The organism is Desulforamulus aquiferis (assembly GCF_030577015.1).
GTDB lineage: Bacteria > Bacillota > Desulfotomaculia > Desulfotomaculales > Desulfotomaculaceae > Desulfotomaculum > Desulfotomaculum aquiferis.
This window is the reverse complement of record NZ_JARPTC010000021.1, coordinates 173,014-230,684: the sequence shown is the minus strand read 5'-3', so window position 1 is coordinate 230,684 and position 57,671 is coordinate 173,014. Positions and strand designations below refer to the sequence as shown.

Here is a 57,671-nt window from a genome sequence, read left to right as displayed (position 1 = left end):
TCAAGATATTGTGCCGCTCCCTTAGCTACCTCAAAATCCTTTGGGTTTGTGGTTAACTCAAACCAAACATGGGAACTTATCCCCACTTCCTTAAGATAAATCAGCGCCCTCTCTACCCATCCTGCATTTATTACTCCCTCATCACTTACCAAAAAGGCTCTTTTGATACCTAACCTTACCGCACTTTCCCCAACCTGACTCATAGCCCCCAGGCCAAATATTACCTCAGGGGCAACAAATTTGCTAATATTCAACAAATTTCCCTTTTGCATATCCCGCCACCCTCTGACAAATTATTCATAATTGTAGGTCAATTCAAACTTGTCCTGTAAGTAATTCTACAAAGATACGTATATCCCTTCTAAAGTGCTCCAAAAAAAAACAGGTGGATATAATATCCACCTTTAAAGCAATTATTTTAAGGGGTTTATGATGGTTAATTATAATGCAGACTTAAAGATACCAATTACATCATCAAGGGTAGCAATTCTTGGGTTGGTAAAGCTGCAAGCATCCTTCATAGCATTTTCACCCATAATCTTCAGATCTTCTTCTTTAACGCCTAACTCGGTCAAGCCGGCAGGAATGCCTACGTCGGAGGAAAGCTTCTTAATAGCAGCCAGGGCCTTGTCAGCTGCATCACGTACAGACAGACCTTCAACATTTTCACCCATAGCCTTAGCAATGTCTACAAAGCGCTCGGGGCAAGCAATCAGGTTAAAGCCTTCCACGTGGGGCAGCAGGATGGCATTGCATACACCGTGGGGCAGGTTGTAGAAGCCGCCCAATTGGTGAGCCATAGCATGAACATAACCCAGGGAAGCGTTGTTAAAGGCCATACCAGCTAAGAACTCAGCATAGGCCATTTTGTCACGGGCTTCCATGTTTTGTCCGTTGGCCACTGCGCAACGAAGATTCTCAGAGATAAGCTTGATAGCCATTAAAGCTGCAGAATCGGTTACAGGGGTAGCAATGGTGGATACATAAGCCTCAACGGCGTGGGTCAGAGCATCCATACCAGTTGCAGCAGTTAATGCGGGAGGCATTCCTACCATTAATAATGGGTCGTTAATAGCAACGTTTGGTGTGCAGCGCCAATCAACGATGGCCATTTTCACCTTGTTGCTGGTATTAGTAATGATGCAGAAGCGAGTCATTTCAGAAGCGGTTCCAGCGGTGGTGTTTACAGCGATAAATGGAGGCATGGCCTTAGTTGTTTTATTTACGCCTTCGCAGTCACGAATATGTCCGCCATTAGTTGCGACCATTCCAATACCTTTAGCACAGTCGTGGGAGCTACCACCACCCAAGGAAAGAATCATATCTGCGCCGCACTCTTGGTAAACCTTTAATCCATCATGTACGTTTATGTCAGTGGGGTTTGGCTCAGCGCCTGCATATATAGAAACTTTAATGCCTTCAGCTTCTAACATAGCTTTAATATCGTCAGCCATGCCACCAGGACGGCCTAAGAAAGCGTCAGTTACGATTAATACGTTAGTGCCACCAAGGGTTTTAACCTGATTAGGGATTTCCTTGTGTGCTCCAACACCCATTAAGTTAACGGTGGGAATAAAATATCCAAATACCTGTTCGCCTACTGCCATTTTAAAACTCCTCCTTAAATATAATGTATTTTTGTAGGGGTGTTCCCCTCATTGACTATGCCATTAATAAACGCAAGGACCGTGCCAAAGTATTCTGTATTAATATAATTTTTTAATTTTACAGACTATTAAGGGAATTGAGATAATTGTGAAGAAAGTAACTTGTATTTTTATACCATCGGTGCTTCTTTTTAGTACAATATCTACCTTTATGTTTGTTCTATATCCGAACAATGATCTATGCTCGAACATTTCCTAACCTTTGCAGGAGTAACTAACTTAATAACGAATGTATCTGAAAGTAGTTTTACAGGGGTGGTCTTATGTTTAGAAAACTAACCTATCTAATAATCTCCTTAATCCTATTACTATTTTTTACTGGCTGTAAAACACAAACAGTAATTGTTGAACAAACCCCCGAGCCCCTTCCGCCTCCTCCTGAATCAATCACAGTTACTGCCGTAGGCGACCTTTTAATGCACATTCCCGTTGTCAATTCAGCTAAAACCCCAGATGGACAGTATGATTTTAAGCCGATATTTTCTGAAGTAGCAGAACATCTAAACTCAGCAGACCTCACCATAGTGAATCTGGAGACACGCCTGGCCGGCAAAGAGTTTGGTTATAGCGGTTATCCCTTATTTAATACACCCGAAGCATTGGCAAAGGATTTGAAGGATTTAGGAGTTGATATAGTTGCTACAGCCAATAACCATAGCTTAGACATGGGCTGGAAGGGGTTAGTGAACACCTTGGACAACCTGGAGTCAGCTAATCTATGTCATATGGGAACCTACAGAACATTAGAGGAAGCCCAGGAGGTATTTGTCAGAGAAGTAAAGGGGTGCAAAATTGGCATATTAAATTACGCCGAAAATACCAACGGCATACCCCTTCCAAAGGGTAGAGAGTACGCCGTTAACTTGATACACAGCAATAAAATTTTTGAAGATATCGAAAAGCTTAACGAGCAAAGTGTGGATTTGATCATAGCCTACCTGCATTTTGGTACCGAGTACCAGCGTCAGCCCAACCAGTTTCAAATTAAACTGGTTGAGGAATTATTTCAGCAGGGTGTAGATATTGTCTTTGGCAATCATGTTCATGTTATCCAGCCCATGATGCTTAAACAGACAATAACAGACGGATTAGAAAAACAGCAGTTTGTAGTCTATTCCCTAGGCAATTTTGTGTCTAACCAGGACTGGCGTTATTCTAACTGTGGATTAATAGTAAATGTAACCTTAGAAAAGACTCCGGACAAACTTATAATAAAGGATGTAGACTATATTCCAGTCTGGGTCCATAAATTCAAACAGGATGGCAAGCTCAGCTACAGGGTTCTACCAGTACAAAAGGCACTTGAAGATTATAATGCAGGTATAGAACCCCTTCTATCTCCCCTGGATTACGAAAGGCTTGATGAAGTTTGGCAGGATACAACAGGTCTCATATACGAAGCCTGCCCAGTTATATTGCCAAAGAATGTTCCCGGAGGTAGCAAGATATAGTTTGCTTTAATCCCTTAGGGAGAGGTTGATAAATTGAGTAATTTTCAAATTAGCCTGTGCCAAACACCTGTGGCAGATGATAAAGCTTTAAACCTGCAAACTGCCAAAGCTGCTATAGAAATGGCAGCTTTAGCAGGCAGTCACCTGGTAGCCCTGCCGGAAATGTTTAACTGTCCCTACGGAAAAGAATATTTTGATTCTTATGCAGAAGAATTTCCCCAGGGTAAAACCATAAAATTGCTTTCTGCCCTTGCAAAAAAACATTCCCTCTATTTAATAGGTGGTTCTATTCCCGAGAAAGAGAATACTCAGCTCTATAATACCTGCTTTGTATTTGGACCGGAGGGGCAACTACTGGCAAGACATAGAAAAGTTCACCTCTTTGATATTGATATCCCGGGTCAGATTAGCTTTAAAGAATCAGAGACCCTCACACCAGGAGATACGGTTACTTTCTTTGATACTCCTTTTTGCCGGGTGGGCATCGCCATATGCTATGACATACGTTTCCCTGAGTTCACGCGTTTGATGGCCTTGAAGGGTGCGAATCTTGTGGTGCTCCCTGCTGCCTTTAATATGACAACAGGTCCAGCCCATTGGGAGTTGACAATGAGGGCAAGGGCCTTGGACAATCAGATTTACTTGGCAGCTATTTCCCCCGCCCGGGATCAAACTGCCAACTATGTGGCTTATGGTCATTCTATGGTGGCAGGACCCTGGGGCAATGTCATCTCACAAGCCAATGCAAACCCGGCCATTGTCACTGCAGAAATAGATTTGGCTCAGTTGTCTAAAATCAGAGAACAATTACCATTGCTTAAACACAGGAAACCTGAAATTTATTAGGAAATTGAAGCCTCCTATGACAATATATTGTCATAGGAGGTGTAATAATGGTTCAAAAAATAATTGTGATAGATCCAGGCCACGGTGGCAGTGATCCAGGGGCTGTAGGTAATAACCTGTTAGAAAAGGACTTGAACTTAGATATTTCACTTAAAGTTGCGGCAAGACTATCCTCATACGATGCACAAATCAGGCTAACAAGGGACGATGATAGTTATATATCCCTAAATTCCCGGGCCGTCTTTGCCAACAACCTCAGGGCAGATTTATATGTATCTATCCATATCAATGCAGGAGGTGGGGCCGGTTTTGAAAGCTACATCTATAATGGTCCCGTCAGTACCCATACTGCTAACTTCAGAACCACTATCCATAATGTGGTTTTCAATTATTTAAAGGGCTTTGGGGTAGTGAATCGTGGTGAAAAAAGAGCCAATTTTTTAGTCCTGCGGGATACCTCTATGCCTGCTTTACTGCTGGAAAATCTGTTTATTGATAATCCAAGGGACGCCGCACTGCTAAAGGACTCAGACTTTATCAATGGTTTAGCCTTAGCTATTGCCGATGGTATCGTTGAAAGCCAATTGCTATCGCCTTTAACACAGGAAAATCCAACTATCCCGGCCGATCCTATTATTCAGAACCCGACTGTTCCTCCTGTCTGGGACCCCCAGGGGGAAATAGATAAATTAATTGCTTCAGGCATTATTGTTAACAACCATCAGGCAGATACTCCCGTCACCTGGGGCCAGCTTGCTACTGTATTAAATAGAATTATTGAACGTAATAAGTTATAATACCTTAGACTGTATAAAATAATTATTGAACAAATCCTAGCAAAGTAAACAAAGGAAGTGCTATAATTAGCCAGGTGATTTGACATGAATTTATCAACCCTACAAACATTTATTGCGGTTGCCGAAAAGAAAAACCTATCCCTAGCTGCCCAGGAGATCCATATTACTCAGCCGGCAATAAGTAAACAATTGAGTGTCCTGGAGTCTCATTTTGGGACTGCTTTAGTTGAGCGCAGGGGTCGAGGTGTAAACCTCACTCCCGCCGGGGAGATTTTTTACCGTCATGCCAGAGAAATATTGGACCTCTTACATCGGGCAGAGCAGGATATACGAAATATTTCCGGGGAAATCAGGGGACGGCTGGTGGTTTGGGCAAGTACAATCCCTGGTCACTATATTCTCCCAGGGCTTATCGGAGCCTTTAAAAAAGAGTTCCCCGATGTTCAAACTGTACTCCACATTGGTGATTCAAAGGAAGTTATAAGGAAATTACTGGAGGAATCTGCCCATGTAGGTGCAGTGGGGATTTCGCCAAATAACAAGCGCATCGAAGGCATAAAGTTTTTTTCGGATGAGCTGGTAGTAATTACCCCTCCCGAACACCCCCTGACCAAATTAGATGAGGTAGCTATAGATGTCCTGGCAAAAGAGCCCCTCGTATGGCGCGAAACAGGCTCGGGAACCAGAACCGTGGTTGAAAAGTACCTGTCCCAAGGGGGACTTAATGTTGATAAATTGAATATTGCTCTGGAATTAGGCAGCACCGGTGCCATTATTGCTGCCGTTGAAGCCGGCGCAGGTATTTCAATCGTTTCACGCTGGGCAATTAATAATGAGCTTGCCTTAAATAAGATCGCCACGCTAAAAATCAAGGATATCCCTATGGATAGGGATTTATATTTAGTTTACCCCCGTCGCAAAAATAAAAGCCCATTAGTAGAGGCCTTTCTCAATTTCACCCTACAGATAAGAAATACTTAAAATTAAAGCCCCCGTAGATTGCGGGGGCTCTCTCTTAGACCTGAACAACTTCCTTTACTTCGGGAACCGCCTGCTTGAGCGACCGCTCAATCCCATTTTTCAGGGTATAGGTAGCTCCGGGTCAACCACCACAAGCGCCTTTTAGCTTGACCTTTACAACTCCACTTTCATCAACGTCTACTAATTCAACGTCTCCCCCATCTCTTTGCAGAAATGGACGCACTTTTTCCAAAGCCTCTGCCACTTTTTCACGCATTATTGTCACCCCCTATGTTTTTCCTAGGTTTATATATCTCCCGATAATCACTTTTTTAATACTATATATAAAAATAAAAACTGCAGGCATCAACCTGCAGTTTACGTAGGATTATTAATCTACCCTGACAACTTCTTTTACTTCGGGAATCTGTTGCTTTAGTGTACGCTCAATACCGTTTTTCAAAGTATAAAGTGCACCTGGGCAACTGCCACAAGCTCCTCTTAACTTAACCTTAACTACGCCGTTCTCATCAACGTCTACAAACTCCACGTCTCCGCCATCCCTTTGCAGGAAAGGACGCACTTGCTCTAATACTTCTTTTACCTTTTCTTTCATTTCTTTATTACCTCCTAATAGAGACTCAGTGACAGAAAGTCTGCCTATTACTGACCATAAAATAATTGTATCATACCCGAATGTTTTTACAAGAAAAACTTGTCTAAATAAGAATGTTTTACCATTCACTGTATATTAGTTTATTAGAAAGATCTTTCATTTATATTACCATGTTATTACTTATAGCTTAAAAACAAAAACACCGGATAGACTACTTGCCTTCCGGTGTAAATATCACATGTATTTTAAAAAAGGGTAATAGTTATGATTGCATATGAGCTGCGGTCTTCTAACTGTTTAATTATGTTTACTTGCTCAGCCATAGAGGAACTAATTACTGATATTTGGTCCTTTAATTCCTCGTTTTCTTCTTCGGCGTTCTTACTTTCTAAGTCAGCCATTTTTGCCTTAAGTTGTTCAAAACTGTCCTTTGCTTGCTTGTGCTGACCGCTCAAGTCCCTCTCAGATGGCAGATAAGATATAACTTCTCCTAACTTCTGCAGTTCATTTACTGTGGACTTGTAGTTGGCCATAGGAACCCTGATGCTAATTTGTCCCGTCCCGCCATTTTCAGTATAGGGACTTTGGATTGAGCCACTGTTACTTTGGGTAATTGTGCCTAGCGTCTTCAGTGCAGCACTAAGTTCTTGAACATCAATCCTTAAGGTAGCACTACTGGAAATAATTCCTTCACTTGGCTGCATCACAATACTCTCAAATCCCCGACCATTATCAACCTTACCTGGTTCATTAACTGCATTGCCGGGTTGATTTGGTTTAGTGGTGGAATTATTAGGCGTTTCTACCTGAGTTCCAGGATCTGTTACAACTGCACCTGGATCTGGCTCTACTCCCGGATCAACAGTTACATTATTTGTATCTGTTTTACCAGGATGCTCTCCTAACTGAGCAATCCCCTTGTCGGGCCTTGGATCAACGGGCATAAACTGATTGCCATCCTTTTCCCAAAGGGAGGTAAGGCCTAAGGTCATGGCCATAACAGCAGCAACAGCAGCTGTTTGATACCATCTACTCTTACTGACCTCTGATATACGTTCAAACCAACGTTTATTTTGAGGCGCCCGTACAGGAGCAGGAAGTTGATCAATTTTCTCCATTAATCCAGCCCTAAATCCTGCTGGCGGAGCAAGTTCAGGAAGTTCCTGAAGCAAGCTGACAGAAAGGGTTAACTCTTCCCATTCAGCCCTGCATGCCGGACAGCACGCCAGATGAGCCTTGATTACTTCCCTCTCGGAAGATTCAAGGACCCCGTCCAGGTACAATGATAGCTTTTCCATTACATCCTGGCATCGCACGGAACATCCCTCCTTTACTTAGCTAGACGATTACTAGGGGGTAAAAGTTCCATCTGTTTACTTATTTTTTCCTTTAACGCTTGTCGGGCTCTGCTAAGTCGAGATTTAACAGTTCCTAGTGAACATCCCAAAGCCTCGGCAATTTCTTCATATGACATTTCCTTAATCTCTCTCATTACTAGAACTGTACGGTAATCATCAGAAAGAGAATTAAGGCACCGCTGAACCATGGCCTGAGTTTCATTTCTGTCCAATTCTTCCTCTGGACCGGGAGCGGTGCTGCGAACCTCATATGTACTTCCATTATCATTAGCTGGTTCATCTAGGGAAACAGTTGGCCTTCTTTGCCTCTTACGCAACTCGTCCCTGCAAACATTGACCGTGATATGATATATCCAAGTGCTAAAGCTTGCATCACCACGGAAGTTAGGCAAGGCTTGATATATCTTTATAAAAGAGTCTTGAGCAAGGTCTGCTGCATCGGCATGATTTCCCATTAACCTATAAGCAATTGTATATACCTTATTCTCATATAGTTGAACCAGATGCTCAAAGGCTGCTCTGTCGCCCTTTTTACTTCGTTCTACTAATAATTGATGCTCCAGGGGCAAGGGTCCCCCTCCTCTTCCCTCGAAAGGTATATTACTTTTATTAGACTATTAGAAACCAAGTAATTTGTTTCCAATTGATTAATTAGTATCCATGTTCTGCTTGTAAGAAATCTTCTACACTGCACATTGTAAATCCTTTAGCAAATATTAGCCAGCAGTGGTATCAATGTCCAGACAGGTAATGTAATAATTTCACTGCATATAATTATGACGTAAAACTCCAGGTATTGTGACAGTATACCACTAAATATTTTTTTTGGCATATGAAATTTATTCAAGTATAGGAAATTGATATTTTTTCCCAAAGAACTCATTATTTTTATGATATATTTTTATGATTATCCCTTGAAACTTTGTTTTTCTTTTCGTATAATAAGTAGGCGACAACACAACAAGCCGAAGTGGCGGAACTGGCAGACGCACCGGACTCAAAATCCGGCTCCCTTAAAAGAGTGTGGGTTCGACTCCCACCTTCGGCACCAATAAAAAGTCATGTATGAGGATTTGTATTCATACATGACTTTTTGTTTTTCTGTGTTAAGGCAATTTATATTCATTGGATGATGTTGATCTTCCTTATAGTCAACTAATCTTGAAATGTACATAAAAGGTAGTTCCTGAGGAACTTGTCTCGCAGGTAATGGCGGCATTATGTCTGGAAGCTATGGAGTAACAGGTTGCTAAGCCTAAGCCTACTCCACTATCCTTAGTGGTTATAAATGGGGTGCCAAGTTTATCTATTAACGAGGGATTTATTCCCTCCCCCTGGTCCCTGACGGCCAGGATTATTTGTTCTCCTTCTCTATAGGTACTCAAGAATAATTTTTTGCCGGAGGTCATTGCTTCCAATCCATTCCTGACAAGATTTAAGATCAATTGACGGATTTCCTTTTCATTGAGAGATATTAGGGGAAGCTCTTCCTTCTCAATAATTAAATCCACATTGCTGTTAATTGCGTCAGCATATATTAACGGATAAATAGCCTCCAAAATATGATTAAGATTATGGGGCTTTAGATCCTCCACATCCTTTTTAGCCAAGGAAAGATACTCTTGAATAATAGTATTAGCCCTATCTAGCTCGCCAATCATTACATCAAAATAATTTATATAGTTAGCAAAATCATTTTTTGCTTTTAGCAACTGTAAAAGGCCCCTTACACTGGTCATCGGGTTTCTTATTTCATGCCCAATACCCGAGGCCATTTGCCCAATAAGACTTAGACGATCCAGTCTTGTTATTTCACACTCGAACCTCTTTCTATCAGTATAGTCATTTATAACAATCAACATGCAAATATCATTATCTAAGCTAATGAACTCCGTAGATAATAAGCCATAGCGTATACCCCCATTTTTTGAACAAATCCTTACTTCAATATTATTGAGGGTATTTTTATGGACCACCACCTCTCTAATTGAGCTAACTATTTTTTCTTCCAGGGACAGCATGATAATTAGTTCCTCCACCGTAGCACCAAGCAATTCTTCAAGGCTATATTCTGTATACTTAATAAATATCTCATTAACATCAAGAATTCTCTTTGTCCTAATAGATATGATAGCCAATGGGGTAGGGCTTGCATTAAAGGCCTTGGAAAAGCGCTCTTGGGAGGAACGAAGTCTTTCTTCTGCAATTTTCCTTTCAGTAATATCCGTAAGGGTTCCTACATAGCAAACCTGATTGCCGTTACCAATATATAGATTAGCTCGGGCAACTGCCCAAACAATATCTCCTTTTGGTTTAATAAACTTCAACTCCATGTAAAAGGGGGTTTGTTTCCTATAACAACGAATCCACTCCCTAACAACCTTCTCTCTATCCTCAGGATGAATAGCCTCTTGCCATCTGACTCCAATTAATTCATCAAAGGGGCGTCCCAAAATACTGCTGGATTGCTCATTAATGTAGTAACATTTTCCCTCAAAATCAATTTGAAACACACCCACAGGAAGCGATTTAATTAAAGCCTCATATCGATTATTACTTTCCCTTAGAGCAGCGGTACGCTCATTAACAAGCCTTTTCAATTGTATATGATAGTTATTCAATTCACCTTCAAGAAAGTCATTGCCATAAATATAAACATTTTTAGATTCATCGTTATTGGGCATATAAAAACCCCCTAAAAAATATAAGAAATACTTTCAATAATAACCCAAAAATTCCTTCAAATAATTTAGCTATAAATGAAATATTTAATCATTATAAAAAGAAAAAGGAGGATCTGCTATTTTAAAATAGTACTTTAACAGAAAAGAAATAAGGGGTCGGAAGTGTGGAGTTACTTGAAAACAGTTATGAGTTTCTTAAAGTAATAGTTAATGAACTGCCCGAGGGTATTATGATCCTCTCAGCAAAGGGCGAAATAATTCTGGTTAATTCTTTTCTTTTGAAATTATTAGGCTATAGCAACAGCCAAATTGAAAATATCAACCTCCATGATATTCTCTCCTCCAAGATATTCAAGAATAAAGCTACATCCCTTTCCAATTCAACAGGGTATAAAGAGCTAATATCTACTCAAAAGAAAGACGGAACCCCTATAAGGGTTTATGCTACAATTAAACCTTTTCAATTTAAGGGGCAGAGCTACCTGCTGGCCAGCATAAAGGAACCTGATTATGAATCTGTGAAACAGTTAAGTATGGCTATTGCAAAACAAATTGCGCAATTTGCAGGGGGAAAAACAGGGTTTAATTATGCCGAAGAATATGGAGGTGGATTTTGGTTAAATATTCCTATTGCCGATGCTAATAGTGACAGTGTATTAGAGGTTGAAAGCAAAATCACCCTCGGAATATATGGTAATAATGCTCAAGAAGTTAATACTAAGATTTTAATTGCCGAAGACGAGCCAGTAAGCCAGATGATCCTAAAGAAAATGATTAATAAATTGGGATATAGTTGTGAAATTGTTGAAAGTGGGGAACAGGCCGTCCAAGAGGCAGCTAGCAATAATTATGCACTAATATTTATGGATTGCCTGTTGAAAGGTATGGACGGGTATGAGGCAACCAGATCTATCAGGTTAATGGAATCCAATCTAAACTCTCATATCCCCATAATTGCTTTAACTTCGTATAATACCCATGAAGACCGAAATAAATGCCTGAAAGCGGGAATGAATGACTATCTAAATAAACCTGTTGATTATCAGCTATTAAGCCAGATTTTGAACAAATGGGTCCCACAGAAAGTGGAATTTCCTTTAACTAACAACCTGTCACAAACTGAATTGTCTAGCTTATATCTTTCAAATTTGCCAAACCAGGTGGCTGCTCTAAAGGAAGCCTTAGAGAGTGGAGATTCACTATCCTTGGCTCGCCATACACACAATTTGAAAACAAGTGGTACCAGCATAGGGTCCCAGGAACTTATTGAGTTAACAAAGCAACTGGATGAGGCAATTTGTTCAGGGTTGAAAACTGCCATTTCTGAAATCATCTCTAGGATTAGTTTGGTGTGTAATGAACTTTTATCTGTTAACTTTGTGAATCACAATAAAATAAATCATCAGGCTCCCTCGCTAAAAGGAAAAGCAACTGTAAAGGATGTTCTAGTGGTAGATGACGATCCCGTAGTAATAAACTACCTCTCCCTAGGCCTTAAATATGAAGGTTATAATGTATATACTGCCCGCTCGGGTGCAGAAACAATGGAGCATTTGAGGAAAATTACCCCCAGTGCAGTTATCTTAGACTGGGTACTACCCGATACAACAGGCATTGATATTTGTCGCAGACTTAAATCTCTGTGCAATCCAGTTGTTTTAATGCTCACAGGTAAGGGTGAAGTTGAGGACCGCATTGAAGGTTTAAGGGCGGGTGCCGATGACTATATGACAAAACCCTTTAACTTCACAGAACTATTGATGCGTCTTCAGACCTTACTCAGAAATAGAAAAGATATAGAAAACCAAGAAGATGAATTATCCTATGCCGATTTACGCCTCTGGACATCACGTCGGGAAGCCCAACGAGGACAAAATCGTATAAATTTAACAACCACCGAGTTTAATATGCTGTATTTATTTTTGCGACACCCCAGGAAAGTTTTAACCAAGGAAATTATCCTACAACATATTTGGGAATATAACATCACCGGCAGCACCAATATTGTTGAGTCTTATATCGGTAGATTACGCCGCAAACTAGGTGATCCTCCTATTATTCATACACTGCGCGGTGCCGGTTATGTACTGGATTTAAACAGATAAGCCTTAAGTTAAGTAAAAGCCATCTCCTACCTTCTTGTAAGAGATGGCTTTATTTAAACTTATACTCTAAATCTGCCAACCAGGCTGTTTAATTCCTCAGATAATCTGGTCATTGATTCTGCCAGCACTGAAACTTCATCCACCGAGGCAGATTGTTGTTGTGTGGTAGCAGCTACATTTTGGACTCCGGCGGACATTTCTTCGGTGGCAGCAACAATATTTTCTATCATAGTTGCCAAACCACGTACATCCTGAATGATTTCACCAATAGCCTGTCCAACCACAGCCCCTGTAGCATTACTCTCGTTTACACGGTTTGTATTCTCAAAGGTACTTTGAACTGCCCGTTGGGAGCCATGTTGTATTGCATCAATTAAATCCTTAATATCCTTGGTTGCTGAAGCTGTCTGCTCGGCTAACTTTCTAACCTCCTCGGCCACTACCGCAAAGCCTCGCCCAGCATCGCCGGCCCTGGCTGCCTCAATGGCAGCATTTAAAGCTAATAGGTTTGTTTGATCTGCAATACTTGTTATCAGTTCAACAATCTGGTTTATCTCTTTGGATTTTTGGCTCAATTCATTGATCACTTCTGTTACTTCATTGGTTGATACTGCAATACCATTCATTTGCTTGTTAAGATTCTCAATGCTTTCAATACTATCAACAGCCCTTCTGTTATTTGCATCTGCAATACTACCAATTTCTTGAACATTTGAAGTTACTTCCTCCACAGTAGCCGACATTTGGGTCATGGTAGAGGCTGTTTCATTGGCGCTGGCAGAGGTTTGTTCAGCACTTGAATTAAGCTGCCGGGCTGAGGAGGCGACCATCTGGGATTTCTCTGTGATTTGCCCAACAATGTCCCTTAGTTGTTTAACCATAGAGGAAAAGGCCTGCCCTAGCCTTCCTAATTCATCTTTAGATGAAATATTGATTTCCGCCCTTAGATCCCCGGCAGCGATGCTTTCTGCTGCTTGTACCATTTGATTTAAAGGTTTAGTAATCATACGCGTTATTAGCAATCCTAAGGTTATGGAAAGGACCAGAGCTGCCAATATATAAACTGTCATCATAAATACCGACCTATCTGCGATTACACGATTACTATCTGATTTTTTCTCAGCATCTTCTATTTTTAGGTTAATAATTTCATGAAGTAACGAGCTTACTTCACCTGTGATTCTGTCAGCGTCTCCCCTCAGCAATAAAAGAGCTTCTTCATCCTGGCCGGACATGGATAGCTCAACAATTCTATCCACCACACCCCTAAACTCTCCACCCCTATTTCTAAAATCCTGGTAAACTTTCTGAATATCTTCTTCCTTCATAGTTTCTTCAAATATTTTATAATTTTTATCTAACTGCTGGCGAGTGCTTTCCAGTTGCCCAAGATATTCAACCTTCTTATCCATATCCTTGGTGATTACAATATCCCTCAATGCAATGCTAGATTTTTGAAAATCTTCTGTAATCAGTAAAAGTGGCTCTAGTGGGGCTGTATTATTTTCATATAACTCTGTGTCAAGCCTTTCTATCTCTCTGATGCTTTGAATTCCTGTATAGCCGACGACGCTAGCTACTAAGGCTACAATTATAAATGATGATACTAACCTTGTCCTAATTTTTAAATCTGAAAACCACATCCATATCCACTCCCCTCTTTACTTCAACCCTACAGCTTTCCTTTAACATGATTATTTACTTTCCCCCTTATCTTTCTTCATTTATAAACTAAAGTATAATATATCTAATTAAACTTATGCTGACAATAACTTAAAAATAAGTTAACAATTTATTGATTCATATCTATTTCTAGATAAATTTTTTTTGAAAACCAGATATGCAGCTAATAATTTATTTATTTTTTAAGTATCTGTCAGTTATTTTTAAGATTGGTCTAATATACTTTAATTCATTATTTGTTGTTAAAATTTCTCTGAATGATTTGCAATAACATTTTTTCTAGTTTAAAAAATAAGCGTCGGGGTGATTACAATTATTGAAGATAACATACTAAATGCTTCCATTCTGATTGTGGATGATAATCCATCAAATATTCTATTATTACAAAGATTGCTGACCATTTCAGGTTATAGGAACATTAAATCAACTACAAAATCAATTGAGGTATTAGACCTATATAAAACTTATCAACCAGACCTGCTGCTAATGGATCTAAGAATGCCCCCTCCAGATGGATTTGAAATAATCGAACAGTTAAACCGAATTAAAGGTGATGACTACCTGCCTGTTATTATAATTACTGCCCAGAACGATCAGGAGTGCCGACTTAAAGCTTTGAAAATAGGAGCAAAAGATTTTATAGCAAAACCCTTTGATCATGCCGAAATACTTATGCGTATCAAAAACATGTTAGAAATGCGTCTATTGCACAAAGAGGTACGGGATCATAGACAAAAACTGGAAGACAAGGTGCAGAAACGCACAAAAAAACTCCAGGATTTACAGGTTGAATTAATACACCGGCTTGGTCGGGCGGCGGAATTCCGCGACCACGGGACCTGGTCTCATATTAGACGCATCTGTATGTACACCTTTGAGTTGGGAAAATCCATAGATCTTCCCGATGAAGAGTGCCAATTGTTGTTATATGCCAGTACCATGCATGACATTGGCAAAATCGGAATACCCGATGAAATTTTGTTTAAAGCAGGTCCCCTGGACCCAAAGGAGTGGGAAATAATGAAAACTCACTCAGTTTATGGGGCAAATATCTTGTCAGGCAGTTCTTTTGAAATGCTACAAATGGCTAAAACAATAGCCCTTACCCATCATGAAAAATGGGATGGTACAGGCTATCCCCAGGGACTTAAGGGAGAGAATATTCCCCTGGTGGGCAGAATAACAGCCATCTGCGATGTTTTTGATGCTCTGGTTTCCAATCGGCCCTACAAAGATGTTTGGCCATTAGAAAATGCTATTGAGGAGATTAAAAGGGGAAAAGGGACTCATTTTGACCCAAACCTAGTCGAGGCATTTCTTAATATAATGCCTCGACTCCTTGAAATTAAAGAACAGTACACTTAAAATAACTTTTTATTCAGGTAACTACTGTAATTGTGTCAAAGAGCTGATCTACGAGTTACATAAGTTCTTATATAAGGAAATAAAGGAAAAGGTCGGTAATCTCTAATTACTGACCTTTTCCTTGTTTAATCATATCTTTCTTTAAGCTTTGCAGTTCCTGACAGACTGAAATATACGCTGCTTTAATTTTTGCAAATTCACATGATAAATCCTGTGTTCCCCCGGAACCTAAGACCGCCTCAAAATTACCACAAATATTTACCAGTCCTAGCGCTCCAATATTTGCACTAGCAGATTTAAGGGCATGGACCTTATCTTTTAGCTCCCCAGTTGAATCACTCATTATGGACTTTTCTAGATTATTAAAGACAAATTGGGACGAACTAAGATAAGTACTTATTAAATTAATAAGAAATTCCGGATCATCCCCTGATACTAAATCAGTTATATTCTGCCAGATGGCTTTGTCAATTGACAATAGCTCTATTGATAGTTTGTTACTTTCTAGCATGGGTCTGCCTTCCTTAGTTACAAAGCTTTATTTTTAAATTAAGATATTCTATAAGATATTCTATATTTAAAAACTATTATCCTCTACGAAATAAATATCTGACTAAAATTTTCGACATTCTTCTCCTTTTGGTAACAATAAACTTAAGGTTATATGTAATTTGCAAATTATTCTATTTATTCATACTATGTATGAAGGTATTTTTAGTTGTTGGAGCAAATACTATATATAAATGGGGAGAACGGGGGTGGTCCCCCCTGTGGACTGCAAACCCACGAGCCGATCTGTGAACAGATTGGAGTACGGTTCAATTCCGACTTCTCCCCTCCACCTTTAAAAATCATCCAACAAAAAGCCGGCTAATTTAGCCGGCTTTTTGTTCTGAGTAATCTATTCTTTCAAGACCAACATCCTCTAATATTTCATTAATTAAATCCTTGGACATAATTGCACTCCCTTTCCTAATAATTTCAGAAACAAAAAGGCACGGTATCTCCGCGCCTTTGCTTTAAGTGTTGAGCGATGCTCCCTTGCATCTTGTTTTTTGTTATTATAACAGTTCATAACTACACAAGCAACCGTTCTAAACCATGAATACAATACACTTTACTAATCAAAGCATCAAACGTAATTTCTTCCGATGTTTGCCATTGCCGCACCAATATTGAGTAATTGTTCGTAGGTAGCCACTACTTGCTCCATGGAACTTGTAACAACTTTAATTGCCCTTTCCTGTTCCAAAATTGCTACACTTTCTTCCCTGAGATTATTAAGAACCGCTGTGATGTCTTCAAAGGTTCTATTTGTTCTTTCAGCTTGAAGCCTACTCTGGGCAGCAATTAACTGCAATTGTTCGACATCAGAAGATGCCAAACCCCACTGACCGTTTGTTTTATCTGGAGCTTGATATTGAGAAATCATGCCAAGTACTCGGTCGGCCAATTCCAAGGTATCCTTTGATATTGTGTTTGTTTCATTTATTAATGCTTCTAAATGCTGATTTTTAGAGTTAATCTTCGAGGTAGTTCCTTTCAGGGTAAGGGTTGAGAAGTTTATAGACTCCATGGATAACATAAGCTTCTTGCTCATATCCATCAGACTATTTGTCAGAGAAGGAACTTGCATCAGCAAAAATGGTAGACACATTTCTTTCTCCGCTAGTCCCCTCAGACATGCAACAGCCTTTTCCCAACAAGTATCGTACCCGCAGGCACTGCAATTAATTAAATCCCTTGGTGTCTGCTTGCCTGTTTCCTTTAACATTTGCCAAACCTGCTCATCGGTGAACTCTTGTTTTATTACAGCTTTTGGACTAAACTGCCTAATAAATTTCAGCTCTGTTAATACTTTATCTATCTCCCTAGCAGACTCGGCATTATTACAATCCTTAATTGTGGCAGCCACCTGCTGGGCCCTGACAACATATGGTTTTTGGCTAACCATTCCTGGCCCCATTACACATCCTTCGCAAACCAGCATATCTATAAACTTCGGTGAAAAATCCCCACTTTCTATTGACCTAAGCACCTCAATACACCGCCTGGCCCCTTCAATCACCACTATTTCCATGCTGGCAACATCCTCATTAATACCAGACGTCTTCAGTAAGCCTCCGCTAATTGGAAAGGTTCGTGATAAATGAGGCTGTGGGTTATCCCACTGCCCATCTATTAATTCCTCTATACTCATATCCTGCTGTTCAAGCCATTGCTGAAGTTGTTTAAAAGTAATTACTGCATCAACATACCCACTATTAAGTGGGTCCGAGGCCTCGTATTTTTTGGATAGGCAGGGTCCAATAAAAACTATTTTGTGTTCAGGATAAAGTGCTTTAACAATTTTAGCCTGAATCATCATAGGCGAGTCTATTGCGGCAAGATTATCTATTAATTTAGGAACATGCTTCTCAACCAATTGAACTACAGCTGGGCAGGCTGTAGATATGATAATCTCAGACAGCTCTTCTTTATCTTTAAATACTTTTACATACTCTTCAGCACATATTCCTGCTCCATAGGCTACTTCATGAAGACAGGAAAAACCAAGGGTACGTAAAGCAGTAATAAATTTTCCTGGAGGTAAATCAAAGGAAGCCGGATAAGATGGAGCAACCAAAGCTGCTAATTTTTCTCCTTCAGCTAACCAATTTTGAACCTTCATTGAATCATCATGCACTGTTTTTGCACCTATGGAGCAAGCCAGGACACACTGCCCGCAGCCAAGGCAACCTTCTTCGATAATCTCCGGCAACCCCTTACGGATAGAAATTGTCTTTACTGGGCAGGCCCGAACACAGGCATAACACTTTCTACAATTATTATAATCTGTGTATATTAAGGCGATGGAACTCACCCCCAAACATTAATAAGTCAGTTTATATAATTTTTCGTTATATTTCTTACAATTCCTCTAAATAATGAGTACTAATTATGCAAAATTCTGTAAAATGGCAAATGGCTGCTATTTTTACCTTGAATAACAAACTTTTTATTTAATTCTTTTATCATTAATATATTTATAGCAAAAACAATGCCTATTGAAAAGATACGAGGTATATTGTATTTTACCTTCTAAAGGCGTCACAATGTTATTTTTTATACACCAGTGTCGTTCCATTAGCGAACAATTGTCTCATCTTCTGACAGCATACTTTCTAAAGGCTAGGTTCTTATGTTATGCTAATAATTATTTTATTTAAAGGAGGCATGATTTTTGGCCCTTTATCTTGATATAGATTTGGACTACTTCGTTGCACCCATCATGAAGGAATCATTTTTGAACCACAGACCCCTCAAAGGTGAAAATTTCTCTTATGCAGATCCATCTAAATTATTTAATATACTTAAAGCTAGAGGTATTGCCCTAGGGCAAAAAAGGTTTATGTTTTCAAATCATATGCAAAGTCATTTAAGGTGGTGGTTAAATAAATCAACCGACAACGTTATCATCCACATTGATGCCCATAGCGATCTTTATGGAAATAGCAAACCCGATCTCATCACACTAAAACAACTGGGGTGTCAGAACTACCTGTGGCATTCCATTAGGGAAGACTTGGTTTCTGAGCTATATTGGGTCTTTCCTGATGGTTCCATTGATCTAGATACCCTTAGGGTACCTGGTAAAATCTTTACTCCTGAACAGGTGGGAGAAATTTCTATTAAAAACGACACACTGCATATAGAACTTATTTGCCTACTTCCAGGAGGCCGTAAAAAAATTATTCCCTATCATATATTACCTGCTGAGAAACTGCCAATATTTGATCAAACAGCAGAAATAATTACGGTGGCTACATCTCCTGAGTTCTACCCAAGTGAAGCTGATTGCCTAATATCAATGGTGGGCAAGTATTTAGAGGTGGACCCTAAGATATTAGCCAATCTATTAACTCAGCACTCAGAAATGCCCAGCAGGTTTGATAAGTAATTTTAATGAAAATGTGTGTTTTCTATAGATATCCATTGGTATTTAAAGATATTAACTATTATTGAGGTTATTTGTTCGATATCCGTTATTCTAGGCCATTTTTTAATAAAATTGGTTGACATCATAGTTTTTATAACCTATATTTTATATAGAATATAATTCGTCATTAGGTGAGGCTTCTGCATAGACTGCTGACCTTCTAATTATTGTGAAGGTTTTTTTATTTTTCCAGATGGAGGTGGTAAGAATGGATGACCCGTACCCCGGAGCAAGGAAAATAAAACTTAATAAAGTTCTTACCATTAAGACTGCCCCTATAATGTGACAGTCACCGCTGGAGGTGATGCTATGATCAAGACTTACTTATATGATAATTCCTCCTCTAGGATGCGTCATGATGTAAATTTGAATGATATAGCAACAGAAATTAATAATCAGGACAATATGCTCTGGGTAGATTTATTTAACTTTTCAGAGCAGGAATTAAAGTATGTTGCAGAAGTATTTGATTTTCACGAGTTAGCTGTGGAAGACTGTATGCATTACAGTCCCCGGGCCAAATTAGATAAATATGATGACTATCATTTCTTGGTAATGCATGCCATCCGCTATAATGAAGAGCGTGATGAAGAAATCATGCTTGTTCAGTTAGGCGTTTTTCTCGGTCCAAATTATGTTGTTACAGTCCATAAAAATACCCTGCCTAGTTTGGGAAGACTGGCCAAAATCTGCCTTTCGAATACCAGCGTATCGGATAAAGGCAGAGACTTCTTTCTATATACCATTATTGACGGTCTAATTGACGAGTATTTCCCCGTCCTGGATCGTATCGGAGACCGTATTGAGGACCTGGAAGAGGAGATTTATGAAAAGCCAAGTAAAGAAACCACCGATGAATTCCTAGCCCTAAAAAGAACAATATTAACTATGCGCCGTGCCCTTATCCCCCAAAGAAGGATCTTCTATAACTTTAGCAGTAGTGCCTTTGTAATCAGTGAGGAAAATCAACCTTATTTCTTAGATTTAAGGGACCATTTAGAACGAATTACCGATACCATTGATGGTTACAAGGACCTGGTTGATGGCGCCCTGGCAACTTACGCTTCCATCATTAGTGCCAGAACAAATGATACCATAAGAATCTTAACTTTAATCTCTACCATTTTTATGCCCCTCACCTTTGTTACCGGCTTCTTCGGTATGAATGTGCCCCTGCCGGATCAAGACTCTGTTTGGTCAACGGTAAGTATTACCTTAGGTCTTATTGGTGTCTCAACCTGGATGATTGTGCTATTTCGCCAAAAAAAATGGATGTAAAAATTCTTTCTTATCCCTTTTATTACGAAACAAATACAAAGTCCCTGCGAAGCATTTTGCAGGGACTTTGTACTAAAGCTCTAAATTAAAGCCTCCTTGAGGAGGGTAGTAAGTTCATAGATATCGGACAGACTATCCTTCCCCTTTTCTTCAACCAATTTTACAAAGGCACTCCCCACTACAACCCCATTACAAAAGCTTGCAACACTCTTAGCCTGCTCCGGTGTGGCTATACCAAAACCTGCCACAGCAGGCAGGGAGGAATAGCCCTTAACCTCCTTGGCAAGTCTTCCTATGTCATTTGTTACATCCTGGACTGTACCTGTAATGCCTGTCACTGTCACACAATAAATAAAACCACTGGCACGGGCTGCTATCTTAGCCAACCTTTGGCCACCTGAAGTTGGGGCCGCCAAGGGGATAAAGGCTAGTCCCTGTGCCTTGGCATAGCTTAAAAGGGTCTCGGCTTCCTCTACCGGCAAGTCCGGTACTATTACCCCGGCAACACCAGCCTTAGCCCCTTCGGAACAAAAGTCATCCAGCCCATATTGCAATAAGGGGTTATAATAGGTCATCAAAACCAAGGGAGCATTGACCCTTGGTGATAACCCCGCTACCAGGTCTAAAATATTTTTTAAATTAACCCCGGCACTTAACGCTCTATTAGATGCCCTTTGAATAACCGGGCCATCAGCCACCGGATCAGAGAAGGGTACGCCAAGTTCTATTATATCTGCACCCGCCCTATCCATGGCTATTACCAGCTGTCCCGTGGTTTCCAAATCGGGATCCCCGGCGGTAAGATAGGTAACCAGTGCCTTCTCGCCCCTTTGTTTTAATTGGTTAAATCTTACTTCCAGTCTTTTTTCTCCGGTCATACCATTGCCCCCATTTCTCCCGCCACGGTATGGACATCTTTATCCCCCCGCCCAGATAGGCACACCATGATAACTTGGTCACTTCCAAGTCCCGGGGCTAGGTTAATAGCCATGGCCAGGGCATGGGAACTTTCCAGGGCAGGAATTATTCCCTCTGTGCGACAGAGAAGATGAAAGGCCTCCAGGGCTTGTTGATCTGTTGCTACCATATATTTAGCCCGCTCACTGTCCTTTAAAAAACTGTGCTCCGGCCCTACCCCAGGATAATCAAGACCTGCTGAAATAGAGTGAACCGGCGCGATTTGCCCATGGAGATCCTGCAGCAGGTAACTATAGGAACCGTGCAGCACCCCTGGCTTACCGGCGGTAATTGGTGCTGCGTGCAGTCCTGATTCTAAGCCATGGCCCCCTGCCTCAACCCCGATTAGCTTAACCTGCATATCATTAATGAAGGCATGAAAAATTCCCATGGCATTACTGCCACCACCTACACATGCCACTACAAAATCTGGCAGTGCGTCGGTTTGCTCAAGTATTTGATTTCGAGCTTCCTGTCCAATAATGGCTTGAAAATCCCTTACCATCATGGGATAGGGATGGGGACCAGCCACTGACCCAATAACATAGTAGGTATCCCGAATATTTGTTACCCAGTCCCTCATAGCCTCATTCATGGCATCCTTAAGGGTGCAGCTTCCAGAGCAAACCTCCACAACCTCCGCTCCTAAGAGCCTCATACGAAAGACATTTAAGGCTTGCCTGCGAATATCCTCCCGACCCATATAAACCACGCATTTCAGGCCAAACATGGCAGCGGCAGTGGCGGTGGCCACCCCGTGCTGTCCTGCTCCTGTTTCTGCAATGACCCTGGTTTTTCCCATCCGTTTGGCTAGCAGAACTTGCCCCACCGTATTGTTAATCTTGTGTGCCCCGGTATGGTTTAAATCTTCCCTTTTCAAATATATCCTTGCCCCGGCCAATTGCTCGCTTAGCCTAGCTGCAAAATACAAGGGCGAAGGCCGGCCTACATAATGGGTAAGGTAGTATTCTACCTCCCCTAGGAAGTCTGGGTCCTGCCTTACTTCCTGGTAGGCGTTAATTAATTCTTCCAGTGCCGGCATTAACGTCTCCGGAACAAAGGACCCACCGTATTTGCCGAAGTAACCTCGATTATCTGGCTGCATTTGACCCAACCTCCCTTACCCTATTGATAAATTCTTTTATTAAATCAGGGTCCTTTTGACCATTGCGTTCTACCCCGCTGGAAACATCAACCCCGTATGGATTTAGCAGCACCACTGCCCGCCCAACATTTTCCGGGGTTAAACCACCCGCTAGAATAAAGGGTAATTTATATTTAATTTCCTGTATTAGCTGCCAGTTAAATACTCGGCCGGTTCCACCTGATTGGCCCCCTGTACAGGTGTCAAAAAGCAAGGCCTTAACAGGGTAATCATGAGCCTTGACCATTATGCCTTGATCACTCACCGGAATGGCCTTAATGGAATTAAGGCCTAAATCCCTACAATAATCTGGACTTTCTTGACCATGCAGTTGAACCAAGTCCAAACCACAGTATTTTGCAATGTGACGTATTTCTTCGGGGGAGGCATCCCTAAAAACACCTACTCTGGTGATGAAGGGTGGCAGGGACTGGCATATTTCCCTGGCCAATTCGGGGGATACCTGGCGGCGACCAGGCACAAAAACCATCCCGACAGCATCAGCACCAGCTTTTGCAGCAGCAGTTGCTGTGTAGGCATCCCGTATACCACAAACCTTTACTCTTACTGCCTGCCTAGCCACAGCTTCCACCCCCTTGAACTAATTCCTTGACCCTTTCCCCTGTATCCTCTGCCCTTACCAGAGCTTCTCCTACTAAAGCAGCATTTACTCCAATGTTCTTTAAGAATTCCATATGTCTTTTGTTTGATATACCACTTTCGCTCACCACAGTAATGCCTGATAGGTCATACCTGCCCATTAGATAGCTAGTTATCGCCAAGTCGGTATCAAAGGTATGTAGGTTGCGATTATTAATACCTATAATATTTGCCCCGGCAGCCAGGGCACGTTCTAATTCCTTTGCCGTATGCACCTCTACCAGTGCCTGCAGACCAATTTCTCCGGCAATTTGTAACATGTCAGCAAGTTCATCATCTGAAAGGATGGCTACAATAAGCAATACTGCGTCAGCTCCAATTATACGGCTCTGGTAAAGCTGTATGGGATCAATGATAAAATCTTTACGCAAAAGTGGTAGCCCAATTTCTTCATGTACCTCACTCAGATACTCAAGCCTACCTTCAAAAAATCTTTCGTCAGTAAGAACAGATACCGCTGAAGCTCCATTATTTTGATATATTTTAGCTAAATATCTATGGTCAAAATCCTTGCACAGCAACCCTTTGGAGGGTGAACTTTTTTTAATTTCGGCTATCAGCCCCACCTGACCAGGCCTAGAGATAGCTCCTCGAAAATCCCTGCCCGGTGGCAATTTGCCGATTTTATTAACCATATCATCAATTTTTATCTTTGAAAGCAGTTCACTTACTTCCTGCCTTTTATGTTCCACAATTCTGTCCAGTATCAAAGGGCGGCCGCCCTCCTTCCAATCAGACCCTGGGTATACTCTGACAGTTGTTTAAGCTTTTTCAGGGCACTGCCGGAATCAATGACATCCTGCGCTAACCTAACCCCATGTGAAATATCTGGTGCCAGCCCACCTGCCACCATCCCAAGGGCTGCATTAATGACAACTACATCCCGCTTGGGTCCTGGGGCCCCACTCAATATATTTTTAATAATGCGGGCATTAATTTTGGCATCCCCTCCGGCTAAGGCGGATATGGGTGCACGGGATAAGCCATAATTAACTGGATCCAGTGTTGTTTCCTTGATATTATTATCCCTTATTTCAAAAACTAGTGCCTCTCCTGCCAGGGATATTTCATCCAGCCCACCACAACCGTGAATTACAAAGGATCTTTTTGTTCCAAGGTTGGCCAGAACCCTGGCTAAAATTGGGGCCAAATCTGCACAATACACTCCCAATACTTGACTTTCAGCACCAGCCGGGTTGGTGATAGGTCCAAGTATATTAAATACAGTTCTAATACCTATTTCCTTTCTGGGTCCTGCCGCATACTTCATAGCTCCATGCAACAACGGAGCAAAAAGAAAGGATATACCAGCATTATCCAAGCATAACCCTGCCTCTTCTGCACTAATGTTCACCGATACCCCAAGGGCCTCTAAAACATCTGCACTGCCACATTTGCTGGATACTGATCTATTGCCGTGTTTAGCCACAGGAATACCTGCACCTGCCAGCACCAGTGCACAGGCCGTGGATATATTAAATGTTCCCGCACCATCTCCACCTGTGCCACAGGTATCAACAAGTCCAATTCTTTTAGTAGCTACAGGTGTTACCTTGGCTCTCATTGTTCGTGCAAAACCGGTAATCTCCTCGGCTGTCTCACCCTTCAGATGCAATGCAGTTAACAGGCAAGCAATTTGGGCCGGGGTTGCCTCACCATCCATAATTTCCGCCATGGCTTCCCTTGCCTCGGTCTCGGATAAATTTTCTCCCGCTACCACTCTTCTAATGGCATCATTAATCACCATTTTCTCTCCTCCTTCTCAACTCAGCTCCATTTAGTTGATTAAGCTAATGAAGTTCCCCAACAGCTTTTTTCCCTCAGGGGTAGCAATTGACTCGGGGTGAAACTGAACACCCTCCACGGGATATTCCCTGTGCCTTAATCCCATCACCTCCCCTTCCATTGTTCTGGCAGAAATCTCAAAGCAGCCTGGAAGGCTTCCCTCTTCCACTGCTAACGAATGATACCGGGCGGCCTGAAATTCCTGGGGTACTGAGTTATACAGCCCTAACCCGTCATGGATAATCTTTGATGTCTTGCCATGCATTAAACTAGCCGCCCCAACAATCTTGCCGCCAAAGGCCTGGGCAATGGTTTGATGTCCCAGGCAGACTCCCAAAATAGGTATTTTCCCCGCCAAGCCCTTGACAGCCTCCAAGCAAATACCTGCATCCTCCGGTCGCCCTGGTCCCGGGGATATTATTAAGCCCTCTGGCTGCAGATTCTCAAGCTGCTCCAGGGCTATGGTGTCATTGCGGAATACCATCACCTCCTTACCAAGCTCCCTCAGGAGTTGGACCAAATTGTAGGTAAAGGAATCATAATTGTCAATTACCACCAACACAGGCTGCCACCTCCTCCTTTTCTGAGGCAGCAATAATAGCTGCTGCCATGGCCCTGGCTTTCTGCAAAGTCTCCTCATATTCCCTGACGGGATCAGAATCGGCGACTATACCCGCTCCCGATTGAAAATATGCTTTACCTTTAGTTAAAACAGAAGTTCTGATGGTTATGGCAGTATCCATATTGCCGGCAAAATCAATATAGCCGACTGCCCCGGCATAGGGTCCCCGATGAACAGGCTCCAATTCTTCAATTATTTCCATTGCCCTTATCTTTGGGGCACCGGACACCGTACCGGCAGGAAAACAGGCTTTTAAAGCATCCAAGCAGTCCATACCCCCATCCAGCTGGCCTTGCACCTCGGAAACCAGGTGCATAACGTGGGAATAGCGCTCTACCTCCATAAATCTTGGTACTTGAACTGTCCCAGGCAAGCACACCCTACCCAGATCATTGCGCCCTAGATCAACCAACATCAGGTGTTCCGCTTTCTCCTTATCGTCTGACAACAATTCCTGGGCCAAAATATTGTCCTCGGCATCATTCCCACCCCTGGGCCTGGTGCCAGCTATGGGGCGGGTGAAAACCTCGCCCCCCTCCACCCTTACCAGCATTTCTGGTGATGCACCCACCACCACCAAATCCCCAAAGTCAAAATAGTTTAAATAGGGCGAGGGATTTATTGACCTTAATCTCCGGTACAACTCAAAGGGATTGCCAGTGTAGGGAAGATTAAATCTCTGGGACAGCACCACTTGAAAAATATCTCCTGCCCTTATATAGGCAAGGGCTTTATTGACCTTTTCTTTAAAATCATTGCGCGTCATTGATGAATTATGCCTTATGAACTCGGTGAGACTAGCTAAGGAATATTGCCTGGATTTCTCTAACACCTGGTAACCTTTATTGGAGGGAGAAAATATCTTGTCAGCCACACGTTCAATTTTTTTTATGGCCAATTCATAGGTTTCTTCAGGACTTCCCGCCAAGGGGATATTAGCTATAATTAACAAGGTTCGCCGAATATGGTCAAAGGCCAGCACCAGGCCTGGGAACATTAGCTGGCATACAGGTAGTCCCAGGTCATCAGGCTTATAATTAGGGAGACGTTCCAGGTACCTTATAAGATCATAGCCAAAGTAACCTGCTGCTCCCCCGGTAAACCTCGGTAAATCAGGCAATTGAGGAGTATTATACCGTCCTAAAAGTCCCTTTAATGCCGATAAAGGACCTCCATGCAATTTGGCTCTGCCCCCAGAGCCCCAAAATTCTGCCCCATTTCTATGAAACCTATAGTTAAGAAAGCAGTCTGTGCCAATAAAGGAGTAGCGGGCCAGGGTTGTTCCCCCCTCCACACTTTCCAATAAGAAGCTGTTGCCCCTGGGTGCAAGCTTTCCGTAAATTGACACAGGTGTCTCGGTATCTGCCAAATACTCTTTGTAAACAGGGATTAAATTGTATTCGCTACTTAATTGGCAGTACTCTTCTAGGGATGGACTATACACTAAATCACCTCCTAAAAAATTAAATAACAAAAAACCGGTGGCTCGAAAAATGAGCAACCGGTTGCATGACTAATAATAAGTCTCGGCTCACTAATCTCAGCTCAACTCGACTCGACTCTGCTATTTGACTAAACTCCACTCAACTAAGCCTTACTTCAAATTATGTTCTAAGCTAAACTCTCTAAGCTAAAACTTCTAAGCTAAAAATCCAAACTAATTATTGCTATAAATTAGCTATTAGGTTATCACTATTCGGGTCCGAAGTCAATTACTTGTATTAAACAATTTATGTTTCAATGAGCAGGAATTAGACCGCCTAACCGCATATAATACATTTATATTACCGTTCTGCCCTAAGAAGTATGTGCAGAGATAAGAAAGGTGGCTTATTAATTGTCAGAAATAAATCCCTCAGTTAAGATGTTTGAACCCTACCCGGTAGGGGATTTGGTAGTATATATAACTGGACCAGAACGTGGTTCAGTGATTGAGTCCGACTGTCGCTGGGAATTGACCACCACTTTATCCAGTTGTGACTGTTGTACTTTCCGTTGGTACTCACGCCGTGACCCCTCCTATAAATGTAGGCATATCTTAGCGTTAAGGCAGGTGCTTGGCCTAAAGTAGAATTACACCTCCCGCTTTAGGGAGGTTTATGCTTTAGAGGTATAACCTTCCCCTCAGTTGAGTAATTATTTCATCCCCTAGGATCTTGTAACCGCCTGGGGTGGGATGCCCGCCATCCAGCAGCAGCTCAGGATTACCTGTGTCTTTAGACAGCAGGGGCGTATAAAAGTCAAGGGTAAAAATCCCCCTGTCCATGGCAAATTCCCTAAGCCAGTCCCTGATTTGACCTAATTTGTGATTATAGTTTTCGGCATCCTCCTGGTCGCCCTCAAAATTCTCTAATAACTGTTGGATATTCAAGGGAGAAGGTAACCCCAGCAGGGGGCATATTCCCCTCTCGAAGGCCAGTTCCACCACCTGCTTTATATTTTCCTGGGTTTCTTTGAGGGGTATTCCCTGCCAGCCATCATTATGGCCTCCCAGGAATATCATATAGGCGGAAAGACTTTCCTCTCTATATTTAATAAAACGAGCCAACATTTGGCCGGTTGTTTCACCGCTAATTCCCCGGTTAAACAATTTAAAGCCCGTTACTTTCGATACCCTGGCTACCCAGGATATCTGTGGACCCTCCGGGTAGCCAAAGGTAATGCTATCTCCTAAGCAAAGAATGGTATCCCTGTGGGCCACTTCATTGAAGGCCCTTGCTCCAGCTTCATCGGGCAGTACAAAGGTTATTTCCTGGAGCTTAGAGCCAAGGGATAAATGGCGTCTTACTTCAGATATCATTACCTGGGCAGTTGTTACGGGTGCAATATTTTCGCTTCTTGAATTTATTACCGGCAGCATAAGGGTTTTAAGTCCTTGGGTATCTGCAGCTTTCAAGGCTTGACTGGTGGCCTTTCTAATCTTAACAGTTGCTGCATCCTCTGAGGCCCCAAAGGATTTTGCATGTAATACTTGCCCTTCTGCCAATAGGTCGTACTGGCCAAAAAAAGTTGGGTCTACTTGTATAACTTTAATCATTTTTTCAATCAACCTCCCCCAATATTTTATTTGCTCCTTTATCTAAACATAACTTGCATTTTTCTCCCTCTTAATAAATTTACCCATAGCAATATTACCAAGCCTGCTACTATGATAACCTAGCTAATGAAACAAAAACCACTCTATGTGAGTGGTTTAAAATCAAAGGACTAGGGTCTTTACTATATCGGCCCGGCTGACGATACCAACTATCTTATGATCCTCCGTAACAGGTATGCGCTTGATATTATGCTTCACCATTAATGAAGCAATGGTTTGAATGTCGGTATCCTTTGAAACAGTTATAACCTTCTCAGTCATTATTTCAGCTGCCCTGATGGCGGCCAATTTTTTTATATCGGCCTTGTATTGATCCAGTCCGCTGTAATAGATAACTCCCCCTAGTAGCTCTACAAATCTAGGTATACGGGGACTAATTTCCTTATGCAGTAAATCTCCCTCACTTACAATCCCAGCTATTCTTCCTTCCCCGTCAACCACCGGAACACCAGATATTTTATTCTCTGTTAGGATTTTAGCAATTTCCGATATGGTGGTCTCCTTATCAACTGTTATTACATTAGCTTTCATTATATCCTTTGCAGTCATCCTAATCACCCCTATATATTTAGTACCATAATTATAGCATTGTTAGTTATTTCAAGTAACATTCTCCAATAAAATCATGCTTTATGACTTTATCTTGCTTCTAGCTACATAAAGGTGTTTTGCCAAAAAGAAAATAATAATTATAATACCAAACAGCCAAAACCACTTGAACCACTGCTTTTCAGTGATAAGATACCAGTTTCTTCCTAATAGCCAGCCAGCTCCTAAAAACATGGTTACCCAAATGGTGGCATGAACAAAATCATAAAGCAAATACCTGAGCAACGAAATATTGCTTATACCAGCCATATAGGGAGTAATATTTCCCACTGTGGGAATAAAACGCCCGCCAATAATAAAGCCAGGAGCCGATTTTTGAAACCACTCCTGGGCGGTATCAAAACGCTCCGAAGTAAGATGCAAATACCTGCCCCATCTCCTAAAAAATGGTTCCCCAACATGACGTCCAATAAGAAAAGCCGACACTGAACCAGTTATAAATCCGGCCATGGCCACAAACCAGGTCAAAAAAATATTGCTATGACCCTGTTTTGCTAAAAAGCCAGCAAAGGCCACCAGCAAGGTTCCAGGAAAGGGGAGTCCAAAAGCCTCAAAATACATCCCCGCAAATAAGCCCGGCAATCCTAAATTTTTTAAGATCTCCAATATTGTTTCAAACAATTGTCCTTCCTCCCCCCTTAGTATGTCTGGTAAGGGAAGGTAATATTTCGGGGAGTTTATTGTTAAATAAAAAACCTACACTTGGCAGTGTAGGCTTCTGAACATTGAATCATTGTCATTTTTTTAGAAGACCCGGGCGACTCCTCCATAGATAAGACCCCTATGACCATCCACGGTAATGATATCTCCATCGGGTAAAACACTAGCTGCATTTTCTACCCCGACAATAACAGGAATACCAAAATTCAATCCCACAATTGCTGCATGGGAGGTTAATCCTCCCTCTTCGGTAATCACTGCCGAAGCCCTTTCCATGGCTGGTACAAAATCTCTGTCGGTGCCATGGGTAACAAGAATATCACCTGGTTTAACCTTTTCATTGGCATCCTTAGGTGTGGCACAAATTCGCACCTTGCCCGTTGCAGCCCTTTGTCCAATGCCTGTACCTCTGGCCAACAAGGTTCCTACGGTGTGAACCTTAACCATATTGGTGGTTCCATGGACTCCAACGGGAACACCGGCGGTTATAACCACAAGATCCCCGGCCCTGATGATACCTGAGGCCAGACCTGCCTCCACTGAACCAGCAATCATTTCATCTGTCCCGGTTAAATCTGCAATGATTAAAGGTTCAACACCCCATACCAGAGCCAGTTTACGTAAAACATTGGGTCTAGGGGTTACTGCAATAATTGGTACCTTGGGACGGTATTTTGCTATCATTCTGGCGGTATGGCCACTGGCTGTGGCGGTAATAATGGCACTAACACCCAATTCCTTGGCAATGGTGCAAACAGCATGGCTGATACCGTCAGTAACTGTCCTTTGCAGTGTAGCACCACGATGCCTCAAAAGACTGTCAAAGTTCACTGCCAGTTCTGCCCTCTGGGCAATACGAGCCATGGTCTCTACTGTCTGGATTGGGTACTTGCCGGCGGCTGTCTCCCCAGATAGCATAATGGCATCACTGCCGTCAAAAATAGCATTGGCAACATCACTGGCCTCCGCTCTGGTAGGCCTTGGATTTTGAGTCATGGATTCTAACATCTGGGTAGCAGTAATGACCGGCTTGCCAGCCATGTTGCATCTCTCGATCATTGTCTTCTGCAGCACCGGAACTTCCTCGGCGGGAATTTCTACCCCTAGATCACCCCGGGCCACCATTATCCCATCAGAAACATTTATTATATCATCCAGGTTATCTACACCCTGGGCACTTTCAATTTTAGCAATTATGTCTACATCCGCACCAAATTCTTCTACAATTTGGCGAATGGCAATTACGTCGGCTGCCTTACGAATAAAGGAGGCAGCAATAAAATCTACGCTCTGTTCTAAACCAAATTTAATATCTGCAATATCCTTTTCTGTAATGGATGGTAGGTTTACAACCACTCCCGGTAAATTTACACCCTTTTGATTAGAAAGCTGCCCGCCGTTTATAACCCGGCAGAGTACGTCGGTTCCTCCCTCAATGGCCTCTACCTCCATCTCAATAAGACCATCGGCCACAGCAATTTTGCTGCCTGGTCTCACATCTAGGGGCAAATCGCCATAGGTAACAGACACAATGCTGTTGTCACCAACCAAATCCCTGGTGGTAAGTGTAAAGATTTGACCAGGTTCAAGGGTTATGGGAGGCTGAGCAAAGGTCTTCAGGCGAATTTCAGGCCCTTTGGTATCCAGCATGATAGCAATATTTTTGCCCACTTCTCCAGCCGCCTGCCTAATTGCTGCAATTCTATTGGCGTGGTCTTCATGAGTACCATGGGAAAAATTTAGCCTGGCCACATTCATCCCTGCCAACATCATTTTCTTTAAAGTCTCTACATTTTCACTGGCTGGTCCAATTGTACACACAATTTTAGTACGTCTCATTTATGTCACCTCAAGAATAAGAAGTTTATATTGATAGGACTTTGGCAAGCTGATACATATCCTGACTTATGGATGAGGGCTTACCTATTACCTCATCAAGGCTAGTGGCCACCACTTCCCCCGAGCGAACACCTACCATTTTATTTGTTTCTCCTTCCATTAACAGCTCCACAGCTTTTGCTCCCAGTCTGGCGGCCAGTATTCTATCAAAGGCTGAGGGAATCCCCCCCCTTTGGAGATGCCCTAATATGGTTACCTTGGTATCAAAGCCTGTTAGCTCTTTAATTTGCTTACCAACCTCAATGCCACTGGCTGCCCCCTCGGCAACAAGTATAATGGAGTGAAGCTTGCCACGTTTAATACCACTTAAAAGCTTACTGCAAATATCTTCTAAATTAAAGGCTATCTCGGGAATTAAGATGCTTTCTGCACCACCAGCTAAACCGGCAGATAAGGCAATGTTGCCTGAGTTTCTACCCATTACTTCAATTACAAAGGTTCTCTCATGGGAGGTTGCCGTATCTCTAATCTTGTTGATAGCATCCACAACATTGTTTACTGCCGTATCAAAGCCTATGGTATAATCAGTTCCTGCTATGTCGTTATCTATGGTGCCTGGTACTCCTATGACAGGTATTCCATGTTCCTGGTGAAATACACTGGCACCGGTAAAGGAGCCATCCCCACCAATCACAATCAGTCCCTGAATGCCAAATCGGTCAACATTTTCCATGGCCAAGGCACGTCCCTCCGGGGTCATAAAGCGCTTAGACCTTGCCGTATGTAAGATTGTACCGCCTCTGTGAATAATGTCAGCTACCGACCCTAGATTCATTGGACCCATGTCTGCTTCTATAAACCCACTGTAGCCCCGTTTGATGCCGATAACTTCTATGCCATGGTATATTGCCTTCCTAACCACTGCCCTAATACAGGAATTCATTCCCGAGGCATCTCCTCCGCTGGTCAAAACTCCTAATCTCTGCATTCTTACGAAACCCCCTAAAAGCGCTATTATATATCTATAGCCTGCCGCAAAGCGGCAGGCTTATCCCCAATTTTAAAACAATTAAATTATCCAGTTTGTCCCATAGCCCTGAATTTCTCATATCTTGCCTGAACCAGTTCATCGACATCCTGTTCAATAAGGGATTTTAGATTGCGTTCCAGGTAGTGATCTACTTTATTATAAGTGCTTTCCAGATCGCTGTGAGCTCCACCAAGGGGCTCCGGTATAATTTCGTCAATCACGCCAAGTCGCATCAAGTCCTGGGCTGTAAGCTTTAATGCCTCAGCGGCCTCCTTGGCCTTGGTCCCATCCTTCCAGAGGATGCTGGCCGCTGCTTCCGGGGAACTTACAGAAAATATAGCATGCTCCTGCATCAAAACTTTATTGGCTACCCCTAGGGCCAGGGCCCCGCCACTTCCACCTTCACCAATTACAATTGATACAATTGGTATACGCAGGGCTGACATAACCATCAGATTTCTGGCAATGGCTTCCCCTTGTCCCCTTTCCTCTGCACCCATTCCACAATAGGCACCGGAGGTATCAATAAAGCATATAACCGGGCGTTTAAATTTTTCGGCCTGGGTCATTAGTCTAAGGGCTTTACGGAAACCCTCCGGGTGGGCCATGCCAAAGTTTCTTGTTACATTTTCCTTTGTATCATGGCCTTTTAAATGACCAATTACAGTAACTGAGGTTCCTTTATAACGGGCGATCCCACCTAAAACGGCCGGATCATCTCCATAAAGTCGATCGCCATGTAATTCCATAAAGTCAGTAAAAAGTGCATTAATAAAGTCAAGGGTATTGGGCCTGGCAGGATGTCTGGCAATTTGCACCTTTTGCCAGGGGGAAAGATTACTATAGATATCGGCCTTCATATCCTTGGCCTTATTTTCTAACATGACAATCTCGCCGGAGAAGTCTATACCCTTTTCATTTGTAAAACGTTTTAACTCGTCAATCTTAGCCTCTAGCTCTAGCAAGGGCCTTTCAAAATCAAGTGCCATACCGGCCTCCTTCGTAGCTAAATGTGCAGGGAAATAACATTAGCTAGGGTTTCTTTCATTACAGGTCTGCTGACAATCATGTCAACCATACCATGCTGCCGCATAAATTCTGCCCTTTGAAATCCTTCGGGAAGTTTTTGCCGGATAGTTTGCTCTATTACCCTTGGACCAGTGAAACCAATTAAGGCTCCAGGCTCAGCAATAATTATATCTCCTAGGGAAGCAAAGCTGGCGGTCACACCGCCTGTTGTAGGATCAGTAAGTACTGATATAAAAAGTAATCCCGCCTGATCATATTTTGCCAGTGCCGCAGATGTTTTAGCCATTTGCATAAGGGAAAGTATTCCCTCCTGCATACGGGCACCACCGGAAGTGGCAAAAATGATTAATGGTAATTTCTTTACTAAGGCATATTCCACAGCTCTGGTTATCTTTTCGCCAACAACGGAACCCATGCTGCCCATGATAAAGTGGGAGTCCATAACTCCAACTACTACCTTGTATCCCTCTATGGTTCCTTCTCCGGTTACAATTGCTTCATTTTGGCCGGTCGTTTCCTGTACTGCTGTAACTTTTTCTAAATAATTGGGAAAATCCAAAGGGTTAGCGGTATTTAATTCTGTGTCTATCTCTTTAAAGGAGCCTTCATCCAAAGTCATGCGAATTCTCTCCCGGGCATTAAGCCGGAAATGAAAATTGCATTTTTGACAAACCTTTAAGTTCTTGTCCAATTCTTTATTATAAAGGATTTCATTGCAACGGGAACATTTAACCCATAAGCCCTCGGGTATATCCCGTTTCTCCCCCTCTTGGGCACCACCTGGTCGAACGGTGACATATTTAGGCTTACGAAAAATTTCTAAAACCAAGACTCACCTCTCCCTTAAACCAAACCAATTAAATTGTATTTATAACCTCTAAAGCCTCATCTACTTCAGATTCAGGAACCAAGATCTCTACAGAGTTATTATCGTTTGCACTTGGCAGTCCGATATTGCGTAATTTTACCAACAGCCCCTCCTGGGTTAACGCTTGCTGTAATCTCTCGGCTTCTCTCTTGTTGGGCGCAATAAATACCACCGTCCACACGTTTACGGCCCCCTCAGAATTAAAATTACTTTATCCAAAACAATAATTGTTTCTATTTATTGGGGTCTTATTCCTCTTTTTTCTTCCATAAAAATAAGTATATCCAGAGTTTTATCTCTGGATACTGTAGCAAAATCAGTCGTCAGTTTTCATGCTCCCATGTCTGGTCATAACCTCTGCCCTTCCTCTGATTTTTATGGCTGAGGTGTGCTCTGTAAACTGGGCGATCATGATTTCCCCTTTATCCAGCTTCTCAGAATGATGAAACTTTGTATCTCTTCCCCTAGTTAAGCCAATTATGGTAACACCATTTTCCAATGCCTTTACTACTACATATTCGCTATTGTGATTCTCTGCCATCTTTGTTATCACTCCGATTGAATTTCCTCATATTTACAGAAAATCATACCACATTTCCATGGTTATTTCAAGAAAGCCTGGCTAATATAGAAACTCTATTAAAACCCTCTAATACTCTTTAAATATCCAGATCTCTTGTGCATTTTTGACACATTATTTCATATGCATTGATAAGTTTACCATATACTATAAGTTTATCTCCCTGGTATAAAACTTGCTCCCCCCTTGGGGAGTGTATAAAGCTATCCTTCCTTTCAATGGCTAGGATAAATAGCTCTTTGTCCCTTATCTTACTTGCAGCGATGCTTTGCCCTATCAATAAATTACCTTTCTCCAGGGTAACCTCTGACACTCCATACCGCCTATCTAATCTTAATACTTCTTCTACACTGCGTTTTTGCAAGGCCTTATGCCGGGTAAGCTGGCGCTCAATGCCGCGATCCAGGCTTGTTCTAAATCTGCTGCTGGACATAAGACTAATAGGTAGTAAGATAATTACAACTGCGATGGCTACCTGAAGTAGGGTAACTGGGTGTCTCATAATACTTATAAGGGCAGTTACTATGGTAGCAGTACCTAGGTAGCCAAGTATCATCAATACCATGATAATTCGCCGCCGGGCCGGATGTCGCACAACCATCTCTGAATCCGAAGTGGTATATCCCACCGTAACAAGGGCCGATAGGGCTTGGAAACGCGCTTTGTGTAAATCCATTCCCGTTATTTTGAGGGCTATGGCAGATAATTCAACAATTATTATCAATACTAAGATAAAGGATACTAAAAAAACCAGGTTCAATTCCATCACCCCTCAATAAGCCTGGTAAGGGAATTATACCAGGGGGACAGGCAATGTTACAAGTTGGTACATATGGTGTTTTTTTACATCTAGATCTGAAGTATACTCTGGGGAACCTGATAGGCATCGGGATTAAAGGCCTCTTCTGTACTTTTTTTTCTTGATTCCTGCTCAGCTATTTTACCAGGCTCTTTCTTGGTAATCCTTGTCCTATAGTTAAACCTATTATCCCTTACCCCTGTATCTAAGGTAGCAGCCGTTTGAGAATATGCATTCAGACTGCAGCGAAGCTTTACAGAATCAGGGCCTAAAATCTTAATTAGGACATTTCTTAAATCAGGTGCCGGTGTAATGCAAAGGCTCTGTCCAAGTACCTGTACCTCCCGGTTCTCAGGATTGAACAGCTTAACCAGGGTTTTGCCTGGGTATTGCATCAACTGGCTCTCTATTACTTGGATTAGTTCCCTTTGACCGGAGGCAACTTTAAGCCATAATTCACTGCTTATCCCTTCCACCGGCCTAAGCTCCTCCACCAGCACCTTGGGCTCATCCCCGCTATTATTTAACTTACCTATTACCAGCAAGGGTTCCTTCCGGTCTAAAACAAATCCGAAACGCTTTAATACCTCGGGAAATACAACAAATTCACAGCTGCCGGTTAAATCTTCTCCTGACATAAAGGCCATTGGGTCACCTCTTCTGGAGGTAATCCTCTTTACTGAGGAGATTATTACCACCATAAATATCTGTAAACCATCAGTTAATTCCTGAAGCTCAGAAACCCTCCTTACATCTATGGCCTCACAAAGCCAGCTTAGTTCTGACAGGGGATGCCCGGATATATATAGGCCCATGGATTCCTTCTCAAGATCTAACTGCTGCTTTACACTTAATTTCGGCACATGGGGAAGGACAATAGCAATGGACTCCCGAGAATTCTCCGGCATTAGGTCAAAAAGATTTACCTGACCCTGTTCCCTATCCCTGTGAGCCCTATGGGCAAACTCTATACCCATATCTAAGGCTGCCAATAATTGTGCCCTATGGCCATAACGATCCAATGCCCCGGATTTGATTAGGTTTTCCAGAACCCTTCTATTAGCTATTTTAGTATCAACCCTTGTACAAAAATCTGTAAAGCTAGTAAAAATTCCATCAACCTGCCGTGCCTGTATAAACTCATGTACGGCATTCCAGCCAATATTTTTGATGGCTGCCAAACCAAACCTGATAGATTTATCATCCACCGTAAAATTTTCTCGACTGAGGTTTATGTCAGGGGGCAGTACCTGTATATTCATACGCCTGCATTCCTCTATATATAAAACCACCTTGTCGGTATTGTCCCTTACAGATGTTAAAAGTGCCGCCATATACTCCACCGGATAGTTGGCCTTCAAATAAGCAGTTTGGTAAGATACCAGGGCGTAGGCAGCTGAGTGTGATTTGTTGAAACCATAGCCTGCAAAATACTCCATCAAGTCAAACATTTTCTCAGCTAATTGCTTCTCATAACCTCTGGACACAGCTCCTGCAATGGGGTTAACCAGAATTTTTCCCTTTTCATCAACCTGGGTGCCGTTAACAAACCACTCCCTGTGCATGGCCATCATTTGGGCAATTTTCTTACCCATGGCTTTACGTAAAGAGTCCGCCTGTCCCAAAGTGTAGCCTGCCATTATTCTGGCAATCATCATTACCTGTTCCTGATAAAGTATGACACCGTAGGTTTCTTTTAATACGGGAACTAAATCCGAATGGTAATAATCCACCTTTGTTCGTCCGTGCTTTCTCTGAATAAAGTCCTCCACCATACCGCTGCCCAGAGGTCCGGGGCGGTATAGGGCAACCAGGGCAACGATGTCCTCAAAGGCGCTGGGCTTTAATTCCCTTAATATATTCCTCATTCCACTGCTTTCTAACTGAAATACACCGATACCCTCTCCCCTTGACAGCATATTGAAGGTTTCTTTATCCTCTAGAGGAATGTCATTAATATTTAATTTAAATCCCTTTGACTGCTCCACTAACCTTATGGTTTCTTCAATAACAGTTAGGTTACGTAAGCCCAAGAGATCCATTTTTAATAGTCCCAGTTCTTCCACTGTACCCATGGGAAATTGGGTGGTGACCAGCCCATCAGAGGTTCTGCTAAGGGGTAGATACTCCACCAGTGGTTCCCTGGAAATTACCAAGCCGGCAGCATGGGTTGAGGCATGCCTTGGCATTCCTTCTAACTCCACGGCTGTATCTACCAGTTTCCTAACTTCAAGATTATCTTCATAAATTGCCTTTAGATCATGGGAATTCTTTAAGGCCTTATCTATGGTCATGTTTAATTCAGCCGGAACCAGCTTAGCTACCCGGTCAACTTCACCATAGGGCATATCTAGTGCCCTGCCAACATCTCTTATGGCAGCCCTGGCGGCCATGGTGCCAAAGGTTATGATTTGCGCTACCCGATCATCACCATATTTTCTTACAATATAATCAATTATTTCGCCCCGTCTTTCATAGTCAAAATCAATATCAATATCAGGCATAGAAATTCTTTCAGGGTTTAGAAACCTCTCAAACAATAGCCCATACCGAAGTGGGTCAATATTGGTTATCTCCAAAACATAGGCAACAATGCTGCCGGCCGCTGACCCCCTTCCAGGTCCAACTGCTATGCCCTTATCCCGGGCATATTTAATAAAATCCCATACAATGAGGAAATATTCTTCATAGCCCATTTGTCCAATTACCATTAGCTCATATTCAAGCCTATCTGAAACTGCCTGAGAATAATCTCCATACCTTTTAACAGCACCTAGTCTACACTGCTCTCTTAAATAACTAGCTGGGGCATATCCCTCGGGTACTGTAAAATAGGGCAGGTGAAGATGTCCAAAATCTAAGTCCACTTTACAGCGTTCAGCAATACCCACAGTATTAGACAATGCTTCAGGTATTTCTCCAAAAAGCAGGGCCATTTCTTCCGGGTTTTTTAAATACATTTCCTGGGACTCAAATTTCATCCTGCCAGGGGTGTTAATGCTCTTACCAGTTTGAATGCACAGTAATACATCCTGAATATCTGCATGCTGCCGCTTAGTATAATGAACGTCGTTGGTGGCCACCAGGGGGAGCGATAAATCCTTTGATAATCGTAATAGCTCACGATTAACTGTTCTTTGCTCCGGGAATCCATGGTCTTGCATTTCAAGGTAAAAATTATTTCGTCCAAATATATCATAGTATTCCATGGCTGCTTTTCTTGCTTGGTCTGGCTGTCCCCCTAAAATTTTATGGGCTACCTCGCCAGCCAGGCAGCCACTAAGACAAATTAACCCTTGATGATATTTTGCCAGTATCTCCTTATCGATTCTTGGTTTATAATAAAAACCCTGGGTGTAGCCTAAAGAAACCAATTTCAGCAGATTTTTATAGCCCATCTGGTTCTCAGCAAGCAAAACCAGATGATAGGGCTGTTCGTCTAATTTTGGCACCCGGTCTGTCATTTTGCGAGGTGCCACATATACTTCACAACCCAGTATGGGGCGAATGCCCTCTTTATGGCAGGCCTTATAAAAATCCACTATCCCAAACATACAGCCATGATCAGTAATGGCAAGGGAACTCATGCCGGATTCTTTAGCTTGTTTGGCCACCTGATTTATTCTGGCAGCTCCATCCAACAGACTATATTCACTATGTAAATGAAGATGGACAAATTCATGTTTGACCGGCACTTTTATCACTCCCTTACCTAATACCCCTTATTCCAAATAATTTTACCACGTTCAACTCCCTTAATTCCATCAGAAGGGACAATAAAAATTGGGTGTACATGAAAATGCACACCCGTAAGGTTACTTCTTATGTTGTTCTCTAATGTCCTGCCATAAACTCCTTGCCATACGTTCAAAAATAGGATACCTCTTAACCTCTTTATGGCTAATGACCGTTTGCAGCCATTGTATAGCTTCCCTTTCGTTACCCATTCTATGGGACAGCTCTCCTAATAAATAAATCATTCTCAACTCTTTTTTTAGTTCATTGGTTGATTCCCTCTCGTAGGCCCTTTTCATAAACTCCAAGGCCCTCTGTAGAGATTTTTCCTCACTGACCTTATTTCCTTGATAGCGATACAGCCAGCCCAATCGAAGGTAAAGGGAGCCTTTGACTGAGTCCTTTGCATTTCTAAGCTCCTGACAAACAATAGCCAGATTATAGGCTTTTATGGCCATATCCAGTGTTCTAACACCGCCATATTGGTAGCCATCAGTATGCCAATTGGCTAAAATAGTCTTGATTATAGCCTTCTCTGGCTCACTTAAGGGAATGTTGGTTTCACGGGTAAAGGCAAAACCACAATATTTACAAACCATAATATCATAAAAAAGTGGATTAATGCCGGCAAAATAACTACAAAAATCCCTATCTTGACGTTCGATCACAATGTATTTACTTTTTACCTCAGGGTGTTCAAACTCTTTTTCGCAATTTGGACAAGTGAGTTTAATAGGAAATATCATATCTTGATGTTTATTCATTTCTGACTCTCCATTTAACAAATATTCCTAGAACACACAATTCGCTTCATATATCAAAATACCCTGCCATTCATTAAAATATATATCTTCTAGCCCCGAGATACCGGCTTGAAAAAAAGGGATCCTCCATTGCCGTTACAGTTACTCCATCCTTGGTTCTGGCATTTAAAAAATACCCATCTCCCTGGTATATACCAACATGGGACGGACCAGGATCGATGGTGGAAAAGAAAACCAAATCCCCTGGTTGTAAATTATTTTGTTCAACCTGCTTACCCTTTTTAAACTGATCCTGTGCATCCCTTGGCAATCTTAGACCGCAGAGATAATAGGACATATAGGTTAGGCCAGAGCAATCAATGCCTTCGTTAGTCATGCCCCCCCAGAGATAAGGAGCTTTATAAAATAAATGGCCAATATTCAGCACATCAATATTACTAACTGATTCATAAATATTTATCCCGCTATCCTTTTTTTCTATATAAACCTTTTCTCCGCAAGGCATTTCAGCTAAATAATATCGGTCGGCTTCCTTTATCAATCTAAGCTGACTTCCCAAATACAGCTTACATTTTCTTTCTCTTAAACGGTTATTTAAATATAATTCAGCCGTTGGTGAAACTACCCATAACTTTGTTTTATTTTCACTATCAAGGGGCAGGCAAAAATGGTTTATCTTTGCCCACCCCGGCGAACCGTCCTCGGCTTGAATATGAAACCAATCTCCTTCGACTCCCATAACCTGCGCGGTCCAACCAAGCAAAAGCTGGGTTACCAAAGGAATTCCTTCTTCAGGCTGTTCCAGCACATTTATTAATGGCTTGGCTGCCACTATGATTGTTCCAGCTTCAACTTCATATAGATCAGGCATGGGATCACTCCTTTTGCCGGTTTACCTAATCCATATTCCAATTACTTGGAGGATATGCTGTCTACAACATAATTGCCAAAGTCAGGCTGTCCCTTTAGGACCTGCATAAGTTGAATAAACTCGGCGGCAGCTGTTGGATCACTACTGAGCTTTGCCATGGCAGCTTGCTGGTTTTCTTCTGTATCCCAGGCTGATACTACTAAAAACTTTTCCTGGTTGCCTTTTGGTCTAGCAGTATAAATATGAACTAGTCCTGGTTGCTCCTTAACAAACTCCATGTGTCTGTAAATTAAGTCTTTCAGTTCTTCACTCTTTCCTTCTAGTGCCTCAAGTATTCCAAAGGAAATTACCTTCACCTTCCAACCCCCTTAACTAGAATGATTGGTAAATTTGTTCGTATTTTGCCACCCATTGGCCAGCATTAAACCTTTTTAAAGCATGTTCCCTGGCTTGTAAGGATATTTTTTGTCTAAGTCTTTGATTATCTAAGAGTTCCAGGGTATATTGAGCCATCTCCTCAACTTCACCTACATTCGCTAAAAAACCCACCTCACCATGCTCAATAACCTCTGGAATACCACCAGCATTGGTAGCTATCACCGGCACTCCACAGGATAGTGCCTCTAGGGCAGCCAAGCCAAAACTTTCACAGCAGGATGGAAACAGCATAACATCAGAGGCAGCTAGTATGGACGCAACCGAGTCCTGCCGGCCTAAAAAGTATGTATCATCCAGCAGGCCCAACTGGGCCGCCTTTTTTTGGGCCATTGGCATCTCCGGCCCATCCCCAATCATTGCCAACTTGGCTGTCCTTTTTGAACGGATAATACTAAATATGTCTAGGACATCCGACACCCTCTTAAGGGGTCGAAAGTTTGATATATGAATTAATAGAGGTTCCCCGTTAGGGGTTAGTTTACTTTTTATACCCTTTAATCCTGGCTTAAATACGTCGGGATCTACAAAATTATATACTACCGGCAAGTCCCTTGTTAGACCAAAGGTTGCTCTGGTTTGTTTAGCCAAAAAGGAGGAAACAACCGTAACCTCATCACTTACTAATAAACCGTACTTGGTAATCTCGAAAAATTCTTGATGAGCACCCACCAGGGAAGTATCAGTTCCGTGCAGTGTAGTTATAACAGGAATATTTTCACCGGAGATTTGCCTTGCCATATGGGCCCCGAGGGAATGGGGCACTGCATAGTGAGCATGCAATACCTCCAGCTTATGGCGACGCATTACTTCAACGGTTTTGTTTATTTGGGTTAAGAAATAGGGTGGCACTTCAAATAAAGGGTGTTGAAAGGCTGCCACTTCGTGAACATAAATATTAGGGTGATAAGATGACAGTCTAAAGGGCCGTCCTATTGTCACAAAATGTACATCATGGCCCCTTGCTGCCAGGCTTTTTCCTAATTCAGCTGCTACAACCCCACTACCTCCATAGGTAGAGTGGCAAAGAATTCCAATCCTCAACCGAACACCTCCAGCAGATTTAAGGGATTTCTTAATGCTAACGGACCTTTGGTGGTAAACCCTTCTCCATGAAGGACTCCTATTAAAGAACCGAAATAACGATCCCTAGACTCCATTAAATCTAATAAGCTTCCAGGTCCATAATTGAGGAAGGTCTCAACCCTGCCGGCCTTGTTCCCAAACTGGGTCTCGTGGGCTAGAACTGCAGACCTTTTATTATTATATACATCGGAGATATCCACAATAAATTTAGGCTCTGCTGCCTTGGATAAGAAATAATACCAAACTTGGGGCGGTCTATAGGGCTCCATATCTGGTAATAGTTTTCTAAGTCCGGCACTGAAGTGGCTTTCCTGAACCAATCGAGATGTATTGATATGGTCGGGATGCCGATCATCCCAGTAAGGAGCTAAGATTAGGGTTGGGCGACATTCACGAAGGATTTTAACCATTGATAAGATATTCTCACTATTAATATGGATATTCCCATCTGGAATACCCAGGCATTTTCGCCAGGATAAGCCCAAATGCTCAGAAGCTCGCTGGGCCTCCCTATTTCTTTCTTCAGGACTGCCGTTGGAGGCCATTTCCCCACCAGTGAGATCAACTACAGCTACCTTTAAACCCCTTTGCGCCAACACTGCCATTAAGCCTCCGGCTCCTACCTCCACATCATCTGGATGGGCACCAAAGGCAAGAATATCTACCTTGATTATAATCAACACCTTTGCATTTTTTAATTATTATAGCAAAGTATGAAAAAGGGTGTAAGCAAACATAAAATAAGAGACTGCCGGTGGGCAGTCTCAGCCTGTTGAAAAAGGTATAACTGGGTTTTAATAATCCCGAACAGCGACAATCGAAGCAGTGGAAACAGCGCTTCGCGAAGCTGAGGATGCGAAAATGGGTGAGCGGACATGGATGTCCGCGAAAGCCTGAGGTAAACACGATGTTTACTCGAAGGCGGCCCATTTTCGCACGAAGCAAGGGATTAGCGCTGTCCACTGCGGAGAGAGGAGTCGTGAGGGATTATTAAAACCCGAATATAGGTAGTTTCTCGACAATCATAGACTGCCGGTGGGCAGTCTATGATATAGCAGTTTTAGTTTTATCAGCATGGGTTCTCCAGGAACGGTAGTCAATATCAGGGAAGATATTGTTCTGCCACTCCAGATGGGCTAGATAACCCTCATCAATTTTACAGTACTTTATTTGGTCGTAAAGCTGCAGGAAATTAGCCACATGCTGTTTGGTTCTCCTAATGGCATAGGGTACCATAGTCCCGGTGGAGATAATGAAGGCCCAATCACTACTTTGAGCCAACAGCACTTCTCGTCCTGCCTGTTTTAAGGCCCTAAGCAAATTCCCCTCTGCCTTCGGAAAGCTATCTGCTAATTCTGTCATGCGATCCGCAATCATATGCAGATGCCTATAAATCCAATGGTTTTTTTCATTTAACCAAACCTCATTATAGCCGGCAGCACCCCAGGTGGATTGGCAGGGGGTGGCGACTTGATTACATTTATGACGGGTTAAATAATCTGATGGGGTTATTAACTCAATGGATTTTTGATCAAAGGCAATTTTTCTAATTAACATCTCTAACCATAAGGGACCTTCAAACCACCAGTGTCCAAATAACTCCGCATCATAGGGAGAAACAATTAAGGGTGGCCGATCCATATAATTTGCTAAATAATCCACCTGTTTTTCCCGGTTGAACATAAAGTTCCCGGCATGCTGTTCAGCCTTACCCCTGGCCCATTCCGGATTATAGGGTTGTTTATCGGATAAGTCTACCTTTCCGGTTATCCGATGATACTTTAAACCTGTATGTATCCTAATGCCCTCGGGATGGATATAGTCCTTTATATATTCATGGTCAAGATCATATCCGATATCCCGATAGAACTCCCGGTAATCCGGATCACCCGGATAGCCTTCATTTGCACTCCAAACCTGCTTGGAGCTTTCTATGTCCCGACCAAAGGCAGCAACACTTGAACGACAATAAATGGGTGCATAAACACCAAACTTAGGCCGGTGGGAAGCAAATAGCACCCCATGACTGTCGGTGAAAAAGAAATTTATACCGTATTCCTTTAAAATATCATCTACACCTTCATAGTAGCCACATTCAGGAAGCCAGATACCCTTAGGCTCCACTCCAAAATGATCCTTGTGTAATTTTATAGCTTCTTTTATTTGTGCCCTTACAGCTTGAGGGTTGATCATCATCAGTGGCAAAAAACCATGGGTTGCAGCGCAGGTGGTAATTTCCAACCTACCCAAGTCCTGGAACCTTTTAAAGGCCGTTGCCAAATTGCAACCATAGTGATGCACAAATATATCGTAGGCCTTCTGTAGCCTGGTTTTATACATCAAGGCCGCCTGATGGTAGGGAGTCCCATAGGTTCTGGATTCCTCTTTATGGGTTAACTCTATCAATTTTCCCAAATGCTTTACATACCTCTGCTGAAGCAAAGGATCCGTAAACATTGATAAAAGAGGTGGCGAAATCGAAAAGGTTAATCGAAATGGAACATTATCCTGGACTAGCCTTTCAAAGATTTCTACCATCGGTATATACGTTTCAGAAAGGGCTTCATAAAACCACTTTTCTTCTAGAAAATGTTCACTTTCCGGATGCCTTACATAGGGAAGATGAGCATGTAGGACTATAGCCAGGTATCCTTTGGCCAATCAAATTCACCTCTTCGTTATTTTTCTAAGCCAGGAGAAGATATGCCACTTGGAACGATTGATTCAATTCCAGCGATAATTTGTCTTTCCGTTAGAACCGGGGAACTCATGCCATATTTGACTTGACCAATGTACTGGTAAATACCTTCTATCCACATCCATTCCTCATCAATCCTATCGGAAATTGTTGCCCTAGGAGTTGTTACTGTGTTGGAACGAAGTATAGGTACATATTTACCACTGGGTAAAAGTCGACCATATTCAACATAAAATTTGCGATCAGGCTTCCCCACTTCTATAAACCAGTTATCTGCCCAAGGATTAAGGAATAGTTCCCTAAAGCTTTGCACTGTTTGTTCCAGACTATCGGGCATACCTACAACCTCATATACCCTAATAATTGGTTTTGAGGAGTGCCAAAATTCGGCTCCATACAGGTTTGTAAATTCATTCTGCCTGGTTGTGGATATCTCCCAGTAAGCATGAAGCCAATTCGGATCTTTGGCAGTTAGGACTAGTCGATCAATTCCATAATCATGTGGAATATGTGGTCCGTCATCCACCTTAGGTTTTAATTGCACTGCCACAGGAAAAATTTCTTCGGCATATTCTTCCTCTGCTTCAGGAAGTTCTGGCTTCTTAGGAGTAGTCCTGCGTATTATTGGCAGTATCAATGCAGCTATTACCGCTGCAACCGCCACTCCTATTAGCCAAGGCCACAAGTTATCCATCTCTATACCCCTCCTTGGAAAATATGAACAGCTAAACCGAGACAGTATTTATCAATAAAGAGGAAATAATAAAAAAGGTCAAATTATAATGTCAATGACTTTCTTAGTATTGCCCAGCAAAAATGCCTTTATAATGATTTTTATTTTTGTTAAATTGGAATATAGCGGAGGGTGCTTTTTATGAAGAAGGATATTACTATGAAGGAACTGTGGGGAGTTTCTGAGGTGTTGTGGGTTTTTTTTCTGCGAATCGTCCTTGTTTTCCTTGTAGGAAAGTTGATATTACCTTACCTTCCGGGAATTTCGCCACGCCTCGTAGAGGTGGCAGACCGGGCTATTTTGCTTGGATTAACACTTTTCTTTGTGCTGCGCCAGGGAAGTCTGAGGCAGCTAGGTTTTAATTTTGATCATCCTGGACGCCAGATAGGTTATGGCATCGCTGCCGCTATTCCTCTCTATCTCCTGGCCGAGGGGACTCAGCGAGCTCTGGTTTTTTTATTTGCAGCTGATACAGGTACAAATCCTCTGGTCAAAGCGGCTGCAGGAGCTGCCGATCCAGCAGGGCTGCTTTTGCCAATAGTTATTGGTGGTATATTGGTTCCAATAACTGAAGAGGCCTATTATAGAGGTATGGCTTTTTCAGCCTTTGCTAGAAAATGGGGTATTGCCCTGGGTGTGGCAGTAAGCTCTGTCTTTTTCTCAGCAGCTCATTTAAGTGGTATTTGGTTTGCTCAGATTGCCGTGGTGGGTGCAGCATTAGCTATAATTTATCACCTAACCGGCTCTCTATTACCAGGAATAATTGCCCATGGTTTGGTGAATTCTGCCAGGCTCTTGATGGTCTATTGGGGAAATTTGTAGTATTATAAATTTAGTTTTATCAGGAAAGGCACTAAAATCGGCACCATAGTTGAAAGTACGGAACCATTGATAAAGGCTATAATAGCCATATCAGAATCTGTAGCTCTGGTAATAATCGGCAAAGTTGTATCCATTGTTGTGGCACCTCCCGGTGCAATTGTTGACAGTCTCCCTATATAGCGAGCCACCAGGGGAACTGAAATAAATGTCAGCAATTCCCTGGCAACATTGGTCATAAAAGCCAGGGCACCTGTTTCTACATTGTAAATTTCTGAGATGAGTATCCCTGATAAACTATACCAGCCAAAGCCTGCACCTATGGCTGTGGATTCATTGAAGGGAAGTCCTAGGATATAGCCGGAAACGGCTGCTCCCGCCAGGCTACCAATAGCCACCAGCAGGGGCAGCATAAGAATCTTCCAACCCATAGCCCATAGTCTTAGCCATACTTCCCTCTGGCGACCTAAATCAACACCAATGCCAAAAAGCATAAGGTATAAAGCAATGGTGGTTATATTATTTAAGTAGCCTGAGGCATTTTCTGAAAATAGCCAATGGCCAGTAACTACACCTAAAAGTACAGCACCAATAATTACCCAGGTCATTGTTTCACCTGCTTTTATAAATTCTGAGTAGTTTTATTACGATTACCTTCCAGCTGTTTATTAATATAGTTTTCTGCCAGACGGACAAGCATCAGACTTCCCAGGATACTGCCAAAGGCTAAAACCATAGCCTGCCAGCCAAGACGACTTAAGTCTGATACTAGTTTATCGTTTGCCCCTAATTGTGCACCCATGGCAAAGAGCATAATAATTAAACAAATGGCCGTAAATTTACTGACGTAATTTTGGCTGTAGGGAAGTATTTTAAAACGACCTACTATAATTCCTATGGCCACGGCCAATAGTACTGAACCCATTCAATCACTTCCTAGGGTAAATTACTGTAAAAGCCAACTGTTGACAGTCTTTGACGCACACTATTATACTTTATCATGGCTTGGATTTTTAGGTCAATATTGACAAAGGAGGAATTATTTTGTTCTCTAATCCAGATGATCATAAAATAAAAGAGCTTCTAAAGGAATGTAAAACTATCGCTGTTGTGGGGCTATCGGACAAGCCAAATCGAGATAGCTTTAAAGTTGCCCAGTATATGCAGCAGCAGGGATATCGTATCATTCCGGTTCATCCCCGGGTTAAGGAGGTCCTTGGTGAGAAATCCTATAAAACCTTAGCTGAGATACCCGAGCCAATAGATCTCGTTAATGTATTTAGAAAGAGTGAGGATACTCCGGGAGTAGTAGAGCAGGCCATTCCCCTTGGTCCTAAGGCAATCTGGCTACAATTAGGCATCGCCAATGACGCTGCAGCAGCACTTGCCTCTAATGCTGGAGTTACCTTTATTCAAGATTCATGCATCAAGGTGGAGCATGCCAGGCTGTTGAAAAATGGCTAACAAGGAGACCGTAAAAAGGGCCCAAATGATTATGGGTAAATTATCGGAGCTGTACCCTGATGCAGCCACAGAGCTTGAGTTTTCTACTTCCTTTGAATTACTCATAGCTGTAATCTTATCGGCCCAATGCACTGATGTTCAGGTAAACAAAATCACCAAAAAGCTGTTTAAGAATTATTCAACTCCAGGGGATTTTGCCGGTCTAACACCGGAGCAATTGGCTCTGGAGATCAAGGGCTGTGGATTATTCCGCAATAAAAGTAGATTTATCGTTGATACCAGCAAAATCATTTTAGAGAGGTATCAAGGTCAGGTTCCTGATAAGCGAGAGGACTTAGAAAAGCTACCGGGAGTCGGCCGAAAAACTGCTAATGTAGTTTTAGGTGTAGCCTTCGGCCAGAGTACCTTTCCGGTTGATACCCATGTGCATCGACTGGCTCAGCGCTGGGGGCTATCCAATGGTAAAGGACCGGAGCAGTCGGAAAAGGATCTGTGTCAAGTTTTTCCCGAGGCATTATGGCAAAGGCTTCATCACCAGATGATCCTTCACGGTAGAAGGATTTGTCTGGCAAGAAGTCCCCGCTGTGAGCTTTGTGGTTTAATAGAAGTTTGTCCATCAGCAAATAATAAAGGAGCGCCAAAGTAATGCATATAGTATTGGTAGAACCGGAAATACCAGCCAATACCGGTAATATTGCCAGGACCTGTTCGGTAACCGGGGCAAGCCTGCATCTAGTGAGACCCTTGGGATTTTCCACCGATGACCGCCACCTAAAAAGAGCCGGCCTGGACTACTGGCAGCAGTTGGATATCCATTACCATGATGATTTCCCGGCCCTTAAAGCTAAATACCCCCATGGACGTTTCTGGTATTTCACCACTAAAGCCAGTAAATCCTTTCATCAGGTAGACTTTCAACGGGATGATTTTATTGTCTTCGGCAAGGAGACTGCCGGTCTCCCCAAGGAGCTGTTGGCTGCCAATCCAGACTATTGTATTAGGATTCCTATGTTAAGCAGTGTTCGCTCCTTAAATCTTTCCAACTCAGTCGCCATAGCAGTATACGAAGCCCTCCGTCAGCTGGACTTCCCAAACATGCAATAAACAAAATCCCACTTCATGTGGGATTTGCAGATTGTCGAGGAACTACCTATATTCGGGTTTTAATAATCCCTCACGACTCCTCTCTCCGCAGTGGACAGCGCTAACCGCTTGCTTCGGGCGAAAATGGGCCGCCTTCGAGTAAACATCGTGTTTACCTCAGGCTTGCCCGGACGTCCATGTCCGGGCACCCATTTTCGCATCCTCAGCTTCGCGAAGCGCTGTTTTCCACTTCTCCGAATATCGCTGCTCGGGATTATTAAAACCCGGTTGTATCTTTTTCAACAGTCTGAAATCCCACTTCATGTGGGATTTTATTTTATCTATCCAATTAAGATTTTTTCCTCTGCATATCGAATGTTTGGTTTCACATTCCTCCGGGCTAAGGCATAGGCCAGGGTCAAAGGACCTAAACGACCTATAAACATTGTTACTATAATTATTAACTTGCCTAAAACCGATAATTCTGCCGTTAAGCCCATAGACAGCCCAACTGTTCCAAAGGCAGAGGTTGCTTCAAATAAGACCTCAAGAAAATCCCTTTGGAGGCTATGTTCTGTAATTGTTAATAGTAGTGTTGAGGTCATCACCACTCCTAGAGAAATTATGATAACAGCAAGGGATCTAAGTATCATATCAGTAGCAACTGTTCTTTTAAAAACTGAAACCTCACTCCGCCCTTTAATAATATTTGATAATGATAGAATTAATATTGCAAAGGTAGTTGTTTTGATACCACCGCCGGTAGAACCGGGGGACGCTCCAACAAACATTAGGAAGATGATAAATAGCTGAGAAGCAGCCATCATCTGTCCGATATCTATGGTATTAAAACCTGCTGTTCTAGTAACAACACCTTGGAAATAGGATGCCCATAGTCTTTCACTAAATGTTAAATCCCCAAAGGTTTTAGGATTTAGCGACTCCATGACTAGAACAAATAGAAAACCGGCAGCACAAAGAATACCTGTGGTAATTAAGACAATTTTAGAGTTTAAGGATAATTTTTGCCACTTTCTCTTTATGTATATGTCCAGGATGACAATGAAGCCTATCCCGCCGATTATAAATAAACTACTTATTACTACATTGACAATGGGATCTCCCATGTAGCGTGTTAAACTATCCGGCCATAGTGCAAAACCAGCATTGTTAAATGCCGACACTGCATGAAACAATGCATAATAAAATGACTTCAAAGGTCCCATTTCTTCATACCAGTTTATTGTTAAAATCAATGTAGCAATTGATTCAAAAAGTAAGGAAATAAATAATATATTTAATGCTAGTCTTACTAATCCAGAATTTGACATAGAATGAGTTGATTCTTGAATTAACAGCCTTTCTCTTAAACCTATTTTTTTCCCTAATAGAACTGCTGTAGTAACCCCGAAGGTCATAAACCCCAAGCCGCCTAGTTGAATTAAAATCATAATAATAATTTGACCAAACAAAGTATAGTCTGAACCAGTGTCAAAAACAACCAGCCCAGTTACACATACAGCTGAAGTTGCAGTAAATAGCGAATCTAAAAATCCAAGGCTTTCACCGGTGGACGACGCTATAGGTAATGACAATAAAAGGGTTCCCAAAAATATTATTATTGCAAAGCCAATAATGATGAGGAAGGGAGGGTTGATTTTTTTTGAAAATGCCATCATTTTGCCTCCAAAGGGCTTCTAAATATCAATAGTTTCAAACTTTTGAAGCTTTTCATTCTTACCAATAACCACCAGGATATCGCCCTCCAGCATTACTTGACTGGGGTGTGGTGAAATAATGATCTCTACTCCCCTGCGAATGGCTAAGATACTTACTCCATATTTTTGTCGGGCATTTGACTTCTCAAGGGATTTATTAATAAAATCAGGCGGCACAGCCATCTCCACCAAACTATGCTCCGGGGAGAGCGCAATCTGATCCATTATGTTCTTAGAAACAAGGGCCTGGGCGACTTTTATACCCATATCCCGTTCAGGGTATACTACTTTATCCACCCCTACACGCTCTAGCACTTTACCATGCAAATCAGTCTGTGCCTTAGCTACTACCTTGTTTACACCCATTTCTTTTAGCATTACTGAGACTAGTATGTTTGCTTGGATATTCTTTCCTATGGCAACGACTACCACATCAAAATTTCTAATGCCAAGGGCTTTTAAAACAGGTTCATCTATAGCATCAACCTTCACCGCTTGTGTTAACTTATCCCCTAATTCGTTAACTCTTTCTTCATTAACATCAATTCCTAGAACCTCATAACCCATATTTATTAAGGTTGTAGCAACACTTGTGCCAAATCTACCTAATCCAATAATTGCAAATTGTTTCATTTACAATCTCCTTCTCATAAAAAAACTAACGACACATGTGCCGTTAGTTTATGCATTGCAAAGAAATCCCATTAATAATATGGAACAGCACTTCTACGCTTACGAGGTTAGCTGACGGATTCGGGTTGAAGCTTAACCCTACCAAATATGGATTCACCCCAAAAAAGTGGTTCCCCCGCTTCAAATGAATTCAGCGCTAATTTTTAGTTGTTACAAGTAAATATTACTCCTATTGTTTAAAGTTGTACATCTTTTTTTTATAATATTTGATAAATACTTAAGCTAAAGGCCCTATCCTAATTTAACTATTCTTTATTAAATGTATTACTTCTTCCGTAAGCCGGTCAAGGGGCAGTTCCTGTGCCGCCCCCTGAACAAAACCGGAGCTTCCGCCACCCTTTCCCTTTAGTAAAGGCCAAATATGTTCTGCCAATTTGCTGGCCGGAACGGGAGTACTTTGACCGCAGGCGAAAACGACATTAAAAGGTCCCTGGCCTCCGGCTAATATCGTCACCTGGTTCTCTAGATTCAAGGAACAAGCTAATCCTCGAAGCATATCCATATCTGCATCATCAATATGCTGAATTATTAATGTAACGTCATTTATCCTTTGGGCTTTATTCCTTAGTTCTCCGGCAATAGCTTGATATTTGAATTTTAATAGCTCTTTGCGCTCCCTTTGGAACTGTTTAATTTCCTGCTCCCGTTTGTTTATTCTTGTGACAGCCTCGCTTCCCGCTGCACCAACGGCATCTTCTAAATCTTTCAGCAGGTTTGCTGTCCCTTGCATCCAAATGACCGCCCTTAGGCCGCATATGAAGTGGAGTCTCACATGAGTCCTCACCTTTTCAGTCTTCAGTAGTTTTATGGGTCCAACCTCACCGGTATATCTAGGGTGAGTACCACAGCAGGCATTTTCATCTATACCGGGTATAATAACGAGGCGGACTTCCGTCTGTTCCGAAGGAAGCTTTGCCATCAGCTCCGGGGCTAGCTGATCTCTTCGGTAATACTCGGTCTTTACTGGTAAATTTTCCATAACTATGTTGTTAGCCTCTATCTCCGCCTCTTTTAAAAGCTCTGGCGATAGATTCGAGGTTTTTAGATCAATGGTACAAGTTTCTTGTCCTAAATGAAAGCCAATTGTTTCAAAGCCATACTGCTGCTCAAAAATAGCAGAAATAATATGTTGGCCATGATGCTGCTGCATATGATCCCTGCGTCTTTCCGCATCTACCGTCATTAATACCTCAGTTCCCAAAGAAGGCATGGCTGTACCGGCAATCCAGTGGATAATTTGGCCATTTCTTTCTTCAACATGTAATACCTCGTAGGATCGACGAGCACAGACCAAATTTCCTTGATCCGATGGTTGACCACCACCCTCTGGGTAAAACACAGTATTTTCGATTAAGATTCCGGTCTTTTCTTCCTCAGCAATGCTTCCTGTAACTTTAGACCTAAACTGCAACAAATAGGGATCATCTTGATAAAGCCCCCGCAAGAAATACAACCCCTCTCTTCCTGGATAATTCACTTATCTATTCGACAATGATACGATTTTCCCTTTCAAATAAGGCAAAGAGCCTAACCAAAAGGTCAGGCTCTGGCTATTTGATTGATTTTTTGGGCATATAGGTCTGTTAATTCCTCTGCAACCTCCATGGATATACCCTCAGTGAAAACTCGACAAATTGGCTCCTCTGGATCCGGTAGCACCAACGCCCAGCCATGGGGGTGATACACTTTTACCCCGTCCAGCAATTCCATTTTATCCGCCTGTTCTTCAATAAGTCTCCTTATCACACGGCCTTTAGCTTCCCACGGCACTTCAACCTCTTTCTTCTGCAGATAAAACTCAGGTATTTCCGACAATAATTCTGATAAAGCAACGCCCTCCCTGGCACAAAAATCTAATACTCGGATTAGAGCTGAAAGGGCATCAAAATTCATCATTTGATGATGTACAGGTTCACCAACCTGGTTACTATGACTCAGAATTTTATCTAACAGATCTTGTTGAGATGTCTTGGTTCTTACCACCCTTCCCTTGTACCGCTCTGCCAATTCATCTATAACCCTGGGGGCAGTCACCGGAACTATGACCGGGCCAACCTTTTCCTTTAAGATGATTAGTGAAAGCAGTGCCGTTAGCATTTCATCACTTATGACGTTTCCTTTTCCATCAATCATGATCAGCCTGTCGGCATTAGGATCTATTATTGCACCGGTTGCCTTCCCATGACTTTCAACGGCTTTCTGCACATCCTGCAACAGAGCTAAATAATTTTGCCAATCCTTTGGCTGATCATCTAGTTCTAAGTTTTCTAAGGTAATGCCTAGGGTGCCCAGGGTCTTAGAAATAAATGGATCTAGATTGGTTCTATTATAGGATAATACTAAATGATGACCCGATTTCTTTATTGCCTCAGCATTTATACCATGAATAACATTTTCGATATATAACCCTGCTACCACCTGGTCATTCTTTATGGGGATTATTTTTTTAGCATCCACCCGACGAGAATCTTCCCGATCCAAGGTTCCTTCAATTTTTCTCTCTTGACCCCGTGAAATATTGCCTCCCAGCTCATTGGTAAATAATAGATTTATTTTATCCGAGCGGTGGGAATTAATTCTTACATGAATGCCACCCTTACAATTGTTGGCCCTGACTGCAAACCTGTGCATGGGAGTTATCCCTTGGCCAAAGTCTAAGACTTCAACACCTGACGACTGAAGACCGCTGGCTAGAGCAGATTTAATCATGATTGAGGCAGGAAAACTATCACAGGATATGCCCACCTTTGAGCCTATACCTAGCCCTGCCCCGTAAGCTGCACCAACCCTACAGGCAAATTCAGGGGTAATATCAATATTAGCTAATCCGGTAATTCCCTCAATCCCAAAGAGGTTTTTAGCTTTGGCTGTTCCCCATACAAGGCTGCTCTCTACCGTTGCCCCTGCTTCTATAACTTTGCCGGGCCATAATTTAACGTCTGGTTTAAGTAGGCTACGTTCTTTTAAGACCGATTCATTTCCTACCACTGAGCCTTCATATATAGAGGCATTACTATTAATCTTAACCCCACTTGCAACCACAGCGCCACGTATTGAAGACTTAGGTCCAATATACACATTATCCCAAAGAACACTTCGTTTTATTGTAGCCTGCTCTTGAACCAAGCAGCCGTCACCAATTACCGAAAAGGAGTCAATCACTGTTGAAGCTCCAATAGTACAATTATTTCCTAGCAGGACAGGGCCCTTTAGCAGTGCCCTGGAATTAACCTCACAGTTTTCACCAACCCATAAGCCAGGAGCAATTTCTTCACCGGGGATAGACACCTGAACTTGACCGGTCAGACAGTCATGCTGGGCTTGAACATACTGCTGCAGATTGCCAATATCACACCAGTAACCCGGCAAAGCAATGCCAAACATTGGCTGTTTATCCTTAAGCAGCCTGGGGAAAAGATCCTTGCTAAAGTCAAATTTTTGTCCTGGTTCGAAATAGTTTAATACTTCCGGTTCCAATATGTAGATGCCGGTATTGACTGTGTCACTAAACACTTCACCCCAGCCCGGCTTTTCTAAAAATTGAGTAATTCTTTGCCCTTTATCGGTTATTACCACTCCGTATTCCAGTGGACAATCCACTTGTTTTAAAACCAGGGTTGCCATGGCACCTTTTTGACGATGGAATTCCATAGCCTTACTCAAATCTAAATCTGTCAAAGCATCGCCACTAATTACAACAAAGGTTTGATCGAGAAACCTCTGGGCATTTTTAACACTACCGGCAGTTCCAAGGGGAACTTCTTCCACATAGTAACGCATATGAACACCAAAATCTGCGCCATTGCCAAAGTAATCTCGAATGGCTTCAGGGATATATTGCAGAGTAACTCCAATATCCTGCACTCCATGTTTCTTAAGAAGCTCTAAAATATGTTCCATCATTGGACGGTTAACAACCGGCATCATTGGCTTTGGTCTTTCACATGTCAAGGGCCTAAGTCTAGTTCCTTCACCACCAGCCATAATAATTGCCTTCAAGCCTAATCACTCCTTGGATTCAGATACCTAATGCCTAATCATGCGATTAAATTTGCCAAAAAGGTGACCTTTCTCCTGATATTGCCAAGGGGCATTTCTGTTTGCTTCGATTACCTCCCGGTACACCTTTCTAGTTTGCCGGGCAATACCAGACCAGTTATAGTCCTGAATTACGTCACGGTAAGCTTTTCGCTCCATTTCCCCGGCTGAAATTGGGTCCATTAAGCAATGTAAGATGCTGTCTGCCAGGGAATTAGGGTTGCCTGTGTAAAATTTCATTCCGTTTATTTTATGATTGATTATCTCTCCCAGACCTCCTGAATCCGATACCACCACAGGGGTTCTGGTAGCCATAGCCTCCAGTGCAACTATACCAAAGGGCTCGTAAAGGCTGGGAAAAACAGCCACATCGGCAAAATGATATAGGGAATTTCTTGTAGCATCATCTACATACCCGGTAAAATAAACCCTTTCACTAAGGCCCATTCTATTTACCTGCTCCTTTAAATTGCCCTCAAAGGGTCCTTTACCGGCAATGATAAATTTGGTATTGGGGTGATAATTAATAATTTTAGGTATTGCGTCCAACAACACCTGGACACCCTTCTCGGGTACCAAACGCCCTACATAATAAACAATCTTTTCCCCCGGGGATGCATAATTACCCCTTCTACAATTGTTACCTGGGTCATATTTAAAATATTCCGGGTTTACGCCATTGGCAATAATTCTCAACTTATCCTCCGGCAATTGAAAAACCCGCCTCAACTCGTCAAACATATAGTGGCTGCAGCAAATTACCTTCCAGGATTCATAGGTCAGCCACCATTCAATATCACTAATATGTCGCTGAATATCATTATGTAAACCGTTGTGTCTTCCCCATTCGGTTGCGTGGATTGTAGCCACCAGGGGTATTTTGTAGGCGTGTTTACATACCTTGGCAGCATAGGTTGCCAACCAATCATGGGCATGAACAATTTCCACATTGCCAAGTTCTTGGATTAGGGGAATAGCTCTCTCAATCATTGCCATATTTAATTGCATAACCCATGTGACAAAATCCGTAGAGGAAACCTTAAAGGGATTTACCCTGTAAATTCTT

The 57,671-nt window shown here is 42.2% G+C and carries 55 protein-coding genes, 1 tRNA gene and 1 riboswitch (2 of these 57 only partly in view); of the genes, 14 read left to right on the top strand and 42 right to left on the bottom strand.

The window, feature by feature from the left end; translation table 11 throughout:
* Nucleotides 1-272 carry the 5' end (the start) of an iron-containing alcohol dehydrogenase gene (locus P6N53_RS14820; RefSeq protein ID WP_304544515.1) on the bottom strand. 895 nt of this gene lie to the left of the window's left edge, so the window shows 272 of its 1,167 coding nt (coding positions 1-272); its start codon is at nt 270-272; the stop codon falls past the left edge of the window.
* A gap of 168 nt (nt 273-440) precedes the next feature.
* Nucleotides 441-1,607: an iron-containing alcohol dehydrogenase gene (locus tag P6N53_RS14815; RefSeq protein ID WP_304544513.1), complete on the bottom strand. Its 1,167-nt coding sequence runs from the start codon at nt 1,605-1,607 to the stop codon at nt 441-443.
* A 323-nt stretch (nt 1,608-1,930) separates the two neighbouring features.
* On the opposite strand from P6N53_RS14815, the gene P6N53_RS14810 reads away from it, so the two are divergent.
* From P6N53_RS14810 to P6N53_RS14795, 4 genes are all read left to right on the top strand, one after another.
* Nucleotides 1,931-3,118 carry a CapA family protein gene (locus tag P6N53_RS14810; RefSeq protein ID WP_304544511.1) on the top strand — a complete coding sequence of 396 codons (1,188 nt, stop codon included), beginning with the start codon at nt 1,931-1,933 and terminating at the stop codon, nt 3,116-3,118.
* 33 nt (nt 3,119-3,151) lie between these two features.
* Nucleotides 3,152-3,964, top strand: a complete 813-nt coding sequence (locus P6N53_RS14805) for a carbon-nitrogen hydrolase family protein (protein WP_304544510.1) — start codon at nt 3,152-3,154, stop codon at nt 3,962-3,964.
* Nucleotides 3,965-4,011: 47 nt separating this feature from the next.
* Nucleotides 4,012-4,761, top strand: a complete 750-nt coding sequence (locus P6N53_RS14800; RefSeq protein WP_304544508.1) for an N-acetylmuramoyl-L-alanine amidase family protein — start codon at nt 4,012-4,014, stop codon at nt 4,759-4,761.
* A gap of 84 nt (nt 4,762-4,845) precedes the next feature.
* Nucleotides 4,846-5,742 carry a selenium metabolism-associated LysR family transcriptional regulator gene (locus P6N53_RS14795; RefSeq protein ID WP_304544506.1) on the top strand — a complete coding sequence of 299 codons (897 nt, stop codon included), beginning with the start codon at nt 4,846-4,848 and terminating at the stop codon, nt 5,740-5,742.
* A gap of 34 nt (nt 5,743-5,776) precedes the next feature.
* On the opposite strand, the gene P6N53_RS14790 is transcribed toward P6N53_RS14795, so the two are convergent.
* From P6N53_RS14790 to P6N53_RS14775, 4 genes are all read right to left on the bottom strand, one after another.
* Nucleotides 5,777-5,998 (bottom strand): NifU family protein, encoded by a 222-nt coding sequence (locus P6N53_RS14790; RefSeq protein WP_304544505.1) that lies wholly within the window; start codon nt 5,996-5,998, stop codon nt 5,777-5,779.
* A gap of 114 nt (nt 5,999-6,112) precedes the next feature.
* Nucleotides 6,113-6,337, bottom strand: a complete 225-nt coding sequence (locus tag P6N53_RS14785; protein ID WP_304544503.1) for a NifU family protein — start codon at nt 6,335-6,337, stop codon at nt 6,113-6,115.
* 245 nt (nt 6,338-6,582) lie between these two features.
* Complete coding sequence (locus P6N53_RS14780) at nt 6,583-7,653, bottom strand: zf-HC2 domain-containing protein (protein WP_304544501.1); 1,071 nt, start codon at nt 7,651-7,653, stop codon at nt 6,583-6,585.
* Nucleotides 7,654-7,667: 14 nt separating this feature from the next.
* Nucleotides 7,668-8,264: a sigma-70 family RNA polymerase sigma factor gene (locus P6N53_RS14775; RefSeq protein ID WP_304544499.1), complete on the bottom strand. Its 597-nt coding sequence runs from the start codon at nt 8,262-8,264 to the stop codon at nt 7,668-7,670.
* A 395-nt stretch (nt 8,265-8,659) separates the two neighbouring features.
* Between P6N53_RS14775 and P6N53_RS14770 the strand changes: the two genes are divergently transcribed.
* Nucleotides 8,660-8,746: transfer RNA gene (locus P6N53_RS14770), tRNA-Leu, on the top strand.
* Nucleotides 8,747-8,846: 100 nt separating this feature from the next.
* Here P6N53_RS14770 and P6N53_RS14765 read toward each other — a convergent pair.
* Nucleotides 8,847-10,379, bottom strand: a complete 1,533-nt coding sequence (locus P6N53_RS14765) for a PAS domain-containing sensor histidine kinase (RefSeq protein WP_304544497.1) — start codon at nt 10,377-10,379, stop codon at nt 8,847-8,849.
* Nucleotides 10,380-10,543: 164 nt separating this feature from the next.
* On the opposite strand from P6N53_RS14765, the gene P6N53_RS14760 reads away from it, so the two are divergent.
* Nucleotides 10,544-12,484: a response regulator gene (locus P6N53_RS14760; protein WP_304544495.1), complete on the top strand. Its 1,941-nt coding sequence runs from the start codon at nt 10,544-10,546 to the stop codon at nt 12,482-12,484.
* Nucleotides 12,485-12,543: 59 nt separating this feature from the next.
* On the opposite strand, the gene P6N53_RS14755 is transcribed toward P6N53_RS14760, so the two are convergent.
* Nucleotides 12,544-14,127, bottom strand: a complete 1,584-nt coding sequence (locus P6N53_RS14755; protein WP_304544493.1) for a methyl-accepting chemotaxis protein — start codon at nt 14,125-14,127, stop codon at nt 12,544-12,546.
* A 343-nt stretch (nt 14,128-14,470) separates the two neighbouring features.
* Between P6N53_RS14755 and P6N53_RS14750 the strand changes: the two genes are divergently transcribed.
* The gene (locus tag P6N53_RS14750; protein ID WP_304544491.1) at nt 14,471-15,532 is read left to right on the top strand and encodes an HD domain-containing phosphohydrolase; all 1,062 of its coding nucleotides are present in this window, start codon (nt 14,471-14,473) and stop codon (nt 15,530-15,532) included.
* Nucleotides 15,533-15,638: 106 nt separating this feature from the next.
* Here the strand turns inward: P6N53_RS14750 and P6N53_RS14745 are convergent, their stop codons facing one another.
* A complete protein-coding gene (locus P6N53_RS14745) occupies nt 15,639-16,043 on the bottom strand; it encodes an Hpt domain-containing protein (RefSeq protein WP_304544490.1) in 405 nt (134 codons plus the stop codon).
* Nucleotides 16,044-16,664: 621 nt separating this feature from the next.
* Nucleotides 16,665-18,395: a [Fe-Fe] hydrogenase large subunit C-terminal domain-containing protein gene (locus tag P6N53_RS14740; RefSeq protein ID WP_304544488.1), complete on the bottom strand. Its 1,731-nt coding sequence runs from the start codon at nt 18,393-18,395 to the stop codon at nt 16,665-16,667.
* Between the two features lie 360 nt (nt 18,396-18,755).
* On the opposite strand from P6N53_RS14740, the gene P6N53_RS14735 reads away from it, so the two are divergent.
* Both P6N53_RS14735 and corA read left to right on the top strand, forming a co-directional pair.
* Nucleotides 18,756-19,472, top strand: a complete 717-nt coding sequence (locus tag P6N53_RS14735) for a hypothetical protein (RefSeq protein ID WP_304544486.1) — start codon at nt 18,756-18,758, stop codon at nt 19,470-19,472.
* Between the two features lie 348 nt (nt 19,473-19,820).
* Nucleotides 19,821-20,789, top strand: a complete 969-nt coding sequence (corA, locus tag P6N53_RS14730) for a magnesium/cobalt transporter CorA (protein ID WP_304544484.1) — start codon at nt 19,821-19,823, stop codon at nt 20,787-20,789.
* A gap of 80 nt (nt 20,790-20,869) precedes the next feature.
* Here the strand turns inward: corA and trpA are convergent, their stop codons facing one another.
* The 7 genes from trpA to trpE are packed head-to-tail and all read right to left on the bottom strand — an operon-like array spanning nt 20,870 to nt 27,401.
* Nucleotides 20,870-21,667 carry a tryptophan synthase subunit alpha gene (gene trpA / locus P6N53_RS14725; RefSeq protein ID WP_304544482.1) on the bottom strand — a complete coding sequence of 266 codons (798 nt, stop codon included), beginning with the start codon at nt 21,665-21,667 and terminating at the stop codon, nt 20,870-20,872.
* Nucleotides 21,664-22,851: a tryptophan synthase subunit beta gene (gene trpB, locus P6N53_RS14720; protein ID WP_304544480.1), complete on the bottom strand. Its 1,188-nt coding sequence runs from the start codon at nt 22,849-22,851 to the stop codon at nt 21,664-21,666. The genes trpA and trpB overlap by 4 nt, the downstream gene beginning before the upstream one ends.
* Nucleotides 22,838-23,473 (bottom strand): phosphoribosylanthranilate isomerase, encoded by a 636-nt coding sequence (locus P6N53_RS14715; RefSeq protein WP_304544478.1) that lies wholly within the window; start codon nt 23,471-23,473, stop codon nt 22,838-22,840. Before P6N53_RS14715 ends, trpB begins: the two co-directional genes overlap by 14 nt.
* A complete protein-coding gene (trpC, locus tag P6N53_RS14710; RefSeq protein WP_304544476.1) occupies nt 23,466-24,260 on the bottom strand; it encodes an indole-3-glycerol phosphate synthase TrpC in 795 nt (264 codons plus the stop codon). The genes P6N53_RS14715 and trpC overlap by 8 nt, the downstream gene beginning before the upstream one ends.
* Nucleotides 24,257-25,294, bottom strand: coding sequence for an anthranilate phosphoribosyltransferase (gene trpD, locus P6N53_RS14705; RefSeq protein WP_304544555.1), 1,038 nt, complete (start codon nt 25,292-25,294; stop codon nt 24,257-24,259). The genes trpC and trpD overlap by 4 nt, the downstream gene beginning before the upstream one ends.
* A gap of 33 nt (nt 25,295-25,327) precedes the next feature.
* Nucleotides 25,328-25,897 carry an anthranilate synthase component II gene (locus P6N53_RS14700; protein WP_304544474.1) on the bottom strand — a complete coding sequence of 190 codons (570 nt, stop codon included), beginning with the start codon at nt 25,895-25,897 and terminating at the stop codon, nt 25,328-25,330.
* Nucleotides 25,881-27,401, bottom strand: coding sequence for an anthranilate synthase component I (gene trpE / locus P6N53_RS14695; protein ID WP_304544473.1), 1,521 nt, complete (start codon nt 27,399-27,401; stop codon nt 25,881-25,883). Before trpE ends, P6N53_RS14700 begins: the two co-directional genes overlap by 17 nt.
* A 393-nt stretch (nt 27,402-27,794) precedes the next feature.
* Here trpE and P6N53_RS14690 point away from each other — a divergent pair, with 393 nt between their 5' ends.
* A complete protein-coding gene (locus P6N53_RS14690; RefSeq protein ID WP_304544471.1) occupies nt 27,795-28,028 on the top strand; it encodes a hypothetical protein in 234 nt (77 codons plus the stop codon).
* A 33-nt stretch (nt 28,029-28,061) separates the two neighbouring features.
* Here P6N53_RS14690 and P6N53_RS14685 read toward each other — a convergent pair whose 3' ends face one another.
* From P6N53_RS14685 to P6N53_RS14600, 18 genes are all read right to left on the bottom strand, one after another.
* Entirely contained in the window at nt 28,062-28,994 is a 933-nt protein-coding gene (locus P6N53_RS14685; protein ID WP_304544470.1) for a GDSL-type esterase/lipase family protein, read from the bottom strand.
* Nucleotides 28,995-29,156: 162 nt separating this feature from the next.
* Nucleotides 29,157-29,603, bottom strand: coding sequence for a CBS domain-containing protein (locus tag P6N53_RS14680; RefSeq protein ID WP_304544469.1), 447 nt, complete (start codon nt 29,601-29,603; stop codon nt 29,157-29,159).
* An 81-nt stretch (nt 29,604-29,684) separates the two neighbouring features.
* Nucleotides 29,685-30,284 (bottom strand): DedA family protein, encoded by a 600-nt coding sequence (locus tag P6N53_RS14675; RefSeq protein WP_304544468.1) that lies wholly within the window; start codon nt 30,282-30,284, stop codon nt 29,685-29,687.
* A 123-nt stretch (nt 30,285-30,407) separates the two neighbouring features.
* Nucleotides 30,408-32,162: a pyruvate kinase gene (pyk, locus tag P6N53_RS14670; RefSeq protein WP_304544467.1), complete on the bottom strand. Its 1,755-nt coding sequence runs from the start codon at nt 32,160-32,162 to the stop codon at nt 30,408-30,410.
* 25 nt (nt 32,163-32,187) lie between these two features.
* Complete coding sequence (pfkA, locus tag P6N53_RS14665) at nt 32,188-33,150, bottom strand: 6-phosphofructokinase (protein WP_304544466.1); 963 nt, start codon at nt 33,148-33,150, stop codon at nt 32,188-32,190.
* Nucleotides 33,151-33,236: 86 nt separating this feature from the next.
* Nucleotides 33,237-34,181, bottom strand: coding sequence for an acetyl-CoA carboxylase carboxyltransferase subunit alpha (locus P6N53_RS14660; protein ID WP_304544465.1), 945 nt, complete (start codon nt 34,179-34,181; stop codon nt 33,237-33,239).
* Between the two features lie 17 nt (nt 34,182-34,198).
* Nucleotides 34,199-35,050 (bottom strand): acetyl-CoA carboxylase, carboxyltransferase subunit beta, encoded by an 852-nt coding sequence (accD, locus tag P6N53_RS14655; RefSeq protein ID WP_304544464.1) that lies wholly within the window; start codon nt 35,048-35,050, stop codon nt 34,199-34,201.
* A 28-nt stretch (nt 35,051-35,078) separates the two neighbouring features.
* Entirely contained in the window at nt 35,079-35,270 is a 192-nt protein-coding gene (locus P6N53_RS14650) for a putative signal transducing protein (RefSeq protein WP_304544463.1), read from the bottom strand.
* A gap of 135 nt (nt 35,271-35,405) precedes the next feature.
* The gene (gene mtrB / locus P6N53_RS14645; protein ID WP_304544462.1) at nt 35,406-35,630 is read right to left on the bottom strand and encodes a trp RNA-binding attenuation protein MtrB; all 225 of its coding nucleotides are present in this window, start codon (nt 35,628-35,630) and stop codon (nt 35,406-35,408) included.
* Nucleotides 35,631-35,748: 118 nt separating this feature from the next.
* On the bottom strand, nt 35,749-36,429 hold the full coding sequence (locus P6N53_RS14640) for a TrkA C-terminal domain-containing protein (protein ID WP_373323057.1): 681 nt from the start codon (nt 36,427-36,429) through the stop codon (nt 35,749-35,751).
* An 89-nt stretch (nt 36,430-36,518) separates the two neighbouring features.
* Complete coding sequence (locus tag P6N53_RS14635) at nt 36,519-40,163, bottom strand: DNA polymerase III subunit alpha (protein WP_304544459.1); 3,645 nt, start codon at nt 40,161-40,163, stop codon at nt 36,519-36,521.
* Nucleotides 40,164-40,283: 120 nt separating this feature from the next.
* Nucleotides 40,284-40,967, bottom strand: a complete 684-nt coding sequence (locus P6N53_RS14630; RefSeq protein ID WP_304544458.1) for a DUF2225 domain-containing protein — start codon at nt 40,965-40,967, stop codon at nt 40,284-40,286.
* Between the two features lie 73 nt (nt 40,968-41,040).
* On the bottom strand, nt 41,041-41,838 hold the full coding sequence (locus tag P6N53_RS14625) for a C40 family peptidase (RefSeq protein ID WP_304544456.1): 798 nt from the start codon (nt 41,836-41,838) through the stop codon (nt 41,041-41,043).
* 41 nt (nt 41,839-41,879) lie between these two features.
* Entirely contained in the window at nt 41,880-42,194 is a 315-nt protein-coding gene (locus P6N53_RS14620) for an antibiotic biosynthesis monooxygenase family protein (protein ID WP_304544454.1), read from the bottom strand.
* Nucleotides 42,195-42,210: 16 nt separating this feature from the next.
* Nucleotides 42,211-43,317 (bottom strand): N-acetyl-alpha-D-glucosaminyl L-malate synthase BshA, encoded by a 1,107-nt coding sequence (bshA, locus tag P6N53_RS14615; RefSeq protein WP_304544453.1) that lies wholly within the window; start codon nt 43,315-43,317, stop codon nt 42,211-42,213.
* On the bottom strand, nt 43,314-44,042 hold the full coding sequence (gene bshB1, locus P6N53_RS14610) for a bacillithiol biosynthesis deacetylase BshB1 (RefSeq protein ID WP_304544451.1): 729 nt from the start codon (nt 44,040-44,042) through the stop codon (nt 43,314-43,316). The genes bshA and bshB1 overlap by 4 nt, the downstream gene beginning before the upstream one ends.
* Nucleotides 44,043-44,403: 361 nt before the next feature.
* Nucleotides 44,404-46,020, bottom strand: coding sequence for a glycoside hydrolase family 57 protein (locus P6N53_RS14605; RefSeq protein WP_304544449.1), 1,617 nt, complete (start codon nt 46,018-46,020; stop codon nt 44,404-44,406).
* Nucleotides 46,021-46,037: 17 nt separating this feature from the next.
* Nucleotides 46,038-46,751: a DUF4912 domain-containing protein gene (locus tag P6N53_RS14600; RefSeq protein ID WP_304544448.1), complete on the bottom strand. Its 714-nt coding sequence runs from the start codon at nt 46,749-46,751 to the stop codon at nt 46,038-46,040.
* Between the two features lie 180 nt (nt 46,752-46,931).
* Here P6N53_RS14600 and P6N53_RS14595 point away from each other — a divergent pair, with 180 nt between their 5' ends.
* The gene (locus P6N53_RS14595) at nt 46,932-47,612 is read left to right on the top strand and encodes a CPBP family intramembrane glutamic endopeptidase (protein ID WP_304544446.1); all 681 of its coding nucleotides are present in this window, start codon (nt 46,932-46,934) and stop codon (nt 47,610-47,612) included.
* A gap of 2 nt (nt 47,613-47,614) precedes the next feature.
* On the opposite strand, the gene P6N53_RS14590 is transcribed toward P6N53_RS14595, so the two are convergent.
* Nucleotides 47,615-48,217, bottom strand: a complete 603-nt coding sequence (locus P6N53_RS14590) for a LysO family transporter (protein WP_304544444.1) — start codon at nt 48,215-48,217, stop codon at nt 47,615-47,617.
* A gap of 14 nt (nt 48,218-48,231) precedes the next feature.
* A complete protein-coding gene (locus P6N53_RS14585; protein WP_304544442.1) occupies nt 48,232-48,534 on the bottom strand; it encodes a LysO family transporter in 303 nt (100 codons plus the stop codon).
* A gap of 119 nt (nt 48,535-48,653) precedes the next feature.
* Between P6N53_RS14585 and P6N53_RS14580 the strand changes: the two genes are divergently transcribed.
* Genes P6N53_RS14580 through trmL form a run of 3 tightly spaced genes read left to right on the top strand, consistent with a single transcriptional unit; the run spans nt 48,654 to nt 50,177 of the window.
* Nucleotides 48,654-49,073 carry a CoA-binding protein gene (locus tag P6N53_RS14580; RefSeq protein WP_304544440.1) on the top strand — a complete coding sequence of 140 codons (420 nt, stop codon included), beginning with the start codon at nt 48,654-48,656 and terminating at the stop codon, nt 49,071-49,073.
* Nucleotides 49,066-49,719 (top strand): endonuclease III, encoded by a 654-nt coding sequence (gene nth, locus P6N53_RS14575; protein WP_304544437.1) that lies wholly within the window; start codon nt 49,066-49,068, stop codon nt 49,717-49,719. The genes P6N53_RS14580 and nth overlap by 8 nt, the downstream gene beginning before the upstream one ends.
* Nucleotides 49,719-50,177, top strand: a complete 459-nt coding sequence (trmL, locus tag P6N53_RS14570; RefSeq protein WP_304544435.1) for a tRNA (uridine(34)/cytosine(34)/5-carboxymethylaminomethyluridine(34)-2'-O)-methyltransferase TrmL — start codon at nt 49,719-49,721, stop codon at nt 50,175-50,177. The genes nth and trmL overlap by 1 nt, the downstream gene beginning before the upstream one ends.
* 320 nt (nt 50,178-50,497) lie before the next feature.
* Here the strand turns inward: trmL and P6N53_RS14565 are convergent, their stop codons facing one another.
* The 5 genes from P6N53_RS14565 to P6N53_RS14545 all read right to left on the bottom strand — a co-directional run.
* Nucleotides 50,498-51,832 (bottom strand): TrkH family potassium uptake protein, encoded by a 1,335-nt coding sequence (locus P6N53_RS14565; RefSeq protein WP_304544433.1) that lies wholly within the window; start codon nt 51,830-51,832, stop codon nt 50,498-50,500.
* Nucleotides 51,833-51,853: 21 nt separating this feature from the next.
* Entirely contained in the window at nt 51,854-52,507 is a 654-nt protein-coding gene (locus P6N53_RS14560; protein WP_304544431.1) for a potassium channel family protein, read from the bottom strand.
* Nucleotides 52,508-52,588: 81 nt separating this feature from the next.
* Nucleotides 52,589-52,713, bottom strand: a riboswitch (cyclic di-AMP (ydaO/yuaA leader).
* Between the two features lie 95 nt (nt 52,714-52,808).
* Nucleotides 52,809-54,020 carry an alanyl-tRNA editing protein gene (locus P6N53_RS14555; protein ID WP_304544429.1) on the bottom strand — a complete coding sequence of 404 codons (1,212 nt, stop codon included), beginning with the start codon at nt 54,018-54,020 and terminating at the stop codon, nt 52,809-52,811.
* Nucleotides 54,021-54,106: 86 nt separating this feature from the next.
* Nucleotides 54,107-56,566, bottom strand: coding sequence for a mannose-1-phosphate guanyltransferase (locus P6N53_RS14550; protein WP_304544427.1), 2,460 nt, complete (start codon nt 56,564-56,566; stop codon nt 54,107-54,109).
* Between the two features lie 27 nt (nt 56,567-56,593).
* Nucleotides 56,594-57,671, bottom strand: the 3' portion of a protein-coding gene (locus P6N53_RS14545; protein WP_304544426.1) for a glycosyltransferase family 4 protein. The gene runs 164 nt beyond the window's last position; the window shows 1,078 of its 1,242 coding nt (coding positions 165-1,242); its start codon lies beyond the right edge, outside the window — the gene reads right to left on this strand; the stop codon is at nt 56,594-56,596.

Coding starts and splice junctions, on each gene's coding strand:
- nth (WP_304544437.1), top strand. CDS start 49,066: ATGGCTAACAAGGAGACCGTAAAAAGGGCCCAAATGATTATGGGTAAA.
- P6N53_RS14680 (WP_304544469.1), bottom strand. CDS start 29,603: ATGACTGCAAAGGATATAATGAAAGCTAATGTAATAACAGTTGATAAG.
- pfkA (WP_304544466.1), bottom strand. CDS start 33,150: ATGCAGAGATTAGGAGTTTTGACCAGCGGAGGAGATGCCTCGGGAATG.
- P6N53_RS14660 (WP_304544465.1), bottom strand. CDS start 34,181: ATGGCACTTGATTTTGAAAGGCCCTTGCTAGAGCTAGAGGCTAAGATT.
- P6N53_RS14565 (WP_304544433.1), bottom strand. CDS start 51,832: ATGGCATTTTCAAAAAAAATCAACCCTCCCTTCCTCATCATTATTGGC.
- P6N53_RS14630 (WP_304544458.1), bottom strand. CDS start 40,967: ATGAATAAACATCAAGATATGATATTTCCTATTAAACTCACTTGTCCA.
- P6N53_RS14685 (WP_304544470.1), bottom strand. CDS start 28,994: ATGATTAAAGTTATACAAGTAGACCCAACTTTTTTTGGCCAGTACGAC.
- P6N53_RS14585 (WP_304544442.1), bottom strand. CDS start 48,534: ATGGGTTCAGTACTATTGGCCGTGGCCATAGGAATTATAGTAGGTCGT.
- P6N53_RS14590 (WP_304544444.1), bottom strand. CDS start 48,217: ATGACCTGGGTAATTATTGGTGCTGTACTTTTAGGTGTAGTTACTGGC.
- P6N53_RS14810 (WP_304544511.1), top strand. CDS start 1,931: ATGTTTAGAAAACTAACCTATCTAATAATCTCCTTAATCCTATTACTA.
- mtrB (WP_304544462.1), bottom strand. CDS start 35,630: ATGGCAGAGAATCACAATAGCGAATATGTAGTAGTAAAGGCATTGGAA.
- corA (WP_304544484.1), top strand. CDS start 19,821: ATGATCAAGACTTACTTATATGATAATTCCTCCTCTAGGATGCGTCAT.
- pyk (WP_304544467.1), bottom strand. CDS start 32,162: ATGAGACGTACTAAAATTGTGTGTACAATTGGACCAGCCAGTGAAAAT.
- trmL (WP_304544435.1), top strand. CDS start 49,719: ATGCATATAGTATTGGTAGAACCGGAAATACCAGCCAATACCGGTAAT.
- P6N53_RS14595 (WP_304544446.1), top strand. CDS start 46,932: ATGAAGAAGGATATTACTATGAAGGAACTGTGGGGAGTTTCTGAGGTG.
- trpB (WP_304544480.1), bottom strand. CDS start 22,851: ATGCAGCCAGATAATCGAGGTTACTTCGGCAAATACGGTGGGTCCTTT.
- trpA (WP_304544482.1), bottom strand. CDS start 21,667: ATGACCGGAGAAAAAAGACTGGAAGTAAGATTTAACCAATTAAAACAA.
- P6N53_RS14625 (WP_304544456.1), bottom strand. CDS start 41,838: ATGCCTGATCTATATGAAGTTGAAGCTGGAACAATCATAGTGGCAGCC.
- P6N53_RS14800 (WP_304544508.1), top strand. CDS start 4,012: ATGGTTCAAAAAATAATTGTGATAGATCCAGGCCACGGTGGCAGTGAT.
- P6N53_RS14745 (WP_304544490.1), bottom strand. CDS start 16,043: ATGCTAGAAAGTAACAAACTATCAATAGAGCTATTGTCAATTGACAAA.
- P6N53_RS14785 (WP_304544503.1), bottom strand. CDS start 6,337: ATGAAAGAAAAGGTAAAAGAAGTATTAGAGCAAGTGCGTCCTTTCCTG.
- P6N53_RS14795 (WP_304544506.1), top strand. CDS start 4,846: ATGAATTTATCAACCCTACAAACATTTATTGCGGTTGCCGAAAAGAAA.
- P6N53_RS14560 (WP_304544431.1), bottom strand. CDS start 52,507: ATGAAACAATTTGCAATTATTGGATTAGGTAGATTTGGCACAAGTGTT.
- P6N53_RS14765 (WP_304544497.1), bottom strand. CDS start 10,379: ATGCCCAATAACGATGAATCTAAAAATGTTTATATTTATGGCAATGAC.
- P6N53_RS14600 (WP_304544448.1), bottom strand. CDS start 46,751: ATGGATAACTTGTGGCCTTGGCTAATAGGAGTGGCGGTTGCAGCGGTA.
- P6N53_RS14755 (WP_304544493.1), bottom strand. CDS start 14,127: ATGTGGTTTTCAGATTTAAAAATTAGGACAAGGTTAGTATCATCATTT.
- P6N53_RS14815 (WP_304544513.1), bottom strand. CDS start 1,607: ATGGCAGTAGGCGAACAGGTATTTGGATATTTTATTCCCACCGTTAAC.